Source organism: Alteromonas lipotrueiana, from assembly GCF_019249245.1.
Classification (GTDB): Bacteria; Pseudomonadota; Gammaproteobacteria; order Enterobacterales; family Alteromonadaceae; genus Alteromonas; species Alteromonas lipotrueiana.
This window is the reverse complement of record NZ_JAESDK010000023.1, coordinates 1-57,671: the sequence shown is the minus strand read 5'-3', so window position 1 is coordinate 57,671 and position 57,671 is coordinate 1. Positions and strand designations below refer to the sequence as shown.

General features: G+C 45.8%; 56 protein-coding genes (1 of these 56 running past the window's edge). 36 read left to right on the top strand and 20 right to left on the bottom strand.

Annotated elements, in window-relative coordinates:
- Both JK130_RS14490 and JK130_RS14485 read right to left on the bottom strand, forming a co-directional pair.
- Positions 1-1,733 carry the 5' portion of a VTT domain-containing protein gene (locus JK130_RS14490; RefSeq protein WP_218355043.1) on the bottom strand. The gene continues 454 nt to the left of window position 1, outside the view, so 1,733 of the gene's 2,187 nt are visible here — the first part of the coding sequence; its start codon is at positions 1,731-1,733; its stop codon lies off the left edge, out of view.
- 459 nt (positions 1,734-2,192) lie between these two features.
- The gene (locus tag JK130_RS14485; protein WP_218355042.1) at positions 2,193-3,149 is read right to left on the bottom strand and encodes a carbohydrate kinase family protein; all 957 of its coding nucleotides are present in this window, start codon (positions 3,147-3,149) and stop codon (positions 2,193-2,195) included.
- A gap of 146 nt (positions 3,150-3,295) precedes the next feature.
- Between JK130_RS14485 and JK130_RS14480 the strand changes: the two genes are divergently transcribed.
- Entirely contained in the window at positions 3,296-4,492 is a 1,197-nt protein-coding gene (locus JK130_RS14480) for an ROK family transcriptional regulator (protein ID WP_218355041.1), read from the top strand.
- A gap of 93 nt (positions 4,493-4,585) precedes the next feature.
- A complete protein-coding gene (locus JK130_RS14475; protein ID WP_218355040.1) occupies positions 4,586-4,879 on the top strand; it encodes a putative quinol monooxygenase in 294 nt (97 codons plus the stop codon).
- A gap of 51 nt (positions 4,880-4,930) precedes the next feature.
- On the opposite strand, the gene cyoE is transcribed toward JK130_RS14475, so the two are convergent.
- The 7 genes from cyoE to JK130_RS14440 form a co-directional block, all read right to left on the bottom strand.
- The gene (gene cyoE / locus JK130_RS14470) at positions 4,931-5,815 is read right to left on the bottom strand and encodes a heme o synthase (protein ID WP_218355039.1); all 885 of its coding nucleotides are present in this window, start codon (positions 5,813-5,815) and stop codon (positions 4,931-4,933) included.
- A 56-nt stretch (positions 5,816-5,871) separates the two neighbouring features.
- Positions 5,872-6,231: a cytochrome o ubiquinol oxidase subunit IV gene (cyoD, locus tag JK130_RS14465; RefSeq protein ID WP_218355038.1), complete on the bottom strand. Its 360-nt coding sequence runs from the start codon at positions 6,229-6,231 to the stop codon at positions 5,872-5,874.
- On the bottom strand, positions 6,231-6,866 hold the full coding sequence (gene cyoC / locus JK130_RS14460; RefSeq protein ID WP_218355037.1) for a cytochrome o ubiquinol oxidase subunit III: 636 nt from the start codon (positions 6,864-6,866) through the stop codon (positions 6,231-6,233). The genes cyoD and cyoC overlap by 1 nt, the downstream gene beginning before the upstream one ends.
- Complete coding sequence (gene cyoB / locus JK130_RS14455; RefSeq protein ID WP_218355036.1) at positions 6,863-8,851, bottom strand: cytochrome o ubiquinol oxidase subunit I; 1,989 nt, start codon at positions 8,849-8,851, stop codon at positions 6,863-6,865. The genes cyoC and cyoB overlap by 4 nt, the downstream gene beginning before the upstream one ends.
- 2 nt (positions 8,852-8,853) lie before the next feature.
- Positions 8,854-9,804, bottom strand: a complete 951-nt coding sequence (cyoA, locus tag JK130_RS14450; protein WP_218355035.1) for a ubiquinol oxidase subunit II — start codon at positions 9,802-9,804, stop codon at positions 8,854-8,856.
- Positions 9,805-9,969: 165 nt separating this feature from the next.
- Positions 9,970-10,386, bottom strand: a complete 417-nt coding sequence (locus JK130_RS14445; protein ID WP_218355034.1) for a hypothetical protein — start codon at positions 10,384-10,386, stop codon at positions 9,970-9,972.
- Positions 10,387-10,779: 393 nt separating this feature from the next.
- A complete protein-coding gene (locus JK130_RS14440; protein WP_425514618.1) occupies positions 10,780-11,916 on the bottom strand; it encodes a mechanosensitive ion channel family protein in 1,137 nt (378 codons plus the stop codon).
- Positions 11,917-12,452: 536 nt separating this feature from the next.
- Between JK130_RS14440 and JK130_RS14435 the strand changes: the two genes are divergently transcribed.
- Positions 12,453-12,725: a hypothetical protein gene (locus JK130_RS14435; RefSeq protein WP_218355033.1), complete on the top strand. Its 273-nt coding sequence runs from the start codon at positions 12,453-12,455 to the stop codon at positions 12,723-12,725.
- Positions 12,726-12,793: 68 nt separating this feature from the next.
- On the opposite strand, the gene JK130_RS14430 is transcribed toward JK130_RS14435, so the two are convergent.
- A complete protein-coding gene (locus JK130_RS14430) occupies positions 12,794-13,864 on the bottom strand; it encodes a transporter substrate-binding domain-containing protein (RefSeq protein ID WP_218355032.1) in 1,071 nt (356 codons plus the stop codon).
- Between the two features lie 346 nt (positions 13,865-14,210).
- Here JK130_RS14430 and cspE point away from each other — a divergent pair, with 346 nt between their 5' ends.
- Positions 14,211-14,417, top strand: a complete 207-nt coding sequence (gene cspE / locus JK130_RS14425) for a transcription antiterminator/RNA stability regulator CspE (protein ID WP_218355031.1) — start codon at positions 14,211-14,213, stop codon at positions 14,415-14,417.
- 101 nt (positions 14,418-14,518) lie between these two features.
- Positions 14,519-15,829 (top strand): DEAD/DEAH box helicase, encoded by a 1,311-nt coding sequence (locus JK130_RS14420; protein WP_218355030.1) that lies wholly within the window; start codon positions 14,519-14,521, stop codon positions 15,827-15,829.
- 134 nt (positions 15,830-15,963) lie between these two features.
- Here JK130_RS14420 and JK130_RS14415 read toward each other — a convergent pair whose 3' ends face one another.
- On the bottom strand, positions 15,964-16,815 hold the full coding sequence (locus tag JK130_RS14415) for a helix-turn-helix domain-containing protein (RefSeq protein ID WP_218355029.1): 852 nt from the start codon (positions 16,813-16,815) through the stop codon (positions 15,964-15,966).
- A 160-nt stretch (positions 16,816-16,975) separates the two neighbouring features.
- On the opposite strand from JK130_RS14415, the gene JK130_RS14410 reads away from it, so the two are divergent.
- The 4 genes from JK130_RS14410 to JK130_RS14395 all read left to right on the top strand — a co-directional run bounded on the left by JK130_RS14410 (position 16,976) and on the right by JK130_RS14395 (position 20,967).
- On the top strand, positions 16,976-18,787 hold the full coding sequence (locus tag JK130_RS14410) for an acyl-CoA dehydrogenase (protein WP_218355028.1): 1,812 nt from the start codon (positions 16,976-16,978) through the stop codon (positions 18,785-18,787).
- A gap of 55 nt (positions 18,788-18,842) precedes the next feature.
- The gene (locus JK130_RS14405; protein WP_218355027.1) at positions 18,843-19,304 is read left to right on the top strand and encodes a MaoC family dehydratase; all 462 of its coding nucleotides are present in this window, start codon (positions 18,843-18,845) and stop codon (positions 19,302-19,304) included.
- Between the two features lie 53 nt (positions 19,305-19,357).
- Entirely contained in the window at positions 19,358-20,275 is a 918-nt protein-coding gene (locus JK130_RS14400) for an SDR family NAD(P)-dependent oxidoreductase (protein WP_218355026.1), read from the top strand.
- 230 nt (positions 20,276-20,505) lie between these two features.
- Complete coding sequence (locus tag JK130_RS14395; protein ID WP_218355025.1) at positions 20,506-20,967, top strand: host attachment protein; 462 nt, start codon at positions 20,506-20,508, stop codon at positions 20,965-20,967.
- Positions 20,968-21,102: 135 nt separating this feature from the next.
- Here the strand turns inward: JK130_RS14395 and JK130_RS14390 are convergent, their stop codons facing one another.
- Entirely contained in the window at positions 21,103-21,339 is a 237-nt protein-coding gene (locus JK130_RS14390; RefSeq protein WP_218355024.1) for a YrhK family protein, read from the bottom strand.
- A 375-nt stretch (positions 21,340-21,714) separates the two neighbouring features.
- Between JK130_RS14390 and JK130_RS14385 the strand changes: the two genes are divergently transcribed.
- Complete coding sequence (locus tag JK130_RS14385) at positions 21,715-22,491, top strand: hypothetical protein (RefSeq protein ID WP_218355023.1); 777 nt, start codon at positions 21,715-21,717, stop codon at positions 22,489-22,491.
- A gap of 154 nt (positions 22,492-22,645) precedes the next feature.
- Positions 22,646-23,167, top strand: a complete 522-nt coding sequence (locus JK130_RS14380; protein ID WP_218355022.1) for a DUF421 domain-containing protein — start codon at positions 22,646-22,648, stop codon at positions 23,165-23,167.
- An 82-nt stretch (positions 23,168-23,249) separates the two neighbouring features.
- On the opposite strand, the gene JK130_RS14375 is transcribed toward JK130_RS14380, so the two are convergent.
- Together JK130_RS14375 and JK130_RS14370 are read right to left on the bottom strand one after the other, a co-directional pair.
- Positions 23,250-25,373 carry a TonB-dependent receptor gene (locus tag JK130_RS14375; protein ID WP_218355021.1) on the bottom strand — a complete coding sequence of 708 codons (2,124 nt, stop codon included), beginning with the start codon at positions 25,371-25,373 and terminating at the stop codon, positions 23,250-23,252.
- Positions 25,374-25,445: 72 nt separating this feature from the next.
- On the bottom strand, positions 25,446-26,546 hold the full coding sequence (locus JK130_RS14370) for a PepSY-associated TM helix domain-containing protein (RefSeq protein ID WP_218355020.1): 1,101 nt from the start codon (positions 26,544-26,546) through the stop codon (positions 25,446-25,448).
- A gap of 374 nt (positions 26,547-26,920) precedes the next feature.
- On the opposite strand from JK130_RS14370, the gene JK130_RS14365 reads away from it, so the two are divergent.
- The 4 genes from JK130_RS14365 to JK130_RS14350 all read left to right on the top strand — a co-directional run bounded on the left by JK130_RS14365 (position 26,921) and on the right by JK130_RS14350 (position 32,388).
- Positions 26,921-27,760, top strand: a complete 840-nt coding sequence (locus tag JK130_RS14365; RefSeq protein ID WP_246587818.1) for an alpha/beta fold hydrolase — start codon at positions 26,921-26,923, stop codon at positions 27,758-27,760.
- Between the two features lie 365 nt (positions 27,761-28,125).
- The gene (locus JK130_RS14360; protein ID WP_218355019.1) at positions 28,126-28,488 is read left to right on the top strand and encodes a hypothetical protein; all 363 of its coding nucleotides are present in this window, start codon (positions 28,126-28,128) and stop codon (positions 28,486-28,488) included.
- A gap of 328 nt (positions 28,489-28,816) precedes the next feature.
- A complete protein-coding gene (gene sstT, locus JK130_RS14355; protein WP_218355018.1) occupies positions 28,817-30,034 on the top strand; it encodes a serine/threonine transporter SstT in 1,218 nt (405 codons plus the stop codon).
- A gap of 602 nt (positions 30,035-30,636) precedes the next feature.
- Positions 30,637-32,388, top strand: coding sequence for a BCCT family transporter (locus JK130_RS14350; protein ID WP_246587817.1), 1,752 nt, complete (start codon positions 30,637-30,639; stop codon positions 32,386-32,388).
- 673 nt (positions 32,389-33,061) lie between these two features.
- Here JK130_RS14350 and JK130_RS14345 read toward each other — a convergent pair.
- Positions 33,062-33,280: a hypothetical protein gene (locus JK130_RS14345; RefSeq protein ID WP_218355017.1), complete on the bottom strand. Its 219-nt coding sequence runs from the start codon at positions 33,278-33,280 to the stop codon at positions 33,062-33,064.
- Positions 33,281-34,156: 876 nt separating this feature from the next.
- Positions 34,157-34,756, bottom strand: coding sequence for a hypothetical protein (locus JK130_RS14340; RefSeq protein ID WP_218355016.1), 600 nt, complete (start codon positions 34,754-34,756; stop codon positions 34,157-34,159).
- Between the two features lie 314 nt (positions 34,757-35,070).
- Between JK130_RS14340 and JK130_RS14335 the strand changes: the two genes are divergently transcribed.
- Complete coding sequence (locus JK130_RS14335) at positions 35,071-35,535, top strand: DUF6314 family protein (protein ID WP_220099580.1); 465 nt, start codon at positions 35,071-35,073, stop codon at positions 35,533-35,535.
- A gap of 26 nt (positions 35,536-35,561) precedes the next feature.
- Here the strand turns inward: JK130_RS14335 and JK130_RS14330 are convergent, their stop codons facing one another.
- The 3 genes from JK130_RS14330 to JK130_RS14320 all read right to left on the bottom strand — a co-directional run bounded on the left by JK130_RS14330 (position 35,562) and on the right by JK130_RS14320 (position 38,552).
- Positions 35,562-36,434 (bottom strand): DMT family transporter, encoded by an 873-nt coding sequence (locus tag JK130_RS14330; protein ID WP_218355015.1) that lies wholly within the window; start codon positions 36,432-36,434, stop codon positions 35,562-35,564.
- 300 nt (positions 36,435-36,734) lie between these two features.
- Positions 36,735-37,631 (bottom strand): MaoC/PaaZ C-terminal domain-containing protein, encoded by an 897-nt coding sequence (locus JK130_RS16790; protein ID WP_218355014.1) that lies wholly within the window; start codon positions 37,629-37,631, stop codon positions 36,735-36,737.
- Positions 37,632-37,796: 165 nt separating this feature from the next.
- Positions 37,797-38,552, bottom strand: coding sequence for a 4'-phosphopantetheinyl transferase family protein (locus JK130_RS14320; RefSeq protein WP_218355013.1), 756 nt, complete (start codon positions 38,550-38,552; stop codon positions 37,797-37,799).
- Between the two features lie 90 nt (positions 38,553-38,642).
- Between JK130_RS14320 and JK130_RS14315 the strand changes: the two genes are divergently transcribed.
- Genes JK130_RS14315 through JK130_RS14270 form a run of 10 tightly spaced genes read left to right on the top strand, consistent with a single transcriptional unit; the run spans position 38,643 to position 46,917 of the window.
- Entirely contained in the window at positions 38,643-38,906 is a 264-nt protein-coding gene (locus tag JK130_RS14315) for a phosphopantetheine-binding protein (RefSeq protein WP_218355012.1), read from the top strand.
- Positions 38,907-38,932: 26 nt separating this feature from the next.
- The gene (locus JK130_RS14310; protein WP_218355011.1) at positions 38,933-40,111 is read left to right on the top strand and encodes a beta-ketoacyl-ACP synthase; all 1,179 of its coding nucleotides are present in this window, start codon (positions 38,933-38,935) and stop codon (positions 40,109-40,111) included.
- Between the two features lies 1 nt (position 40,112).
- Positions 40,113-40,922: a beta-ketoacyl synthase chain length factor gene (locus JK130_RS14305; RefSeq protein WP_218355010.1), complete on the top strand. Its 810-nt coding sequence runs from the start codon at positions 40,113-40,115 to the stop codon at positions 40,920-40,922.
- Between the two features lie 12 nt (positions 40,923-40,934).
- On the top strand, positions 40,935-42,497 hold the full coding sequence (locus JK130_RS14300) for an NAD(P)/FAD-dependent oxidoreductase (protein WP_218355009.1): 1,563 nt from the start codon (positions 40,935-40,937) through the stop codon (positions 42,495-42,497).
- Positions 42,497-43,087 carry a COG4648 family protein gene (locus JK130_RS14295; protein WP_218355008.1) on the top strand — a complete coding sequence of 197 codons (591 nt, stop codon included), beginning with the start codon at positions 42,497-42,499 and terminating at the stop codon, positions 43,085-43,087. Before JK130_RS14300 ends, JK130_RS14295 begins: the two co-directional genes overlap by 1 nt.
- Positions 43,080-43,463, top strand: a complete 384-nt coding sequence (locus JK130_RS14290) for an ApeI family dehydratase (RefSeq protein WP_218355007.1) — start codon at positions 43,080-43,082, stop codon at positions 43,461-43,463. Before JK130_RS14295 ends, JK130_RS14290 begins: the two co-directional genes overlap by 8 nt.
- On the top strand, positions 43,460-44,203 hold the full coding sequence (locus JK130_RS14285) for a glycosyltransferase family 2 protein (protein WP_218355006.1): 744 nt from the start codon (positions 43,460-43,462) through the stop codon (positions 44,201-44,203). Before JK130_RS14290 ends, JK130_RS14285 begins: the two co-directional genes overlap by 4 nt.
- A gap of 1 nt (position 44,204) precedes the next feature.
- Positions 44,205-45,182, top strand: a complete 978-nt coding sequence (locus JK130_RS14280) for a lysophospholipid acyltransferase family protein (protein ID WP_218355005.1) — start codon at positions 44,205-44,207, stop codon at positions 45,180-45,182.
- Between the two features lie 35 nt (positions 45,183-45,217).
- Positions 45,218-45,670, top strand: a complete 453-nt coding sequence (locus JK130_RS14275; RefSeq protein WP_218355004.1) for a hotdog family protein — start codon at positions 45,218-45,220, stop codon at positions 45,668-45,670.
- 14 nt (positions 45,671-45,684) lie between these two features.
- On the top strand, positions 45,685-46,917 hold the full coding sequence (locus tag JK130_RS14270) for a beta-ketoacyl-ACP synthase (protein ID WP_246587815.1): 1,233 nt from the start codon (positions 45,685-45,687) through the stop codon (positions 46,915-46,917).
- 67 nt (positions 46,918-46,984) lie between these two features.
- Here the strand turns inward: JK130_RS14270 and JK130_RS14265 are convergent, their stop codons facing one another.
- Positions 46,985-48,376 carry an AMP-binding protein gene (locus JK130_RS14265; RefSeq protein ID WP_218355002.1) on the bottom strand — a complete coding sequence of 464 codons (1,392 nt, stop codon included), beginning with the start codon at positions 48,374-48,376 and terminating at the stop codon, positions 46,985-46,987.
- Positions 48,377-48,583: 207 nt separating this feature from the next.
- Here JK130_RS14265 and JK130_RS14260 point away from each other — a divergent pair, with 207 nt between their 5' ends.
- The 10 genes from JK130_RS14260 (at position 48,584) to JK130_RS14215 (ending at position 57,508) form a co-directional block, all read left to right on the top strand.
- Positions 48,584-49,522, top strand: coding sequence for a chorismate transformation FkbO/Hyg5 family protein (locus JK130_RS14260; RefSeq protein WP_218355001.1), 939 nt, complete (start codon positions 48,584-48,586; stop codon positions 49,520-49,522).
- Positions 49,515-50,363: a lysophospholipid acyltransferase family protein gene (locus JK130_RS14255; RefSeq protein ID WP_218355000.1), complete on the top strand. Its 849-nt coding sequence runs from the start codon at positions 49,515-49,517 to the stop codon at positions 50,361-50,363. The genes JK130_RS14260 and JK130_RS14255 overlap by 8 nt, the downstream gene beginning before the upstream one ends.
- An 11-nt stretch (positions 50,364-50,374) precedes the next feature.
- A complete protein-coding gene (locus JK130_RS14250) occupies positions 50,375-50,629 on the top strand; it encodes an acyl carrier protein (RefSeq protein ID WP_218354999.1) in 255 nt (84 codons plus the stop codon).
- A gap of 5 nt (positions 50,630-50,634) precedes the next feature.
- Entirely contained in the window at positions 50,635-51,051 is a 417-nt protein-coding gene (locus tag JK130_RS14245) for an acyl-CoA thioesterase (protein ID WP_218354998.1), read from the top strand.
- Positions 51,048-51,749: a LolA family protein gene (locus JK130_RS14240; RefSeq protein WP_218354997.1), complete on the top strand. Its 702-nt coding sequence runs from the start codon at positions 51,048-51,050 to the stop codon at positions 51,747-51,749. Before JK130_RS14245 ends, JK130_RS14240 begins: the two co-directional genes overlap by 4 nt.
- Before the next feature lie 9 nt (positions 51,750-51,758).
- A complete protein-coding gene (locus JK130_RS14235) occupies positions 51,759-54,053 on the top strand; it encodes an MMPL family transporter (RefSeq protein ID WP_218354996.1) in 2,295 nt (764 codons plus the stop codon).
- Positions 54,054-54,060: 7 nt separating this feature from the next.
- Positions 54,061-54,792, top strand: a complete 732-nt coding sequence (gene fabG / locus JK130_RS14230; protein ID WP_218354995.1) for a 3-oxoacyl-ACP reductase FabG — start codon at positions 54,061-54,063, stop codon at positions 54,790-54,792.
- 37 nt (positions 54,793-54,829) lie between these two features.
- Entirely contained in the window at positions 54,830-55,642 is an 813-nt protein-coding gene (locus JK130_RS14225) for a hypothetical protein (RefSeq protein WP_218354994.1), read from the top strand.
- 377 nt (positions 55,643-56,019) lie between these two features.
- Entirely contained in the window at positions 56,020-56,673 is a 654-nt protein-coding gene (locus JK130_RS14220) for a LiaF domain-containing protein (RefSeq protein ID WP_218354993.1), read from the top strand.
- Positions 56,674-57,019: 346 nt separating this feature from the next.
- Complete coding sequence (locus JK130_RS14215; protein ID WP_218354992.1) at positions 57,020-57,508, top strand: GIY-YIG nuclease family protein; 489 nt, start codon at positions 57,020-57,022, stop codon at positions 57,506-57,508.
- Positions 57,509-57,671 lie beyond the last annotated feature (163 nt).

Here is a 57,671-nt window from a genome sequence, read left to right as displayed (position 1 = left end):
ATGGGCCCCCAGATCGGACCAAATACTGCAGCTACCGCAATAGATAAGACCGTTACCGGGAAGAACAAGAGCCCACCAACAAGATAGACCAATAGCACCGTAGGTAAGGCAAAGTAGGTGCCCCGGCTTTCTTCAAGAAACGCGTTGATGCTGTCTGCGCTTAGCCATGAAATAGACTGACTGGCCCAGAACATCAGCCCGCCTAAAATTGCGATAACAAGGAGCCCAATACCAATCATAATGGTACGACGCCGAGGGTTTTTTACCGGTAAAGACTGGCCATCCAGCGTGGGCATCGCAATAAGCGGTTCTTCTGGATCAGAAAAAGAACGAAACAGATTGTCAGAGGGCTGGTCAGTAAATATCTCGTCGTTTACCTGGGTAAGTATGTAGCCGTGGGCACGCTGATTTTCGATGATGGACCGGGCTGGCGTATCGCTTTTCATCAACTGCGCCGTATCGGCCAGTTCGCGCCCAGTATGCTCAGCAATCAAATCGTCACGCATTCTGATAATATTTTGTTGGTTGTGCTCGGTATTGCCGTACAAAACGGTGTCAATTTCAGTATCAAGCGTCATAGAGCGATTGCTCAGGTTTGACGAACCGATAACCAGGTATTGATCATCAATGGTCATAACTTTCGAATGAATACGTTTATAAGCCGAGCGACTTTGTTCATCGGTTATCGACGAATATGACATGATAATTCGGTCAGAATCGACACCCTGAAACAGAATCTTTTTAAATTCAATGCGGCTTGCCCAAAATGCTTCACACTCAAACCGCCCTTTAGGTTCGTACGAGCTTATAATGATGACATTAAGTTGTGGACAGGCTTTTAACCGGCTATTCAGTGCCTCTGCAATTTCCTGGCGACTGGTAAATTGGTTTTCGATATAAATAACGCGTTCGGCCTGACTAATTAAGTCAAGCAACATGTTGCGAACTTCCTGAACAGGTTCTACTTCGTCCATAAATGGAATGGTTCTGGCCAAAGCGCATTCGACGTTTTCAAACCAGGGTTCATACGCCTCAGGCCATGCGTCGGGTAATGGGTCGTCTAATTTATTTTTTGCACTTTCACGAATATCGATAGGCTGAGATTCTGCCACACGCAGCCAACGCCAACGCACAAGTTCAGCAAAATCTTTAACCAGAGGCCCTGAATATACAGCCTGAACATCATGCAAAGGCCCATATTCACCATCTGGCCCGTCTCGCTCGCTTGACTCGACAGGGTGATCGCGGGTGTCCCACCGGTTGGTCGAGACGTCCATTCCGCCTGAAAACACCACCTCATCATCGATAATTACAATTTTCTGATGCTGGCTGCCACCCATAGGAATGGTGTCATCAAGTACGGTTTCAACATTATCGGGAGTTTTTTCATCCCACACTTCTTTTGCCCACATCTCTCGTTGAGCAAAAAATGCTAACGATGAGTCCCAGCGAAGCAGATATATATTAATCTCAGGATTTTGTTCGGCTTTCCATGCGAGTAAATCACTGATTACAGAAGGTGCTTCGCTGTTCGCTTCATCTTCACCACGAATAAGACGAATTCGACTATCAATGTCCCAACCCACAATAAATATTGAATGCTTTGCTTTGGCAATAGAGGAATGCAATGCTTTATAATAATTTGCGCAGTCAATAAGCGGCGCAGCAAAACTGGCCTTGCTACTAACCCAACAATTCTCTCCCTGCTGAAAAATCGAATTCGAATTCGACATTTGAGCCTCCTGACTTCTTTCTTTGGCTATTTTTTAATTTGCTATAAGGGCAGGTGTTGCAAAAAACGTTCCACAAGGCACATATAAGAAGAAGGTGCAAGCTTCTGATTTTTAGGGATATTTGAGAAGGTTACTGCCTGAAAATACTAAAATAGGGTGGGGCCTACAGAGGTTCATGTAGATTTTACTTATTCATTTATAACGACTTTTAGTTTTATAAAAAACAAGAGGAAATAGCAGGTCGAATGACTTTGCAAGTATCCCCAGGACAAAAGCAAATTACCGTGCTAATGCTGAGCTTTGCCACCACTTCATACTATTTAAATTTTTTGCGTTTACACTATTTCAAGCAGAAAACAGTTAGGTAATATCTGAGCATATAGGTTTCAAAGACACTCGCTGACTATGTCGAATGCCTTCGATATTGTGCATCAGGTATAAATTATCCGAAATAGCGTATTACGTAAGATCAGATGCTGTGGGCAATGCCTCAAAGGCACCAAAGCGTGTCACTGTGACTGCACCGCAGCGCATGGCAAACGATACCGCTTCAAGCAGACGTTGACGCTCTTCTACAAATGCGCTGAACTGGTGAAAGCTGGTAATAGACTGACTCATTGAATATAAAAAGCCTCCGATGAAAGAATCGCCGGCAGCAGTCGTGTCTTTCACCGTGGTTTCGGGCACCTGACATTCGCCATTAAACGCATTGGTATAATACCGAACCGGTTGGGCACCATCGGTCACCAATACAAGCTGTACTGTGCCTGACAGCCACTGCTGAATAACCTCTTCAGACTGTTCGCCGTACAGCTGCTCAAGCTCTTCATTGCTGGATTTGATAATGTGCATCTGTGCCGCCGCCTCAAAAATAGATTGAGCGATGTTAGGCGTGTCTTTTTTCCAAAAGGCAGGGCGATAGTTAATATCCATACACAGCACACTTTGTTGCTGTTCAGCCCGTGAAATTAATGCCTGCGCACTGGCGCTAAGTCCGGGAGTAGAAAACGAGCCGCTGCAAAGGTGTACTATGGTGTCATCACCCACGTTCACTTTTGCTATGTCTTCAGCGCAAATGGTGGTGTGCGCCGCATTATCCAAATAAAAATCGAAGCTACGCTCGCCAGAATCATCCAGACTGACAAAAGCCAGGGCGGTTTTGGCTTCGCTTTGCTGAACATATTGGGTATCGACCTGATAATTGTTCAAAGTGTTAACCAGAAATCGTCCAAACTGGTCATTTCCTACCTTTGATATCAACGCACTTCGGCCACCTAACTTTGCAATGGCTACCGCAACATTTGCCGGAGCTCCCCCTGCAAACGGCTGAAATATCTGAGCTGTAGGCGCTTGTGGGTCTGTTGTAGCAGTACCCAACATATCGATAAGTACTTCACCTATTGCCAATACCTGCATGGTTGTTTCCTTTTGTACCTGATAAGCGTTTATTTACGCCTGAATACCTGTAATAGACAAACAGTATTTATGAATTCAGCGAATAAATCAACCAGGTTTACTTAATATTGTAATTATGGGATAACAGTGTTATCTGTGAAATTACGGTGTTTGAACCTGAAATGTATACCAATAATAAGTTTTCAGCCTGTTCCTCATTTTGTGAGCAACTGCCATTAAGCGCAAACGCCCGGCGCGCGCTAACCCTGTTGCGCAGTGGTTACGCTATGCCAAAAGCAGACATCGCCAGAAGTCTGGGGATCAGCGCGCAGGCGGTGACCAAAATGTTTACGCAGCTCGAAGCGCTGGAGCTAATAAAGCGCGGTGCACCCGATAAAGGCCGGGTGGGGCAGCCCACCGTCCCGTTTATGTTAAACCCTCGCGGCGCATTTAGTCTTGGCCTGAAAGTCGGAAGACGCAGTTTTGTGCTGTCTTTAATGGACTTATCCGGGGCGATAATTGACAGTTACCAGCAAACCTTCGATACCCCTCAAACCGATAAGCTGGAACAATTTGTCAGCACCCATCTGCCGCTACTTTATCGGCAGTTGAGCCAGGAAGAGCGTACACGGGTAGTAGGTCTGGGCGTGGCGATGCCATTTGAGATCTGGAACTGGCCGGCCTATACCCGGGTCCCCGCGGTACCACTGGAAAACTGGCAGCACTACAACATTGTCGGGGCGTTACAGCATCTATCAGGTTTGCCGGTGCAACTGTGTAACGACGACACCGCGGCATGTGAAGCAGAATTACTATGGGGCAACTACCCCGAACCGGCCAGTTTTGTGTATGTCTATATCGGTAGTTTTGCCGGCGGCGGAATTGTGCACCATGGTAAGGTGTTGTACGGCGCCCACCACAACGCTGGCGCCTTAGGCTCTCTTAGCGTGCCGGACCCCGCAGGCCAGCCGGCGCAGCTACTAACCCAGGCATCGCTTTATTCGCTGGAGCAGGATCTGAATACACAGCAGTGGGCAGCACTGTGGGACGGCGACACCCACTGGCCCGGACTTGCCGAAACTCTGAATCCCTGGTTACAACAGGCGGCAAGAGCGCTGGCTCATGCCGGCCTTAATTGTCAGGCGGTGCTCGATACACAGCACCTTATCGTTGAAGGTAATCTTCCGGAATGGGTAAAAGAGCAGCTGGTGGCCGCTATCAATGAGCAGTTAAAGCATCTGGACTGGCGGGGGCTGCATGCTATTAAGGCGCGTCCAGGATTAGTGGGGGGCAACGCGCAGGTTATGGGCAGTGCCAATTTACCGTTAGCCAGCCGGCTGTTTTTACATACTCCGGGCCATTAGAATTTTATTAAGATGGATCGTAGATGCGGAAACTACGTAATCTATGGTAGTGCTTTTTTAGTTTTGGTTTCGATAACCGCAAAGGATCAGGCTATGTTAACTGTTGTTGCTACCTTACAGTGTACTGAAGAAAATCTGGAACATGTCATCAGTGCTCTTAAAACCCTGCAGTTTCACTCACGCCAGGAAAAGGGCTGTGAACGCTATGATATTGCCCGGCGCATTACTGAGCAACATATTGAAATTGTGATCACAGAGCTTTGGGCGTCTGCAGCTGCCCTTGAGGCACATTTTAATGCAGACCATTTTACCCGCTTTAGTGCACAGGCAGAAAAGATCGTGCTAAACAGTGAAGTGAAAAAATACGAAGTGATTGAAGCCGATTAAGCTGCTAAAAAATGAAGATAAAAAAATGGCCCCTTTCGGAGCCATCTTGATTTAACTAAATACGAATAACTGCGGTGCTACGGCGTGATAATCAACCGCCATGGCAATGCTTAATATCGTGATATTGAGAATGGAGAAGCCAAACACCTGGCGTGCCCATTTGGTTTCATCTACGTCATTGCGATAACCACGTAGTGCCATAACCAGCCACCAAATGCTGGTGGTTGCAGCAACGGCCATAAAGCCCAATCCGGTATACCCGCTCAATGGTAACAACATGGTAACCAACGCATATACCGCAATATATAGCACGATATGCAATTTGGCTTTTTCAATACCCTGAGCCACCGGTAATACCGGAATATTCGCAGCTTCATAGTCTTTGTAGCGAAAGATGGCAATGGCGTAAGAATGCGGCATTTGCCACAAACTAAACATGACCAGCAAGATAGCCGCGCCTGCATCAAATTGTGCAGTGACCGCACAATAACCAACCACCGGCGGAACAGCCCCTGACAGGCTGCCCACCAATGTGCCGTAAACTGAATTCCGTTTCATGTACAAGCTGTAAACGCCTACATAAACTACGTAGCCTAATGCTGCAAAAAATACAGCCACGGCATTAGTAAAGTAGGCCAGCAGGGCAAACCCTGCGATTCCTAATACTACACCGTGAGCAAACGCTGCTTTAACAGACATTTCGCCGGTCACCGTTACCCGGGTTTTAGTTCGCTGCATTCTGGCATCAATGTCCCGATCAATACAATTATTGATGGCACAGCCAGAGGCAACAACCAGCGACAAACCTACTAAAGTAGCTACCATCAATAACCCGTCCACCTCACCGCGCGAAGCCAGTAAAAAGCCTCCGGCAACAGAGATTAGGTTACCCATGATTATGCCAGGTTTTGTCACCTGTAAATAACGTCGGAACATTTAATCAGTTTCTCCCGCTAACAACTCAATATCGGGATGTTGTACCAGCCGCGAGGCTAGTACATCATCATGGCGTTAGACTCGTAGATAATCCAAATGGACAGACCTACTACCATCACAATAACCAGGGCGCTGAATAAAAATGAGAACGTGCTGGCACGACCATCTTCAGTAACAAAGTTAAGGTGTAAAAAGAACTTCAGGTGTACCCATAACTGCACTATTGCAGTAACGACAACAATCCATAGTGTCGTTGTTTTGCTGAAGTCGCCTTCCATTACGGTCCAAAAAGGAATCACTGTTAAAATCACCGATAACACAAACCCAATAATATAGGATTTTACGTCACCGTGATTATCAACATGTTCTTCTTCGGCATTTCCAGGGGTGGCTGAATGAGAATGACTATGGCTCATTACATCGCTCCAATCAAATAGACAACGGTAAATACGCAAATCCAGACAATGTCCAGGAAGTGCCAGAACAAGCTCAGGCAGCTAAGACGCGTTACCGTTTGATTACCCAGTCCGCGGCGCAAAATTTCGATGATCAATATCGTCATCCAAATTAAGCCTGCGGTTACGTGCAGACCGTGCAAACCTACCAGCGCAAAGAACGCTGACAAAAACGCGCTTTCGCCCGGTCCATTACCGTTTACAATCAGATGATGAAATTCATAGATTTCCATACCGATAAACGCAGCACCAAAGGCAAAGGTGACCCCGAGCCACAGTAGCGTTTTGGCTTGCTTTTGGGCGTGAGCCGCAATCATTGCAAAACCAAAGGTGATACTACTAAGAAGCAGGGCAGCGGTTTCTACTGCCACAAAATCTAGTTCGAAAATGTCTTTGCCCGACACGCCGCCCGCAGTGTTCATAAACAGCACGGCGTAGGTTGCAAAGAAAGAGGCGAACAACAAACAGTCGGTCATCAGATATAGCCAGAAGCCAAATATCGTGTCACCGCTTGTATCATGGTGCTCGTGGTCATGACTGTCGTCATGACCGTTTACATCATCATTAGGATTTAAGCTTGCTGCATTAGAACTCATGCTTGTACCTCTTTTGACGCATTGTTGATGTGTTCATCTTCAATGCGTTTAATCTCATCAGGTTGCACATAGTAATCAACATCTTTGGTGTAACACCGCATGATGTAGAAACCAATGCCACCAACCAGACCTACAATGGCTAGCCACCAGATGTGCCAGATCATTGCGAAACAAAATACGGTCAAACTACCGCTAATTAACACACCCGCCGGCGTATTTTTAGGCATATGAATCGGCGCGTATTTGTCGTACTCCTGGTACGCCTCGCCTTTTTCTTTCATATCAGTCCACGTATCTATGTCACTTACATGAGGAATTTTGGCAAAGTTATAAAACTGCGGCGGTGAGGCAGTAGACCATTCTAGAGTATGGCCATTCCACGGATCGCCGGTTTTATCATCCAGTGCTTCACGGTTCATGAAGCTGACTACCAGTTGAATAAGCTGGAATAAAATACCGAAGGCAATAACTACCGCACCAAAGGCCGCGATATACAACCAGATATTCCAGTCTGGATTATTGGTTGAGTTAAGACGACGTGTCATTCCTAAGAAGCCCAGTACGTACAACGGCATAAAGGCTAATAAGAAACCAATCTGCCAGCACCAGAACGCGCGCTTACCCCATTGCTCATCAAGTTTGAAGCCCATCGCTTTAGGGAACCAGTAAACAAAACCTGCAAGATAACCAAATACCGCACCACCAATAATGGTGTTATGGAAGTGAGCAATCAAAAACAGACTGTTGTGCAGAACATAGTCAGCGCCTGGAATGGCCAGCAAAACACCTGTCATACCACCAATAGTAAAGGTCACGATAAAACCAATAGACCACAAAATAGGAGTACCGATAATCAAACGGCCACGATAAATTGTGAAAATCCAGTTAAACAGTTTTACCCCGGTCGGCACCGCAATAATCATGGTCATAATACCAAAGAACGCATTAACGTTGGCACTTGAGCCCATAGTAAAGAAGTGATGCAACCAAACAATAAACCCTAGAATGGCGATTGCGCCACTGGCGTAAACCATTGATTTATAGCCAAACAAACGTTTTGCTGTAAAGGTTGAAATAATTTCTGAGAAAATACCAAATGCCGGCAGAACCAGAATATAAACTTCAGGGTGACCCCATGCCCAGAACAGGTTGATGTACATCATAGAGTTACCACCGGCTTCATTCGTGAAGAAGTGGAAATCCAGATATCGGTCTAAGGTCAGCATCGCTAATACCGCAGTCAAAATTGGGAATGACGCAGCAATCAGAATGTTGGCCCAGGTACACGTCCAGGTGAAAATAGGCATTTGCATTAGTTTCATGCCCGGTGCACGCATCTTAAATACAGTTACCAGGAAGTTAACTGCAGTTAGTAGCGTACCGAGTCCGGATATTTGCAAGGCCCAAATGTAGTAATCAACACCCACCCCCGGACTGTATTGCAGACCCGACAACGGTGGGTACGCAACCCAACCCGTTTGCGCAAACTCACCCAAACCTAAAGATAGGTTGATAAGAATGGCGCCACCGGCAGTCATCCAGAAACTAAGGTTATTCAAAAACGGGAACGCAACATCACGGGCGCCCACCTGCAACGGAACAATAATGTTCATCAGACCAATCATAAATGGCATGGCCATGAAGATGATCATAATGACACCGTGCGCGGTGAATATCTGGTCGTAATGTTCCGGTGGCAAATACCCCTCAGCACCGTTGGTGGCCAGGGCTAACTGCGAACGCATCATGATAGCATCGGCAAAGCCGCGCAACAGCATGATAAGCGCTAATATGATGTACATGACACCCAGGCGTTTATGGTCGATAGATGTGATCCAATCGTTCCATAGTACGCCCCATTTATCATATTTGGTGATCAAAACGGCAAGCGTAATGCCTAATATTGCCACCACGGTCAGCGTAGTCATGATAATAGGATCATGATACGGCACCGCTTCAATTGATAATTTACCTAAGAAAGACATGATTACTCCTTGGCCCCATCTTCATGAGCGCCTGAGTGCGACGAAGATTTTTTCGCGCCTTCATGGTGCCCCTGGACTGCATTGTTTGGTTTGCTGTAGTAGCTCATATCACCGTGATCTTTCATAAATCGCATAATGATGGTATGAAACAGATTGTCTTCTACGTCAGCAAAATAGGTCACTGGATGACGCTCTGTGGGTTTCGCCAGCGCGTTGTACTGAGCCATATCAAGCTCACCACCTTGCTGCTTAACCTTTTCAACCCAGGCGTCGAAGTCACCTTCAGTCGGCGTAGCAATAGCATCAAATTCCATTCCGGTGAAACCTGACCCACTGTAGTTCGCTGAGATACCCATAAATGTACCTGGCTCATCTGCGATTAAGTGCAATTTGGTTTCCATACCCGCCATAGAATAAATCTGGCTGCCTAACTGCGGAATGAAAAATGAATTCATTGTGCCTTCAGAAGTGATTTTGAAAGCCACAGGTTTGTCTGCGGGAAAAACCAATTCGTTAACGGTAGCAATGCCTTGTTCAGGATAAATGAACAACCACTTCCAGTTTAAAGAAACCACTTCCACAGTCATGTGTTCACCCTTGCCTTCAAGCGGCTTATAAGGGTCAAGAGCGTGTGTCGATTTCCACGTAATAACACCCAATACAATGATGATCAGGACTGGAATAGACCAGACCGCAGCTTCAATCTTTGTCGAGTGAGCCCATTTGGGCGTGTAGACTTCAAAATCCCGGCTCGCACGGTACTTCCAGGCGAAATAGAGGGTCAACACGATAACCGGAATAACAACAATGAGCATAAGAAGTGTACAGATAATAATCAGCCACTTTTCTTCTACACCCACCTGTCCTTTCGGATCGAGAACCCCGCCACTACAACCTGCTAGTGTCAGTACGATGGCGGTAAGAGCAATTTTACTAAGGTTACGAATAAGCAAAGGAATTTTCCTACAACCCAGAGGTTTACTATCCTGCCGTTCCGCATGCAGAACGACGCTCAGATTTCAGGGACACCCAAGGTAGTCCCGATATTTTAAGTCGGTCGATATAACACCTGGTTTGTCATTAACATTGTTCTGTAAACAACAAACCCACTTGCTTTATCAGCCGGGACTTAAAGGGGGAGCGCGCGAGCCATGTGTAAGTTGTTCACGATGACTAGCGGCAAAAAATTGGAGCGTAAGTCGCGTTTGGCGAAGAATAACACCCGCGCGTCGGGCCGGTGTACGCTGAAACAGGCGAGTAAGTAACGAAGATTTTAACGAGCCGCACATCACAGAGTAGGCCACAAGAAGACCTAACAGGGCGACGGTAACCGGGCCAATGACCGGGTTTTCAATAATTGCAGAAACTACCTCAGTAGAGTCAGCTAGCGACCCGCAAAGAATCAGAACAATATTTAATGACGCAATGAATAGCGTCATACCGAAGCTACGACAAACCCAATGCACACACGTTCCCGCGTTTTGCTCTAGCAAAACACTGGCCTTAGCGAATGTGATTGAAGGTAATAGCGACATGGTATCCTAATTCTCATTTAAGTATTTGGTGGCGAAAAATTCATCATCAGAATATTTGCCGCAGAAGGATAGCAAAATAGATGACTAAGGGAAATGAGATTTAGCGATGAAAGCGTCAACATAATGTACATTTGTGTAAATATAATGTTAACAGTAAATTAAGTGTATGATTAGATTTGATTATTTATAAATTAAGATTAGTTAACCAATTAGTCATGTTCGGCGTTTTAAGACTTTTTTGCTATTTTGACAGAAACTATTACGCAGTTAAGACGTTAACAGGCTGCAACACCACAATTTCATCTGTTTAAAGAACAATCAATAATAACTGGTTGTTTAAAGCTACGTAGTAAAGGCCGGCTTTGATAAGGTTCATAAAGCCAGCCTGTTGGTCTATTTTTCGAGAATACGCACTTCGCGTTGCGGATAAGGAATCTGGATATCGTTGGCCCGAAGGGTTTCAAATACAATTAACAGCAAGTCACCCCCCACACGGTTTTTGCCGTCATCAATACCTTCCATCCAGAATTCTACAAATACATTGACACCCGAGTCGCCGAAACTGTCAATTTCGCAATCGGGGCGCTCTTCAATAGGGATGTCATCGCCGCTTAATACCTGTGGGTGCTCGGCGACCGCCGCTTTTATAATCTCGACCATGGCACGGATGTCGGTTTGATACGCAACTGAAAAATCGATGCGGTAACGCTGTTTAGGATCTTTGTGTGTCCAGTTAACCAGTAGTGTGCTGATAAACTTTTCATTGGGAACTAAGATATCCTTGCCGTCATAGGTTTCAAGTACGGCGTAGCGCATTTTAAATTCGCGCACAAAACCTTTCGCACCATCCTCCAGCTCAACATAGTCGCCCACCGTTAGTGACCTGTCGAGCAGTATAATTATACCTGAGATAAAGTTTGATGCGATGGTCTGTAGCCCCAAACCAAGCCCTACACCTAACGCACCGCCAAATACGGCTAAGGCAGTAAGGTTGATGCCCATAACGTTTAGCAGCAGTAACACAATAATGCAGAACAGCGTTACCTCGTAAAGCTTTGCAAAGACTTCTTTAGTGGTAATATCCAGGTCGCGTCGGTTACGGATAATATCCTGACCCATAGTATTTGAGGTGCGCCCCATCCAAAACAGCAATACACCAAATACCAGTACCCGAGACACCCCGTATGCAGAAACATCAACATTACCCACCGACACCGAAATAGTCTCGAGCGTCTTTACGATCGCAGGTAGCATGCCGATAAGGTGAGCAAACACAATGGGTAAACCCACATAGCGCATAAACAGAGCTACCGCCCGGCTACGTACAAATCCATTAATGCAGGAATTTAAAAACAACAGCACAGCAATCATCAAAGCTACCTTCAGTAGCCACGGATTAAGCTGAAACTGTGTTCCTAATGTGGTCGATAGCTTTAATAAAATTATGGTCAGAAGTGGAAAAAGAGTACGACCCAGCTGATACCCGAACCATTTAACAGTATGGGTTTGGCTAGTCGGGGGGTGATTCATAAAAGGAATCTGACGGCGTAGCCCCCGCGCGGCGACCCACCCCACAAGATAAAGCGTGGCAATGATAATTAGCTGTAATAAAAAGGCGGGGCTGGTAAGAGCCTCCTGTAATTTACCTAATGCTTCTTGCCAAGCCAGGTTTAGGGTGTCGAACGACAACATGCTAAAAGTGCCTATTCCAGAGTGAAAAAAAATATTCAGACAGGCTTTGTAGCGTGAACCAGCCTTAAAATAAAGGACTAATCTTTATTTGCAGACCAGTAAAGGCCCAAAAATGGCACAAAGAATTTTTAATCTGACGCATTTGGCTGGATGATATCAGCCAGAGCTGCGCTTTGCGTGCTTCAAATAGTAAGACTTGCCAGGCAAATAAAAAGCAAAGGCCTGTTTTTCGCGTAAGCAACGTTGGCCATCGAAGGGTGTTGCATACAAGCTGCCATGGCTATTATACAAAAGTTTAGTAGGCTAAAGTGTAGTGGAGAAAGCTGTAATTAGTTTATATGCTTTTGTTTCTTAACAGGGAAACGGAGCCCACTATGAATTTCAATTTTCCTGACTCTTCGACCATGGGGCAGGCCTCCATGTGGGATGGTCTTTCTCAATTTTGCGCTGCGCAGCAATTGGTTATTAAAGAAGTGTCTAATTACCGCGAAGCAGGGCCTATTCGGGCCACTTTGGAAAATGGCGCTACGCTATGGTGCGAGGCCAATTCGTTAAATGAAGTTATGGTGTATTTATACATGGGTGGACAAGAACAGCTTTATCAAATGATGTTTGCAGCCAAAGAGTGGCGCATTAAAAATTTTTAGTAAAATAGATTGCTGATTTTAAAAAGCCTTACCAGCAATTGATAAGGCCCTTTTTTAAAAGCAGATTTTTATTTTTGATTACCCAGAACTTCATTAACCTTTTCACGCCATTCATTGGTATCGATAATACGCAATAACGTAGTGTTAAACTGTTCACGACGAGGGCTGTCTTCAGGCAACGCCAGGGCATAGTCCTGTCGGTCAATCACGTTGGGCAATACCTGAATTTTATCTTCAAAATTCTGGTTGATACGATATTCAAGAATCGGCTTGTCGTAGACCAGGGCATCCATATCGCCCTTCGCCATCGCAGCAAGCCCTTCATCAATCGTTGCTACCGTTTTGTAATCAATTGAGCGGCTCTCTAAAAAGTCGGCGCTGGCAGAGTTCGCTAATGTTGATACACGAACACCGGGTAAGTCATCGACCCCTTGCACCTGGGTTTCTAGCTGGCTGACGGTCAAACTTGTTGCGATTGCAGCTGTAAAGCTACTGATGATTATTATGGCAGCGAACATCCAGATAAAGCCAACGACACGGCCCGCTGCTGTTACCGGTGCTTTATCTCCATAGCCAACAGTTGTCATAGTGACCGCGGCCCACCAAAAGCCAGAGCCAATGCCTTTAGAGGTAGAGCCCCCAAACTGTTCTTTATTGCCATGGCGCTCTACCAGCCACATTATCAAACCAACCACAAAAAGAAGTAAACAAAGCCCACCTAACGCGGCCAGAAATTCCCATGAAAAGAAATTTGAAATAGCTGACATCAGCCTGCTTTCATCTTTAGGTACCGCAATAGCCAGGCCGGTAGTATAAAACGGGTGGGTAAAGTCGACTTTAGTTTCACGTTCAGCGTTTACGGTTATCGCGGCAATTGACGCGTCATACTTTCCTTCTTGCAGACCTTCAAGCATGCCGTTAAGGTCGGTTTCTTCGTAACGGTATGTAATATCAAGCTCTTCAGCCACTTGTTCGAACAAATAAATACTGATGCCTTCAAACTCACCTTCTGCATTTTTCATAACAAAAGGTGGTGCTTCTTTTGTGGCAATCACCATTTCGGCACTGTTATTTTGCGCCATAACAGTTGCCGACCATAAGGTGCAAAACAACAGTCCAAGTGTGAGCAAACGCTGCATAGTATTATCCTTTTTTATTTTTAGCATAACAATTACCTATCAGTGGCTTGCTACGACCTTGGTACTAAATTTGTTCAGCTTTATGTTACAAGTTGTGACATATCCACAAAGAACAAAAAACAGGCTGGTGTATATGACGAAAGCCTGATACTATAATGCTCGCCTTTAGAAGGTTCTATTTCAATTTGATAAATGCTTCTTTACGTTAGTTTCTTGTTAGTCCCCCTCGTGCGATTCACATTTAGACGTCTACCGATAAAAGCCTACTGCAAAACAGATAGCCCTTCAGTGCAAACTGGATGCCTGGTTGCATCCACTATTTAATTAATCTCTTTAGGAATTATCTATGTCTACCACAGGTACAGTAAAATGGTTTGACGAAACCAAAGGTTTTGGTTTCATTACTCAAGCAGACGGCGGTAAAGATGTCTTTGTACATTTTCGCGCAATCAAATCTGAAGGTTTCCGTACGTTGACCGAAGGTCAGGAAGTACAGTTTACCGTAGAACAAGGCAATAAGGGTCCTCAGGCAGCCGACGTGGTTGTACTGTAAACCCATGCTTGTTGGTTACAGGCACTCATAGTGCCTGTAACGGTTATGTTTCTATAACTCCCTTCTTTTTTTGCTCATCTATTTTTGCCATTCGAGGTATTATGTCGTTTTCCCAGTTGGGTTTGTCAGCCCCGCTTCAACAAGCTATTGAAAAACAGGGCTATAGCACGCCGTCTCCCATTCAGGAGCAAGCTATTCCTGCTATTTTGTCAGGACAGGATGTTCTGGCCGCTGCGCAGACCGGAACTGGCAAAACCGCAGGGTTTGCCTTACCTCTTTTACATCGTTTGGAGCACGGCAAACCAGCCTCACCCAACAATGTACGGGCACTTATTTTAACCCCAACACGTGAACTTGCAGCTCAGGTAGAGCAAAGCGTTCGCGAGTACAGCGAATTTATGCCGCTTAAAACCGCCGTGGTTTTTGGTGGGGTAGGGATTAATCCCCAAATGAAGCGCCTTCGTGCAGGGGTGGATGTATTAATTGCTACTCCAGGCCGTTTGCTGGATTTGTATCAGCAAAATGCAGTTAAATTCAGCGATTTAGAAGTGCTGGTATTAGATGAAGCCGATCGCATGTTAGACATGGGCTTTATTCACGATATCAAGCGAATTTTGAAGTTGTTGCCTGCCAAGCGTCAAACCTTGCTGTTCTCAGCCACGTTCGCGGGTTCTGTTACTGAGCTGGCTGAGTCGATTACCCGACAGCCGGTTAAGCTATCGACCGCCCCTGCGAACACCACGGTTGAAAAAATCGATCAGCGTTTGGTGCCGGTAGATAAAAACCGAAAAATTGCGGCGCTTATCTCAATGGCAAAACAACAGAGCTGGGAACAGGCACTGGTTTTTAGTCGGACCAAACACGGTGCTAACCGCATTGCCAAAAAGTTAGAGTCAGCGGGTATTTCCAGTGCGGCCATCCATGGCAATAAAAGCCAGGGTGCTCGGACTAAAGCGTTGGCCGCTTTTAAAGACGGTACGATAAAAATTCTGGTAGCAACGGATATCGCCGCCCGGGGGCTGGATATTAGCCAGTTGCCGATTGTGGTGAACCTGGATTTGCCTAACACTGCCGCCGATTACGTTCACCGTATCGGGCGTACCGGACGGGCGGGTGCCTCAGGCCAGGCATGGTCTCTGGTAAGCGCCGATGAATATGACCAGCTTAAAGACATTGAAACCTTGATTCAGCAATTGCTGCCTCGTGAAACCTTAAAGGGCTTCGAGCCTCAGCTGAGCTTGCGTGAGACAACGTTGTCAGCGCCTAAGAAGCCAGCTAAACCGAAAAAGCCTAAAGCTAATTCGGCCGGTCGTCGCGATGGTACCCGTGGACAAAACGACGGCCGCAGTCAGAATAATGGCCCGGCGCGTCGCCGTCAGGCAAAACCCCGGCGTCAGACCGAACAGGCATAACACCCACCAGCGTGTAGGCCAGTGATACTAAAAACCCGCTTGCTCTTTACGAGCCAGCGGGTTTTTTTATTTCTGTCTCATGGCTTTAAAGAAGCCGGCCCGGTATTCATCAAACGGTGGAGCTAAATTTTTTACTAATAGAACAACAGCGGATGCGGCATAACAGAATCAGGCATTTGCATCTTTGGCCTCGACTCGTCCTCTGGATACAAGGTGTTCACAGTAAGACGCGGCTCTGACACGTATGCCGTGGGCCCCATTGCGCCTACTGTCTGGCTCACACTGTAAAAGCTCTGCAATTTTCCCTCAATCTCCAGCTCGGTCTTAAAGCTGGCCATGGGTTCTAATTTTGCCGCGCGTAGCGCCCAGTCGGCCGGCACCCCCCGGCACTGTGATAAACGGTGCAAAAGCGCAGCTATGGTGGGATCAGGGCGCAGCAGATTTTCTTGCTGAAGGTTCATGAGTATTAATGCCAACGCATCCTGCATAGCCTTACTATGGTGGTGGTGTAATTCAAACAAAAACTCAAAATGATTCACGGCACTTTGAAGCGCCTGACGCCCCACGATTGGCGTATAGAAATGTACCCAGCCCTTATTGACCATTAATATTTTTCCCGCCTCGTTTATCAGCACCGACGGGTAGGGATCTAAAGCTCGCAAAGTTAGCTTCATGGCCTTGCGCAACCAGCTCAATCGGGAGGCATGAAAGTCGGTTTGGGCCGGCTTGGCCATAAACCCGGCGGCAATTAACAGATGGCTGGTGTCCCGCTCTTTAAGCTTTAGAAATGCCGCTATTTTTTCGACCATGTCAAAGCTTGGATGTACATGGCCGTTTTCCAGACGGCTGATATGCCGGGCCGATGAATTAATGGCATAGGCCAGCTCTTCCTGGCTTAAATCAAATACTTTGCGCCAGAATTTTAACAGGCGGCTAAAGGCCTGCTGCGCGGGCAGGCCGGCCTGTTCAGATAATAATGAAGACATAATTTTAGAACATATCGCTTCTTATTGATGACAAGGCAATATGGCCTCGAAAAGTATGACCTGTAAGGTCATGTTACTTCGAGCTTATCACAGGAACAATAGTGTTAAGTAAAGTTACCAGACGCCACCGCTTGCCGGTTTTTATTATTCAGAGGATTTCATGGCTGCATCAATCTTAAATGAACGCGATTTGCATTTTATGCTGTACGAATTGTTTGACGCTCAGGAATTAAGCAGTCGCGAACGCTTTAGCGATCATAATCAGGAAACCTTTGAGGCGGCCATGCAGACCGCAAAAAGTGTGGCAGAACGTTATTTGTTACCTATCAGACAAAAGACCGATCTGCAAAAGCCCGAATTTGATGGAAAAAAAGCGCATCTTATTCCTGAAATTAAAACCGCGGTTCAGGCAGTTATCGACTCGGGCCTGGCGGCTGCCACTGCTGACTTTGAACATGGTGGTATGCAGCTGCCCTCACTGGTGGCCTGCGCCGTAAGTGCGCATCTTACCGCTTCGGGTATGAGCGTGATGGGTTACACCACTTTGACAAATGCGAATGCAAACTTGATTCAGGCTCATGGTACGGCTGAACAAATTCAAAAGTGGGTCACGCCCATGCGTGAAGGACGCTTTACCGGCACTATGGCTATGACCGAGCCTGGCGCCGGCTCTGGCTTGGCCGACCTTATTACTAAAGCCGTCAAACAGCCTGATGGCAGCTACCGAATCACGGGCAGCAAAATTTATATCTCGGGCGGCGATCACGATTTAAGTGACAATATTGTGCATCTAGTACTAGCCCGCATTCAGGGCGCGGCCAAAGGTATAAAAGGTATTTCGCTGTTTATTGTACCCAAGCTGATGGTAAATGATGATGGCAGAGTGGGCGAGCCTAACGATGTGGCCCTCACCGGTTTGTTTCACAAGATGGGCGGGCATGCTATTACTTCTACCGCACTTACTTTCGGTGAAAAGGGCGGCGCAGTGGGGTATTTGGTGGGTGAAGAAAACATGGGTCTGACCTATATGTTTCATATGATGAACGAAGCTCGTTTGTTTGTGGGCATGGGGGCGACGGTAATGGCACTAGCCGGCTATCAGTATTCATTAAACTATGCCAAAGAACGTCCGCAAGGTCGGTTGCTCAGTGAAAAGAACCCAGAGTCTGCACCAGTCAATATTATTGAACACAGCGATGTGAAACGTATGTTGTTGGCGCAAAAAGCCTATGCTGAAGGATCGTTGGCGTTATGTCTGTTTGGTGCCCGGCTGCATGATGATGAAAAAACCGCGCCCACTGCTGAAGAACGAAAAGCAGGGCATACGTTGCTGGACTTTTTAACCCCCATTATCAAAACCTGGCCTTCAGAATATGGTTTAAAAGCCAATCATTACGCTATTCAGGTGTTAGGCGGGGCGGGCTATACCAATGAGCATCCGGTAGAGATGTTTTACCGCGAAAACCGGTTAAATCCGATCCATGAAGGCACCACCGGAATCCAGTCTATGGACTTGTTGGGTCGCAAAGTACCCATGAATGATTTTGCCGGTTATAAGGCATGTTTGGGTGCCATGCAGCGCACCGTTAGCCAGGCCGTAAAGCAACCGGCACTAAGTGAATTCGCGACCGCTTTAGGCGAGGCAATAAGTACCCTCGACAGCACTACCAAAAAGGTGCTGACGGCGACCCGTTCAACCAACATTGATGCCGCATTTTCGAATTCAGTGAAGTATCTGGATATGTTTGGACACGTGGTGATTGCCTGGATGTGGCTTAAACAGGGGATGGTTGCAAATCAGGCCATAACTGATAAGCCAAATCAAAGCGACAGCGAACAGAATTTTTATCGAGGCAAATTGCATACTATGCAGTTTTTCTTTCGCAGTGAGCTGCCTGAAATTAAACACTGGGCTGCGCTTATTAGCCAGCTGGATACGACGAACGCCGATATGCAAAGCGAATGGTTTTAACTAACGGTTATAGAGCGTAACGCAATGTGCATCGCAATACAGGAAGCCTGAAAAAATGCAAATCGTAACTCATCAACAAATGTTAGACAGCATTGGTCATAGCCTGCCGCCTACCGACTGGTTCTGCGTCACCCAACAGCAAATAGACCGTTTTGCCGACTGTACTCATGATCATCAGTTTATTCATGTGGATGAAGAGAAAGCCCGGCAAACGCCTTTTGGTACCACTATCGCCCATGGTTTTTTAACCCTTTCGATGCTCTCGTATTTTGCAGAGTCATTTAGTTTGCAGGTAGAGGGTGCCGTTATGGGCATTAACTATGGCTTTGACAAAGTGCGGTTTTTAGCTCCGGTTACCCAGGGCAGCCGAATTCGGGGTATAGCCCGGATAAAAGAGGTGGACGATACCAAGTCAGGGCAATACAAGGTGACGTACGATGTCACCATAGAGATTGAAAACAGCGCCAAGCCGGCGCTTAAAGCCGAGTGGATAGGTTTGCAGCTAATAAAAAAATAACAGCACAGGCTGACAACAGATTAAATTAAAACGTAAATAATGAAGGGCATACAATGACAATTTCATTTGAAAATCAAGTGGCTATTGTAACCGGCGCGGGAAATGGTCTGGGCAAGTCTCATGCACTTGAGCTGGCAAAACGCGGGGCCAAAGTGGTGGTGAACGACTTTGGAGGGGCGCGCGATGGCAGTGGCGGTTCATCGGCGGCTGCGCAACAAGTGGTGAAAGAAATTGAACAAGCCGGGGGACAAGCCATTGCTCACGGCGCAAACGTGGCCGATATGGCACAGGTACAGGATATGGTAACGACCACATTAGACAAGTGGGGGCGTATTGATGTGTTAATTAACAATGCCGGTATTCTGCGCGATAAGTCATTTGCTAAAATGGCCATGGACGATTTTAAAGCGGTATTTGATGTACATGTAATGGGTACGGTTAACTGCACCAAAGCAGTGTGGGAAACCATGCAAAGCCAAAATTATGGACGTATTATGATGACCACTTCATCAAGTGGCCTGTACGGTAATTTTGGACAGACAAATTATGGTGCTGCAAAAATGGCCGTTATCGGGTTTATGAACACGCTGGTATTAGAAGGGGCCAAGCATGATATCCGTGTAAATGCGCTGGCGCCTACTGCAGGCACTCGCATGACCGAAGACTTACTGCCCCCCGATATTTATAGCATGCTGACCACCGAATCGGTGACTGCCGGCGCGCTAACACTGTGTCACGAAGATGCGCCAAACCGTATGATTTTATGCGCCGGAGTGGGAGGATATTCTTGCGCGCGGATTGTGGAAACCCAAGGCGTTTTTTTACCGGCGCAAGACCAAAGCCCTGAAACCGTGGAAGCTAATTTCAGCAGTATTACCGATCCCGCCAGACAGCAAGAGCTTGAAAACGGAGCGAAACAAGGTGAGAAATTTTTAAAGCTGGCCATGGCACATGTCAAAGCAAGTCAGTAGGCGTTTTATTAAAATTTGCTTGTTGAGTATAAGGGGGCACCATTTAGTCTTAGGCGTTTTGGAAACCTACGCAGCGCGTTTGTTTTGGCGATGATTCCAATTCATGCGGTCGCCATGTCTCTTTTTATATCCGGTTTGACGACTATTTATCCGTTCGTTTGGTACAGAACCAATCTTTTTTGTTCAATCAGGCTTATAAAAATAGGTTACAACAAACGCGAGGACCAAGCATGTTAGGAAAATCATATCTGGTAGTAGCAAATCAAACTGAAGCAAAACTTTTTATTGAACAAGAAGGAGCCAGCAAGCTCAAGCCGGTAGTGGTTCTGATGAACGACGATGGTCGTGACTCTGACAGTGATTTAGTCACTGATCGCCCAGGGGCTAAATCGGCGCCAGGCGGTAACGTACCGGGTGTGGACAGCATGAGTCGCAAAGATGCCACCGATATTGAGGCAAACCGGTTCGCTGGCACCATTGCAGACTGGCTCGATAAGCGCCGCTGCGAAGAAAAGGTTTATCATATTGATATTATAGCTGAAGCGGGCTTTTTAGGTCGGTTACGTAATAAGATGAATAAACAGGTTAGCGAGCTGGTGGGCTATACCATCAACAAAGATGTGGTTCGCGAAGACGAAGGGGTTTGGATTAATTACCTGAAAGACGCCGGTCGCGGTTCTGAAGTAAAATAAGCGGCACAACAGCGCATCTGGCGGCCTGTCTCGAACCAACGGGTTCTTTGAACGCCGTTGGGTGCGTGTTTAAATTCTGCCAAAGCACGTGTCACCACATCACATAAATCCTTCTGCCGGGCCAACAAATAGCGATTAAGACCGTTGATGATGTTTAGGCTTTTCGGTTATATCTACCAGAAGTTTACCTATCGAGCCAAGCAGCATAAAAAAAGCCCCTCCAATAAACAGCCAGACCCCTGTAACCTTGTACGCTTCAAACGCAGGTAAAAACAAAATACTGCCTGCAAAAAAGGCAACATTGCCAAACAAGCCGAGTGATAAATGAATCCAGCCATAATCATTCACTATTAACTTTAACAGAGGCGGCATATCTATTCTTCCAACTGGTAATCATGGCGGTTCGCCCTAAATAGCATCATTATAAAATCTCTCTTCACCAAAGCAAACGGCGCTTGGATTTAAATCATAAGATACCTGATAGTCTGGACGTGAGTGTTAGGTATATTAGATTTGATTAAATGTAGTGAAGATAAATCAATATACGTTTCGGCTTATTCCCTTTTTAAACGATTTCATGCTAAGCCATTCGTGGTTAGACCGAGTAAGTCTAAGATGCAGTAACTTCATAAATATAAGTCTATTCTTATGTGTTCAACACGTAATGAGTTCTTTAATAACATGCCGCTGTTTGCCTGGTTATTGCCGTTTTGGGCCCATTGGATTTATACCCAAGAGGATACAACAATGAAAAAACTGGTTCGTAATGCTTCAGCGGTTGCCTTACTTCTATATTTTGGTTTAACAACAATAAGTGTGATGGCTGACGATCATAAAGATAAGGGCGCCGATAAAGAAATGCTGGCCGAAATGTGGATAATGGTGCCTAAAGAAGGAAAACAAGAGGCCCTTGAACAGGCGTTAAAGGAACACGTTAAGTTTAGAAAATCGAAAAATGATCCTCGTGAATGGCATGCGTATGTGCCGGTTTTAGGAAATAAGCTGAATCGACTGGCGGTCAGAGCGAATCAGTTTACCTGGGCCGACATGGACAGCCATGACGAGTGGGCGACAAAAGAGGGGATTAGCGAAAACTGGCAGCAAACGGCTGATCAATATGTTGATCACTATCACCATTACCTGGCCGTTGAAGATCACGAAAATAGCCATTGGGGTCCTGATGTAGAGTATAAATACGTGGGAGTGACCAGTTATCAGCCTAAATTGGGTCACGGTAGTGCTATTTCAGACGATCTTAAAACTATGGCAGACGCTGCTCGTGCTGAAAAGTGGCCCTACAATTGGGCGTTTTCGTGGGCGGTAGGTGGAGAAGGCGAACTAAACCTGGCAGTGCCTTATAAAAACTGGGCAGAGATGGCGCCCCCGGAACAAAAATTTATGGAAATTCTGGCCTCGCACATGGGCAGTGAAGATGAAGCAAAAACATTAATGGAACGCTGGGCAGGGCACTTCGAAAAAATTGAACACAATATTTGGGAGCGGCGAAGCGACCTTACCGAATAGCTAAATACGAGAATTGGCAAAATGCTCTTCTACTTTGTATCTCAGTAAGAGCATTTTTTTTGGCCGGGTGTTTTTTAAAACGCCACCAGAATCATCTGACTTTCTCTTTTTTATGTATCAATAGTGGTAAATCTCACTTCAACCGGAATTTCAAATGTTTGTAGATGTTGCGACGCTGGATATGATTGTTCGCGGATTGCTGCTTACGGCACTAGCGATGTGCTGGGTGGTCATCCTGGTAAGAATAAATGGGCTTCGCTCATTTTCTAAAATGACAAACTTTGATTTTGTTATGACCATTGCGTTGGGTTCACTGCTGGCCGGAGCCAGTCAGTCGACCAGCTGGAGCGAATTTTTTCAATCAGCGATAGCTATGGCGGCGCTATTTGCGGTGCAATTTGGGGCTGCGCGGTTGCGGCGTTCTTCAAACACGATTGAATCCATAATGCAAAATACACCGGTTATATTAATGCGAGACGGCGAAATACTTGAAGATGCATTAAGACAAACAAGGGTGGCTCGTAGCGATTTGATCGCTAAGCTACGAGAAGCCAATGTTTTAGATTTTTCGCAAGTGAGAGCCGTTATTTTAGAAACCACCGGTGATATTTCTGTTTTGCACGGCGATAAATGTTCTCAGGAAGTATTACAAGGCACGACGTATATTGACAGATAAAAGGCGGTTTATGTAAAACAGGCCGATTGTGGTTCGGCCTGTTTTATCATTTCGCAATATCATTTCGCGATTAATCAGTTTTTTAAAACTGGTAAGTTGCACCCACATTAACGGTAGTACCCAACCCTTTTACCCGGTACCCTCCGTAGGTATAAGCCTGGGCCCGGGCCGGAAAATAATCTTCATTCAGCAGATTTTGTATTCCAAAAAAGCCCTGCCAACGAGAGGTAAATGCGTAATTTCCGCTCAGGTTGATTACGTTGTAGCTGCTTACCGGAGCTTGGTCGGTGCTATAAATACCTTCGTTATCTGCATCGAAACGATCACGACTGCCCACATACAGATACTCCAGGGTTAAATTTGCCTCATCGGTAGGTCGCCAATTGGCAATGAATGTAGCCTTAGGTGGGTTAATAGTACGTCCGCCAAGGTAAACATCGTTCTGCGTATCTTTACCTTCAACATAGCTGTAGGTGGCACTCATATCTACAGTGGAAGAGACCCGATAATTTACAACCCCCTCGTAGCCCCAGATTTCCTGTGGTGCCCGCACAGGTAAATAGATGCCGGTGGTGGGATCAAAGCGGGTAGAAGTGCCTAACTCTGACGTACTCCGGTAAGCGGCCATCTCAAGGCGGATGGCCGGTGATATTTGTGAGGTAAAGCCAATCTCGTAATTGTCGATAATAGACGCTTCGGTGCGTACATCAGTAATGTCGGTCACGGTTGCCGAGCGCAGAAGGCGCCCGGTGTCCGAAATATCAGCCCCTTGTGAATAACTAATAAACGGATGAAAAAACGGCGTGAACTGATATTTTACCGCCACGTTGTAGGTGGTGGCATCGTAGTCAAGTTCACCGCCCGTTACGGCTACCGGCACCGAGCACTGATCTGCTTGCCGGCACAAACGCAAAGTATCGTAATCATCAACCTCCAGGGTAATATGTTCTCGACGCGCACCTGCTTTTATAATCAGATCATCATTGTAAACCCATTTAGATTGTACAAAACCGGCCACATTGGTCATGTCCATCTCGGGCACCCAAATCCGGCCATCAACAAGAGGCTGCGACGTTACATCGTTAAGTGCATCTAAACCATAAATGAAGGTGGCTTCAATATTGTTGAAGTCGAGCTGGCTGTTGAAGGTGGCGCGTAGTCCTTCTTTTTCTGATTTGATAACCGACTGTCCGCCACTGTAGCCGTCCTGTGGATTAGCCAGGTTGGGAGAAAAGAAAAACACATTTTCAATACTTTGATTGTAATAATCTAAGGTAACCTGTGTATTGGCAAAAATATTCAGGTCGGTGTATTTCACCATAAGGTTGGTGTTGCCATCAGGACCTTGAGGTTCCCCGCTTTTTTGCAGAGCCGGGGGCACATGAATGGCTACATCTTTAGTGCCATCGAAGGTATCGCCCAGGTCTGTTTTTTGCTGCGAGCGATAAAAATTGTAACTTACCTGCAATTGCTTATCAGCATCAAAGTTGTAGCCAAGTTTGGCAAAATAGTTTTGGGTAATAGCGTCAGACAACCCGTACTGAAGCCCTAAAATGTCACCTTGCGCATCGCGCTGTACGCCATATTCTTCGTAACTGGCAGTCAGCAAATAATGCCATTTATCAGCACGTCCATTAATAGCAGCCTCTAGTCGATGCCCTGCGCTTTCATCAGGTTGTACTGCACTAAAGCGACTTGATACAGAGACTTCACCTTCAAGTCCATCACTGGCTCGGGGGGTACGGGTAATATAGTTGATAATACCGCCTGCAGCGCCATTACCAAAAATCGAGGTGGCCCCTTTAATAACCTCAATACGCTCTATGGCGCTGGGATCAAGTGTTTTAACGCCCAAAGAGCCGTTTCGAAGGGGCGTAGACTGCGGTACGCCGTCAATCATGATAAGCGGAGCACGGCCGCGCAGGGTCTGGCCTGTGTTACTCGAGCTGCCGGTATCAGGCCCCATGCCGGGAACATACATAGCCAACAAACTTTGCAGTTCGGGGGTAACTTTAAGATGATCATGAATGTCTTGTTTTGTAATAACCGTAACAGAAGCTGGAACTTCATCAATGCTTTCTACCACCCGGCTGCCAGAAATTATAATTCGTTCCATATCGTCGGGCTGTTCGGGGTTGGCAAGGGCCGAGCCAGAAGCAAGACTAAGTGATACCCAAAGGCTGGCACGGCTTACTGAAAACTTCATTGCTATTATTTTCCTTGAAAGTTCAAAACACTTACAAGGTTAATGTAAAAGAGAATGATTATCAATTGCGTTTTATCTGCACTGAGTTTTTTTCCCATTTTTGCGTTTAAGCCAGAAATACACGCCGGATATCACAAAAAAACAGGGCGATAATGCAATAATCAGCCACAGGGCTTCAACTACAGGTCCGGCAAAACCCCCGATATGAAACTTATATTTAAAATTCCACACCTGTGTTGCCGTCGATGCGATTGACGCGTCGTAAGTTTGCAAAACATTCCCGCTGTAGGGGTTTACCCAAACCCAACTATACGCATGACTTTCGCCAGGCATTTGAACTCTGAGTTTTAATGCATCGCTGTGGGAGGCGGGCAAATAGATTCTAAACAAGGAAGCCTGAGGTAACGCCTGAAGCCCGTTGGCTACCGCTTTATCAATATTCATTCTAAGACCGGGGGTGAGTTCTGACACTGTGGGGCGGCTTTCAATTTGCCCTGGAGACAATACATTGACGATGGCAGCAGTGGGCGTTTTCCAGTTAAAACCAATGCCAGCAAAAGCAATAAGTAACAAGGGTAAGAACAGAAAAACACCAACGACAGTATGCAATTGATATAACAAAATTTTAGGCTTAGCACGGGTGTTTATTTTAAGTCGTTTCAACCGTTTTTTAGGTTTTATCCATAAATAAAATCCAATCAGCACCTCGACGATAAACAGCAAGGCTACAAGGCTGACCCAATTGCGTAATGTTGTATTGTTATCAGCATCCCGGTACAGCAACCAGCGATGCAGCGACATAGTGAACCCATACAAATGTTCATCAAAAGCATAAGTTAGCAAAATATCGCCGGTATAAGGATTTACACTGGCGTACTCACCATTTTCTAAGCGCAACTGCCACGCCCAGTCGGGATGTTCTGGCTCAGTGCTTACCGTAGTGGCGGTTTGCCCGGCAGCGGTTTCTACTTTTTTAAGTAAGTCGGCTATCGGTAGCGTTGAAGGTTGTTCGGCTACGGTCCAGTAATGAGGGTTGATCAGCGCCTGAATGTCTTTGGCATAAATTAAAATGGCCCCGGTAATACTCAAAATCACAACAAACACCCCCGTACTTAATGCAATCCATAAGTGCATTTTTCGAAGCCAGTTCTTAGCAAAGCTATTGTTTTTCATAGTGTCCGTGTTTTTTATCAAGGCGGGTTTGGCGAATAGGTACGATTATACATAGTCTAAACACAAATAATAACCGTTCGCATTAATTGTGTAATTCAAAGCCCACATTAATGGCGGATTATTATGTGTTCAGCCCGGGGATGCTAAAGAGTATGAAAAAGCTGAAATAAAAATAAACGCAATAGAATAAAACGGCTCATTAGGGTAAGCAGAATAATTAAAAAATGCGTATTCAGTTACTTCAGATTGAACTTTCGCAGAGTATGTTGGTACCAACTTGAACAGGCGTTCACGATGTATTAGTGAATCTTACTGGCCAGCACAGAGCAAATCGTGTTGCCAGAGTACTTTTATAGCAACCAATAGAGGGTCTTATGAATAATACAGCCAAAATGGAAACACTCGACACTCAGTATACGATGATTGAAGGTCATCGCATCGCGTATAAAGAGATGGGAGAAGGACAGCCATTACTTCTGTTGCACGGTATTCCTACTAATAAAATGTTGTGGACCCACGTGATGCCTGAGTTGGCAAAACAGTATCGGGTTATTGCGCCAGATATGCTTAATTATGGTGAGTCAGATATGCCGGAGAATGCCGATGTATCTATTAACGCCCAAACCCGCATTATGGTTAAATTAATGGATGCGCTTGGTATTGATAGCGCTGATGTTGTTTCGCACGATATCGGAGGCGGCATTGGTCAGTTATTAGCGGTAAATCATGGGCAGCGTGTACGTCGGCAAGTGCTTATAGATAGTGTGTGTTTTGATTCATGGCCCATTCCCGAATTTGAAGAAATGCTTGAGCCTGGTGTGGAAGAGTCGACCAGTGTCGAAGAATTTATCAGCACAATGCGCGGATTTATGCCCAATGGGGTGTATGACGACGATGTGGTTACCGAAGAAATGGCCGATCGTTATCTTAATCAGTGGAACAGCGAAAAAGGAAAAGCCGCATTTTTCCGTAATATGCGCAGATTGAACAAAGAGTACACCCAGGCCATCGCAGATGAGCTCAAAAATATAGAGAATAAAACGCTTGTATTATGGGCCGACAAAGATAATTTTCAGAAGCCAAAGTACGCGCCGATGCTAGCCGATGCGATTCCCGGAGCCAAGCTGGTCTGGATTGAAAATGCCGGACACTGGGTGACAGACGAAAAACCCGAGGCAGTCACAAAGCATATTCTGGAATTTCTTAAACGCTAGCCAATAAACTGTTTTCTGAGTTTAAAAATCATTAAGAAGCCGGGCCATCCGGCTTCTTTTAATAACATCACATGTGCCTGCGTCAGAACAAACACCCACGACTTCTTCTGCCTATTTTTGTTCCTACCTGTATGCCACGGTAATTATCGAACTATTTACCAGCCATACCCTTATTTACGGGACTTTTTTTACGGGACCTTTTTTACGCGGCCTTTGCTAACGATGTCTTTGGTTACGGCAAAATGAAATAGGGTTCTTTTATTTACAGTACTAAGTACAGGCTCATTTATTTACAAAAAAGGCTAAAGTGGTAACACCGTATTGAGCTGTAACACTCAAATGGCAAAATCCAGAGCGAGAAAACGATGTTTCGATTGTACCCGATAACTGCCTCTTTATTAGCCGGAGTTACACTTTGGTGCTGGGGCCTGGATATTGCGCGTGGCAGTTATACCGACCACGCATTGCTGTACCTTAGCGTACTAGTACTCGCCGGAATATTTTTTCGCTCTAAATTAGTCGTAGGTAATCATGAAGTACGTGTGACCACGCCATTTATGCATCAATACACTCTGAAGATAGACAATAAACAAAAGTGGTATATTGGAAGTACTTATTTAACAGTCACCAAGACATCCGGACAGGCCATCAAGATTCGTTTTGAACGGGGCCGGGCGCAGTTTATAAAGCAAAAGCTGAGCGCGCTTCCCGCCATATCGCAGCAATAAAATGTAGCTATCCTTCATCAAAATCTGGCAAGCGGTTCCCGCGAATATTATAAATAGTCAATGGTATGACTTTTTAGTCTGATCGCTCTCTGGCCTCCGGTTTTATCGTTATTTCGTTTCAAATATGTCCTTCTGCTTTGTTGCCTATGGCTTATTTCATCTAATACACCTAAAAACAGGTAACCCGGCCTGAGGCAGATGCGCTGCTTTACTTTCTATTAGGTAGCCGAGCTGGCTACAGCTTACAACATCCAATAGACAAAATTGTTTCAATTTGATTAAAGGATGCATTAAGGTGCACGATGCTTAAAAACCAATGGATTTTTTAATGAGCTCAAATGCGTCTTCTTCACTGCTTCAGCGCTATATGAATGGCAATATTGTGCTGCAAATTATTATAGGTCTCACCTGCGGTATCGTACTGGCAGTTTTGGCGCCCGAGGCAGCCCGTGCTGCTGGGTTACTTGGCGAAATTTTTGTTAAAGCGTTGAAAGCCATTGCCCCTCTATTGGTTTTCATTTTGGTTATGGCTTCCATTGCTAATCACAGAAAAAGTCAGCAAACCCATATAAAACCCGTTCTTATGCTGTATCTGGTAGGCACACTCGTGGCCTCAACTACGGCCGTTATCTTCAGCTTTTTGTTTCCCACAGAGCTTAGCCTGGTTTCAGCTCAGGTCAGTCAAAAAGCGCCAGAGGGCGTGGGTGAAGTTTTAAACACATTACTGTTTAATATGGTGGACAATCCGGTAAATGCGCTGACTAGCGCTAACTATATCGGGTTATTAACCTGGGCGGTGGGGCTAGGGTTTGGTCTGCGCCACGGCTCACAAACCACTAAAAATGTTCTGCAAAATATGGCTGACAGCGTTACCTTTGTGGTCGGCATTGTGGTGCGTATGGCGCCAATCGGTATTTTTGGTTTAGTAGCCAGTACGGTGGCTAACACGGGCTTTGATGCTCTGTTAGGTTATTCGCATTTGTTAATAGTGCTTATTGGCGTCATGTTGTTTATTGCACTTATAACCAATCCTTTATTGGTTTATGTGACAACGCGACAAAATCCGTACCCGTTGGTGTTTAAATGTCTGAAAGAAAGCGGCATCACCGCGTTTTTCACCCGTAGCTCCGCGGCCAATATTCCCGTAAATATGCGCTTGTGCGAGCGTTTAAATCTTGATGAAGATACCTATTCGGTTTCTATACCACTAGGCGCAACAATCAATATGGGCGGCGCGGCAATAACGATTACCGTGCTAACCCTGGCGGCAGTGCATACCCTGGGTATTCCGGTAGACTTTGCTTCAGCCATACTATTGAGCTTAATTGCGGCGGTGTCTGCGTGCGGAAGTTCTGGCGTTGCCGCAGGCTCGCTGTTGCTTATCCCGTTAGCGTGCAGTCTGTTTAATATCCCCAACGACATTGCCATGCAGGTGGTGGCAGTGGGCTTTATTCTGGGTGTGGTTCAGGACTCTGCAGAAACAGCGTTAAACAGCTCTACAGATGTTTTGTTTACCGCGGCAGCGTGTCGCCGCGCGTCAAAATAAACCGTATAAAATTAACCCTCCTGAATGGTTAAAACAGTCACTTAGCTCAATACGAGTTGTGACTGGTTTGGCTGTATTTTCAAGATGCGCAGTGCGTATACCACGTGATTTTATCAGTTATAAACCTGATTAATGAGTTTCTTTATCAAGCCGGGTAACAACTGTGCCTCCCGAATTCTGGTGATAGTGGACCGCCCACGGCGTGTGGACGCTAAACAATTAGCTTTCGGGAAGGCGGTATACGAAAAGTCTGAAAGGGGCCAGGCGAAAAGAGTCTCGCTCTTTAATTCACTGACCGTTTATCCCAAAGCCCGGCATTAGCTAAAGGCTTACTTGCGTAAGCTTCCCGGGTCTGGTTATCACGACGCGATTTAAGCTATTCGGCGCACCATCAATCAGCAAGTCCGTCGAAACAAAATTTGCGATAAATACTACCTGCCCGTACTAAACAAGCATTATCAATATAGCTTTGCATCGCAGTCTTTGGCTGTCTGACAGCGTCTTAGGTTTAGCAGAATTGTATTGTTCGCAAGGGTTATCTCGTAACTTGTTCGCAATAGGATATAATCAGGTAAATCAGCAATAACACCAAAGGATATTGTATGGGCGAGAAAACCCGCCAGATACCTGCTTCCAAAACAAATGATGTGCAGGAAAAACCCTTCGATGCAATAGATAAACCGACCTTTTTTGGATCTATTTTTGTATTGTTAGCCGTAACGCTACCGCTAATAATGTTTCCCGACCAGGGGGCCATGTGGGTAGCGGCTGCTAAAGACTTCGTCACCAGCAAGCTAGGTGTGCTTTACCTGCTACTTGGCGTAGGCGCCGGCGGCTTCATGGTTTACATTATTTTTAGTGATATCGGTCAAATCAAGCTTGGCGATGCTGAAGAAAAACCCGAGTTCTCAGTTGTTTCCTGGGCGGCAATGCTATTTTGCGCAGGGATAGGGGCTTCGATTTTGTACTGGTCTATGATTGAGTGGGTGTACTACTATCAGGCACCGCCTTTTCATGTAGAAGGTGAGACACCGGAAGCCGCAATGTGGGCCGCCGCTTATGGCATTTTCCACTGGGGGCCACTGGCATGGGCAATTTACTTAATTCCCGCGGTACCTATTGCCTACTTCTATTATGTTCGTAATCACAGTGTTTTAAAAATTTCTGAAGCTTTGATGCCAGTTATTGGCGAAAGGCTGGCACACGGCTGGCTGGGCAAGGTGATTGATGTTTGCTTTATCTTTGGGATGCTCGGTGGTGGGGCTACTACCCTTGGACTTGCCGCTCCAATGATTAATGAAGGCGTACACGAGTTGTTCGGAGCTCCGAAATCACTCACCACGCAGGTCATTGTGTTGTTAGTTTGTACCGCGTTGTTCGGTTACAGTGCCTACGTAGGACTGAAAAAAGGCATTAAATTACTGTCTGATATAAACTTTTGGCTGTCGATTGGTTTGTTGTTGTTTATTTTCATTGTTGGGCCAACGTTATTTATGGCCAATACCGGTCTGGATGCACTAGGACGGGTCATGAGCAACCTTATCCACATGGCCACCTGGGTAGAGCCTTTCGCAGAATTTGATGGCTTTGAAAATACGCATTTCCCCCAAGACTGGACTATTTTTTACTGGGCCTGGTGGCTGGTGTTTGCACCTAGCGTAGGGCTGTTTATCGCACGAATTTCACGGGGGCGCACTATCCGCGCTATGGTTGCGGGTTCTATGTTCTTCGGCACAATGGGCTGCTTTTTGTTTTTCATGGTAATGGGCAACTATGGCCTGTATCTCCAGCTGTCGGGAGAATTAGATGTAGTGTCCATACTTAATCAACAAAGTCCGACTGCCGCCATTTTTGCGATGCTGCATACATTACCACTGGACTATGTGGTCATCTTTGTATTTACGTTATTGGCTTTGATCTTCACTGCTACAACGTTTGACTCCATTTCCTATATTCTCGCTGCGGTGGTTCAAAAAGAAGTCGATGAAGAGCCGATGCGCTGGAATCGTCTGTTCTGGGCATTCGCATTGTCATTTATGCCAATTGTGTTGATGTTTGTAGGGGGGCTGGAAACTTTGCAAACGGCGTCCATTATCGGCGGGGTACCGCTTCTGGCAGTTGCGCTATTGCTCTGCATATCTATTGTGCGTGCCGCAAACTATGATATGCGTTACCAGCCAGACTATACGGTAAAAGAAATTAATATCGGCGAATTTCCTGAAGATGATCCATGGTCTAAAGAGGGCAGTTGGGAAATACAGGACGAAGAGGTTCCCGAAGCAGGTAAGCCAAGGCAGAGCCCACCGAAAAAGCATGTTGAAGGCGACCCCCACAGTCATCCTTCACGGTTGTGAGGTTGTCATCAATTAGTGCAGAAAAACTGAAAATATAGCTAATGCTATCTGGCAGTAAGCCTTTATAAAAGGTTTACTGCTTTAGCACTACTCGTACAAAGAGGGCGTGAGGTAAAAACCAGGATAGTATAGACGAAAAGTGTTTTACCCTACTGTCACAGATATTTTGTAGGGCTGGTATTTTCTGGTTATATATCTGGTTATATATAGAGTCCGGTGCTTAATTCACTCAAGACACAGAAAAACTAATCGCCGGGCATCGGTAACTTCTGTCGAACCGCGTTTTCAATAAAAAAACTAACGCTTTAGCAATATCAAAAAGAGCCTGAAATAAGCCCCATAAGCTATTGCGAAAGTTTGCCTGAAAAGTTCAGGCTTTCGGTCAATCAGCGTTCTAATTTCTCGCTTTTCGGTTTTTCGATTTCAAAATGAAGTAGCATGACAGCGCAGCTGTGAGCCCCGCAAAGCCGAAAAAAGTTGGAAACATTCCGACTATCAGGTCAATAGTACCGCCTACGAAAAAACCTGCCACCAGTGCATATGACACCAAATGACCATTTTTAATTCCTTTACTGATAATTTTCATTGTTAGCCAGTTATTCTGTTAGTTGAAGTTAACCTGATGACATCATCTTTTAAAGCAAAACAGGGCGGAAGCTTTCCGCCCACCGACTTACCAGGGATAAAGCCCGGCAAGATCATCATTAAAACTACTTCCGAAGATATAGCCTCCGCCAAATGACGCTGCGCCAGCCGCCGCCATTCCTACCCAGCCAATAGGGGTCGCCGCCATAGCTACACCGATTGCGACTAGTCCTATACCAGCACTTGTTTGGCTCCAGTTCGCACCACCGCTAACTTGATCTAAATCGTTTTCCATTAACATTTGCATAGTTGTTCCTTTGACTAAACATTATAGGCAAGCAATGTCCTGCCACTTACATCTGCTTTTACGCTGACTGGGTTAGCATAAACGTCAAATACCAGCAGGTAAGCTGTACTTAAGTCGGTTTCTGGGCATGAAAAACGAAAAAAATTCACGGCCTTATTTTTTAGGGTTCGGAATATTTTTTAAAGGTCAGTGTCAGGTTTTGTGGGTGTCTGTTTCTACTGGTGCGGAATATTTTTTAAAAGTAAGTGTCAGGTTTTGTGGGTATCTGGCTTTACGTAGAGAAAGAGAGAATTAATAGGGGCATTAGCTATTACTTCTGGCCAGGTAGCTATAATAGCGAACCCGACTTTTCTATGTCTTATGATTCATATAAAAAGATATTACTAATATTATCTTAATGGACACCCACCGTGCCCATCTTTAGAAAAAATAGTATACCGCTGTATAAAAGCTTGAAATTGCTTTGTAATTTCATTTTTTGTGTGGGGACAGGTGGTCTGCTGATGCACGTCGGAGCTCTCTACCTACCAAATATTAATATATGGATAGAGCTACTATTCCATACTCTAACAGGGGTTTTATAGCAACGGGTATTTACTGACTATGTATACAGCCGGCACGTAACATAGGCGACTTGGAAAAAAGCTAACCTTCAGACAGCCAAACATCTCGTTTATTGAAATCCTTAATTGAAAGTAAAAAGTGCTATCACAATAGCGAGAGGAGTTCTGAAATTCGCATGCTAGGCTACTGCGCAAACCGGATGTCAAAGGCGTAAATGTTCGTTTGTTTATCTACTACAACAATCGTTGATGACAACTATTATTTTAGTTCAAATTCAACTATGCCTATTACCGGATAAGCTTAGCGCCGCTATTACATAGCGCCCCATGGCGCGGGTGGGGCATCGATAGGTTGGCTCAAATCAAAATCTACCCGAAACTCTCTGCCTTCCCGCACAAGTTGGTAGCTAAACATGTCTGGATAGATAAAAATTTTCCAAATATTATTGATAGATTGAGGTAGTCCTTTTTCTGCAAACATCCATTGGGTGTAACTGTCAGCCGGAAATGACTGTACTTGTGCAAAACCGGATTTATGACTGACACCGCCGTACATAGTGACCGCATCTTCGCTGCCATCCTGGTGACGATGATCGTGTTTCAGGCTCAGACCGCTGCCGGTTCGGGTGATAATCCAGGTTCGCGAATGGTCGTCGCCTACATGAAAGGGAATATGAATTTGGGAGTCGCTGCATTTTCTGACATGCATAATCAGTGCTTTGTTGCTAAATGCGTCTGAGTTCGCGGTATCGGCTACCACTTTTCCTTCAAATGCCTGACCACATAACTGTGTCAAAGCCTGAAAGAAAGCCAGCTGGTTAGGATGAGATTGTAAGGTAGGGGCGGTTTTCGCTGCGTGCGCTGCCTGTAAAACCAAAAAGGCGAAGATCGCCAGAAGTACAGTATATTTCATCGGGTAAACCATTATTCATCAGTAGTGCAGCTAACTATACAAGATAGTGCCTGTCTTATCTGCAATAGTTCTTTGTAATGGTAGAACCTACCCACTGGCGACTGATGCTGGCACATGTAGACCATATAAAGAATAGTGCTTCTGAAGGTTCCTAAAAGTAGATTTGCCCTTAAATAATGCCAGGTGTTTAAAAACTGATTTAGCTGATAACTATCTAAAGGATAAATGTTGGAGTTGTTTTCGGTATTGCTTTGCCTAAGTCATACTTTTATAGTCTGGCGAAATTGATTTTCAAAGTAGTGATACTGTTGAGCCTGTTCAGCAACAAAAGCCCGAGAATTAGCGCCGCATCTGACCCGGTAGGTAATCAGATAACGGGACTGCATAATTTTGTCGGAACATGGCATTTGAACCGAAAAATTCTGCAACCAAATGGGGATGAGTTTGTATTCAAGGGAAAGGCTGATTTCACCTGGCTTGAAAATCGGTTGCTGTACCAGGAAGACGGGATGGTGACGCTACCTAACGGTGCAGAATTACAGGCTGAGCGCACCTACTTTTGGCAAATGGGTAACAACCATCAATTTGATGTTTACTTTGCCGACAATCGCTATTTTCATAGCTTTTCTGGTGCAACGCCGCAGGCTGAACATCTTTGTGGCACCGACCATTATAAAGTGAATTATACCTTTGACCGCTGGCCTTTATGGGAGTCGTCATGGCAGGTAAAAGGACCAAGAAAAGACTACACAATGAGAAACTGGTATCAGCCGGGTTAACGCCCAAAAGCAGCAGTTAGCTTGTATTAATGAAGAGCCTCACAGGCTTCTTTTTTGCTACGACAATGAGACAACCATAACGCTGCCGCGATAATGCCACCTCCAAATGCCAGCCGGGTAAGATCAGTGTCTTTTTGCCAAAGCAGAAGGTTCACCACCAGGCCAGCAGGTATCAGCGCATTATTCATAATGGCCAGCGTGGCTGCCGAAACCTTCAGCGCCCCCTGATTCCAAAAGTAGTAACCCAGGCCCGATGCTACCACTCCCAGCCATACAAGTACGCCCCACTGCATCATGCTGTGGGGAAGCTGTTGGTCATTGCCGAATATGAAAAAAGCCGGTAATGCCACCGTCAGTGCCCCCAGATAGAACCAGCCAAATACGTTGTAATGCGACACTGTAGAGGGAAAGTCGGATATTAATTTTCGATAACCTACCTGACCAAGCGCAAAACAGATATTGGCGCCTTGTACAATAAAGAACCCAGTCCAAAAATCTGAACTTACTTCCTCAAATCGAATGACCATTGCCCCGACCATCGCAATACACGCACAAACAATATGAAAAGGGGTAAAGCGCCGAAACAGAATATCATTCAGTATTGCCACGTAAAGCGGGGTGATAATAGTAAACAGCAAAACTTCGGGTACAGATAGATACAAAAAAGAATGATAAAAAAAGATATACATTACGCCCAGCTGAATTGCTCCTAAAGCAGCAAGCATCAGCTTTTGGACCGAGGTAAGCAGTGATAATTTTAAACATGGCAGAAATACCAAAGAGGCAAGCAGAATACGGGTAAGTACGGCAAAGTAACTATCAACACTGCCAGCCAGGTACTCACCAATTAGTGAAAACGAAAATGCCCATAACATGGTAACCGCGACCAGTTGAATCACGTGCTGCTCCCTTTGTATCAGAAGCGCCGTAACCTATTGCATTTAGGCGGCTGAATCAATAGAAAACAGACCAAAAATGCTAACGTTAAACCGACCGTGGATATGAAGCCAAAGAGATTCCTCAGGTTTAAGCTGCTTAACGTGCTGGTCGGGCAATAACGCCGCGCGGTTTGATTTGACCAAAGGTTTGCTCAGCTAATATTGCAGCGAATATTTTGATAACAATTTCAACATCGGGCCGGTAAATCGCACAGAGCTACTGCTACCTATTAAATGCCTGCAAAAGCGCTTTGCGATTGTTCAGTTGGATATGCGTCCACATAATACCCTTTGTTTTCTGGGCGTTGCCTGCAGATTACACAATTCAAATGATATTGATTTGGACGTTTCTTCATTCTGTAAACTGTGTTTAAGGGTAAGGTCGCAGGGCAGGGGGACGGGATACTTAAACTCATTCGTAATGGTAAATTTATCGTTTGAAAAAGGTGTCGACAGTATCATCACAGACACACAACGGGCCAATACATGCGTTCCGTGTGCGATAGCCTGCTTAAAACCAAATAGCTTAGCACTCCAGGAATAAAGGTGAATGGGATTATAATCACCGCTGATTCGGGCATATCGACGTCCGGCTGTAGCGCAAAAGGAGACCGGTGAACTTTGGGGTTGCGCTATTGTAAACGCCTGCGCTGTTGTATCGCTGCCATTAGCATGTTGGTTAACCGGTACATCAGAAGCCTGGCGGTAAAGATAAGTGCTGGTAATAGTCTGACATGTGCTACCCCCTTGCCTGACATCCATCATAACATCTACTGCGATACCCCAACGGTGCGGGCGAATGGCCCCAAAATAACAGCGAATATGCATCTTATCGGGCGATAAGGGACTAACCTGATTAATGGTATTTTCTATATGAACCAATCCCATTAGCGGGAAGGGCGAATGCTTATGGCTCAGCACATCAATATGCTGTGATAGCCCCAGAAACTGTGCAAAGCAAGGGTGTAATGAATCTTGCTGCCAGTGGTGAACATCATTGAAAGCCTGTATCGATGCCATGACTTGCTGAGCAGAAAAGTGCCGTTCTACGCTGACAGCTGAAAACTCTGAGATTTCTGGTTCTGTACTCCATTGTTCGAGTACGTTTTTGTCGGCTTTCTTTAACGCCGCTTTTATGGCTTGAACAAACTGTTTCACTACGAACTCCTTTCTCACCAGTTTTTTATTCCCGCCGGCTCTGTTTTTTACAGCGAGTATCAGGTTGCGGTTAGTTTTTTTATAATAAAGGCAGGCTAATGCAGCTGATTTACCATGGTTCAACATATTACGATATATCTGTTTAGTTGAAAGATAGGCTTTGGTTTACAAAACTAACCGCCTACGGCTGATATTTACAGGTCGGTCTTTGATTTTTTCTATCGCCAAAGCCGTACTGTAGGCATTACTATAAAAATAATGACTGAATAACCAGGTCTGTTCGCTGGCCACCGATGGCTCGGTAACAATAACTTGCGGGTTGACCGACTCTATATCGTCAAAATAAAACCCGTCTCCGGGTATCGCCATGCCTTTTCCTTCAGCTTTGATAAACGCTTCTTTTAGAGTCCATAGTTTATAGAATTTCATCACATCGGCAAGTTCATCACTCGTATGCTTCAGGGTGTTGAATTCGGTGGGGTGGAAATAAAATTTTGCAAGATCATGCACCTGACGGGTTCTGTCAATGCTTTCAATATCTACCCCACAGGCCCGGCCACTGGTTATTGCAATGAGCACTGTGGTGCCAGAATGTGACAAGTTGAATTGAAGTTTTTCGCTATTAACCGCGAGTGCAGGTTTACCATAGGCGTTAAGGGTGAAAGTAAGATCCCTGGGTGAGGGCATTTTCAACAGAGCATTAAGAAGGCATCTCAACACTGCTCGACTTACTAAAAACTGATGTTGTTTTTCAGCTTTGCGAAACTGCTTAATTCGCAATTTTTCTTCGTCAGACAACAGGCTGAACAAATTATCAATATCGCTTTTTTTATAAATGTCACGGGTATCAATAAGCCATAAATGAACGTCATCAAGGGTGATGTGCGCTACCGGAGCAGATTGAATGAAGTCGGAAAACATACAAAGTTGCAGAAATAGTTTTTATTGTAACATTAGTTTAAACTAGCGCACTTTCAGATAGAAGCGTACATAGTAAGGACAGTATAAACTATGGCTACACAAACAGAATCCGAACTAAAGATGGCTCAGCTTTTGGTTGATGCTCTTAACCTTGAAGACATGGAAGCGGAAGAAATTGATCCAGAAGATCAGTTGTTCGGTGACGGTCTGGGACTTGATTCTATCGATGCGCTTGAAATTTCATTAGCGATATCAAAAGAATACGGCGTACAAATTAAAGCCGAAGACGAAGGTACCCGCGAAGCATTTAAGACCTTAAGAAGCTTAACTGCATTTGTTGAAGAAAATAAATAAGTTCGGGCAGGGTCCCTCTTAATGACATGCAAATAGATATTATTGATTATGAATCCTGTTCGGCTGCCGGAGTAAACCTCAGTGCCTTAAGGACCTCTCTCAGGCAACATCAAAGTGGTCTGATTAAGAATAACCTGCCGGGTTCAGATTTAGATACCTGGATTGGTGTTGTCGGGCAAGTTAGCGCGGTGAATGACCTGGGCGAATGGCAGAGTCGCAATAACAGGCTGGCAGCGCTGGGGTATGAACAGGGAACCATCCGTAGCACGGTCTCCGGTTTAATTAACAAATACGGTGCGGCCCGAATTGGTCTGATTATGGGTTCTAGCACATCTAGTATCGATCGCACTGAAGAAGCGTATACTAAGCTCAACAGTGAAAACGCACTGACAGATGAATTCAGACAGCCATTTGTGCACAACCCCCATGCACCTGCTCTTTTTGCCGCGCATCTTTCGGGTATTAAAGGACCCTCTTTAACCATCAATACCGCATGCTCTTCGTCAGCTAAGGTATTTGCAACCGGGTCACGCTGGCTCGAGACCGGCATTGTTGACGCAGTTTTAGTCGGCGGCGTAGATACATTATGTTTAAGCGTGTTGCATGGTTTTGATTCGTTGCAATTATTGTCGCCAGATCCCTGTAAGCCCTTCGATCAACACCGCAACGGTATTAATCTGGGTGAAGCTTCGGGGTTCGCAGTTTTACAACGAGCTGGCGAGAATGACAACGCTAAGGGAATAAGGCTGACAGGGTATGGCGAAAGTTCAGATGCCTATCACATGTCACACCCTCATCCTGATGGGTTGGGCGCTCGGTTATCTATGACCCAGGCGCTCGATAGAGCAGGGCTGCCACCTTCAGCTATTGATTATGTCAATCTTCACGGTACCTCCAGCCGCGCTAACGATCTTATCGAAGGCAAACTGATCTCCGAGTTATTTCCTGGCTCAGTAAGCTGCTCATCTACCAAAGCATGGATGGGACACACACTGGGCGCTGCCGGTATTACAGAAGCCATTATTGCTATGGATACATTGCAGACTAACGTAATACCCGGGTCCAAAAATCTCGAAATACTCGATGAGGCGCTGAATTTTTCAATCAAAGCTACAGATGAGCCAAAAGTTTGTCAGCATGTGATGACGAATTCGTTCGGCTTTGGTGGCAATAACTGTACACTTTTGTTTAGCAGAACCGGGTAATATGCAGTCAAAAACTTTAAAATGTAAAATAGCAGGCATAGGGGCCTGGGGTAGTTATTTTGAAAGCTGGCAGGCACTGCAAGCATTACTCAATGGTGCTTCGTTACCAGAGACAAAATTAAAAGGTCCGAAGCCTGATATTATTCCTGCAAATGAAAGACGCCGTGCGCCTTTGCCGGTAAAGTTAGCGGTGGCCAGCTCGTGGCAGGCAACTCAGGATGCGGGTGTAGAGGCTGATACGCTGACGTGTGTATTTGCATCGGGTTTGGGTGATACCGACCTGACCGACTACATGTGTAAAACACTGGCTTCAGAACACAAAGCCCTGTCGCCCACAAAATTTCATAACTCTGTTCATAATGCTCCTGCCGGTTACTGGACTATCAGCACTGGCACCATGAAGGCAGCCAATTCAGTGGCCGGTTATGAAAATTTGGTGTCACTGACGTTGCTTGAGGCGATGATTCAGTGTGAAACTGAAAATACACCGATGCTGCTTACCTTTTATGATGCCCCTGTGGCTCAAATATTAACGCCCGTACTGCCAAATCAGGAGACCTTTGCGTTTTCTTTGGTGGTTTTTCCCCACAGCGCTGATGTTGAAGGCCCCCTATTGACCGCTAATGTAGAGCAACAGGAACACACAACCTGGCCTGCACTACAAAGCAAAAGCGATTACTTGCGCCGACTTTATGCAGCCAATCCAGCGGCTAAAATTTTAAGTCTTGCTGAGCTTCTTGAGCAACCCAAGCGCGACATTGTCGTACCTCTAAGCAGTGGAACTGCGCTCACTTTTTCTTGCGAAAAATAAACGATGAATCAGATGAATACGGACATTATTATCGTTGGTGGTGGCCTGGCAGGCATGAGCCTGGCGTTACAGCTGCTTAACCGCGATGCATCTTACGCTATCACCATTATTGAAAAGAACACGTTTCCGGTGCCTGACACCACCGCCAAAGTAGGCGAGTCGACGGTAGAAATTGGCGCCCATTATTTTTCTCACGTGCTGGGGCTGCAATCGCATTTTGAAGAAAAGCATTTGCGTAAATATGGATTGCGCTTGTTTTTTGGTAAGGGCCAGGACGATTTCAGCGGCTATGACGAGCTTGGTGTGAGTGAGCTGTTCGGTATTCCAGCTTACCAGATAGAACGCGGCACCTTAGAAAACCATCTTTACACCTTGTTAAAAGACAGAGGCGTTGTATTTCTTGACGCAGCGGTGCCCGGCAATATATCTCTGGGCGATAAACACCATCGGGTAACCTGTCAACGCGGCGATGAGGAAATTACCATCACCGGACGCTGGCTGGTGGACGCCGCTGGCCGTCAGGCTTTGTTACGCAATAAGCTAGATTTGCAGACAGAAACCGGCCATCAGGGAAATGCCGTTTTTTTTCGCATTAATAAGCGAGTCATCATTGACGAATGGTGTGATAACGAACAGTGGCAAAACCGGGTGTGTGAGCCGGGTAAGCGCTGGTTAAGTACCAATCATCTGATGGGCCCGGGTTACTGGGTGTGGGTGATACCCTTAGCTTCTGGCGCGACCAGCTTTGGTATTGTTATGGATGACAAAGCACTGGCAGACAGTGGCATTACCACGTTTGAAGATACCGTTTCATGGTTGAGCAAAGAGCACCCATTATGCGCAGCAGCCATTGAAGGGGCCGACCTGCTTGATTTTAAAGTCATGAAGGGCTACTCCTACGGTTGTAAAAAGATGTTCTGTGACAGTGGCTGGGCTATGACCGGTGAAGCAGGGGCTTTTTCTGATCCCTTTTATTCGCCTGGTAGTGACTTTATCGCATTGAATAATACCTTTGTAACGCACCTTATTGAGCGCGACAGAAAAGGACAGGACATACGTTTTGAAGCAGCGCTGTTCCACAAATTCTACGATTCGTTCTTCGAAAATACATTGTCGATTTACAAAGATCAGTACGGGGGCTTTGGCGATCGTAAAATGATGTCAGTGAAGCTGGTGTGGGATTACACCTATTACTGGGGTGTGTTTGCATTGCTGTTTTTCACTGACACAATTGGCGATTTGGATACGATGCGTAAAATTACGCCAAACCTTCTGAAAACCCAGAAACTGAATAAAAAAATGCAAACGATGCTACGACAGCGGGCTGAACGGCGTTTAGTGCTGCCGGCAAAAGGCAGCTTTATGGATCAGTTCCTGGTGCCGTGCTTAAGTGAACTTAATGATGTTCTGAAAAATCCGGATATAGACGTTGAGCAGGCGTTGGAAAAGAACATCACTATCATGCAAAAAATTGTCCCCTATTTTGAAGATATGTTGAGCGACGAACCTGTCAACCAAATTGATGAGGAAGAACAGGCGATTCTTGGTGCTTACAGATTAAAAGTGCTGGCGTGATGAAACCAAAACGACAGCGCGGACTAAAAGATTTAATTCCGTTACTTTTAATGCTGCTGTCAGTGGCTTATCCGTTCTTAGTATGGCTGCATATTGACTCGGTTGACCCTCGCTGGTTTGGTGGTGCATTGCTGCTTGTAGCACTGGTAAGAATGGCGGTTGTCGATACTGCACGCAAAACCAGTGACTGGTTAATGACAGCGGTAATCGTGACATTTTGCATTGCAGTAATCTTGCTGGACAGCGAAATATTGTTAAAATGCTACCCGGTAATGATGAGCGCTGGTATGGGGCTTCTGTTTCTTATTTCGCTACGCGATGAGCAAAGTTTAATTGAACGTTTTGCCAGAGCCGGCGGCAAGCATCCGCCTCCACAGGCCAGTAATTACCTCAACAGATTGAGTCTGATATGCGGAATGTTGTTACTACTCAACGCTCTGATTGCTGCCTGGACTGTCTGGTATAGTAGTTTAGCAGTGTGGACCCTGTACAATGGTTTACTTTTCTATGTGTTTGTTGCAGTGTTTTTTGTGATAGAACTGATGTTCCGGCGCCATTATAAAAAGAAGCATAAAATTATTGATGACTGATATAAATGCGCTAAAAGCACTGTTTAAAGAACACGAAGGCCCTGACATTACCGGGTGCAGTCTGGTAGATAATTCTGCTCAGATAACGCTCAGGGTAAATGAAAACTTAGCCTGGTTTGACGGGCATTTTCCGGACCATAAAGTCTTACCCGGTGTGGTGCAAATTGATTGGGCGGCTAAACTGGCAAGAGCCTTGTTCGTCAGTGAAAATCGTTTCCATCAACTGACTAACATAAAATTTAAATCCATGGTGATGCCTGGCATGGCGCTGCAACTGATATTAAGTTATAACGCCGCTAAAGAAAGCGTCACATTTCATTTTTCCAGCGAGTCTGACTCTTTTTCCACGGGCAGCCTGAAGTTTACCGTATCATGAAATATTGTATTATTATTCCTCATTATAAACACGAAGTGCTGTTTGAAGCGTTTCTTCCTGCACTCGCGTCGCTTAACTTACCGTGTATTGTTATTGACGATGGCAGTGGCGAACAAAGTGTGGCTAAGGTTAGCGAACTGCTTGAGCCATATCCCGATTTTCATCTTGTTCAGCATCAAACCAACCGCGGTAAAGGCGCAACGGTTATTACCGGCTGTTATCACGCCAGCGCAATGGGGTTCAGTCATGTCCTGCAGCTAGATGCTGATGGGCAGCACAACATTGAAGATGCTCAAAAATTACTCGATTACAGTCGGTCTCATCCTGAGGCGTTTATCTCGGGTAGGCCTTACTTTGATGAAACTGCACCTTTTGCCAGAAAATACGGGCGTAGGATTAACGATTTTTGGGTGGCAATAGAAACCCTGTCGTTAAAAATCAAAGATGGGTTGTGCGGGTTCCGTGTTTATCCGGTAAAACAAATCGAGCAGGTGTTCGATAATTATTATCTTGGTCCCCGCATGGACTTTGACCCGGAACTACTGGTGAAAGCCGTTTGGGCCGGAATTGACTTACATTTCATTCCGACCAAAGTGGTTTATCACGAAAATACGGTCTCACATTATCATTACCTGAAAGACAACGTAATGCTGTTTCGATTACATGTACGGCTAATGTTTGGCATGCTGGTACGCTTACCTCGATTATTGTTCAGTCGCATTAAACCGCTGTTCAGTTAACATGTCTGAAACTCAAAATACGGCTAAGTCGCACTGGTCTCAAACCCGCGAGGGTGGGACTATGGCAGCCATGCGTTTGGTTTTCTTTATCTACCGGGTATTCAACCGACGGGTATTTTCATTAATCATGTATCCGGTAGCGATGTACTTTGTATTGTGCCGGAAAGAGCAGCGCAAGGCATCGCTGCAATACCTGTTGAAGCATTACCGCTGTAAGCCCGAATACTGGAAACATAAACCCGGTTATCGTCATGTATTACTGCACTTTAAAAGTTTTGCTGAAGTCATTTTGGATAAAATGCTTGGCTGGCTGGATGAAATTACCACAGACGATTTTGTTCTGACATCTCCAAAAGCTATAGAAGCGCTGCATAATGATATCCAGGGTCAGCTGATCATTGGCTCACATTTTGGCAATCTGGAGTTTTGTCGTGGTTTTATGCATCGCTATGGCACCAAGGTCATTAACATTCTGGTGTATGACAAACACGCAGGCAATTTTGTAAAAATGATGCAAAACGAAAATAATGAATCTCGCCTTAATGTGTTTCAGGTCGATGAGTTTAACGTTACCACTATCATGAAGTTGAAAGACAAAGTTGATGCAGGTGAATGGGTATTTATTGCCGGTGACCGAGTACCGCTGAGCGGGCTGGACCGGACCGTCGATGTGCAGTTTTTAGGTGAGCAGGCCCCGTTACCGATTGGCCCCTACATGCTGGCAAAAGCCTTAGAGTGCCCGGTCAAACTCATGTTTGCCTATCGCAGTGAAACAGTGGGCAATAAGGTAGTGTTTGACGTTGCTTCGTTGTGCGACAAGCTACAAATCAACAGAAAAAACCGCCAGCAGGATCTTCAAAAATATGCACAGCAATTTGCTGACAAGCTTGAAGAGCATTGTCTTGTGTCTCCTTATCAATGGTTTAATTTCTACGATTTTTGGCAGCCCGGCGTCCATAAGCCCATACCCGCCCACTAACAAGAATAACAAGAATAACAAGAAGGACAGTCACGTTGCAGGATCCCCGCTTCGACAGCCGGCTTTTTGAGTTAATTCCGCACCGGCCGCCAATGTTGCTTATTAATACTGTGTTGAGTGTTGATGAGACATCATCCTCTTCGATAGTCATCGTAGATGAAGTTAGCCCCTTTTTTGAAGATGGCAAAGGCGTACCCACATGGATCGGGCTTGAATATATGGGCCAAACGGCTGCGCTTATCGCCGGGCATCAGCTGGAGCTGGGGCGGGTCACACCGCATCTTGGCTTTTTACTTGGTACCCGGGCATTTAAAACCACCCATAATTATTTTACCCCTGGTACCTACAAAGTTCGGTGCGAGGAAAAAGCAGTGGTAGGCGATGGCCTTGCAACCTTTGCGTGCTTCATTGAAAATGAACCGCAAGATGGTAGCGACATACAATGCCTGGCCACCGCAAGTTTGTCGGTGTTCCGCCGGCCGATTTAATAAAAGGATGTAGTTTGAATAACAATAACAGACGTGTTGTGATTACCGGAGCTGGTGTGGTGTCTGCACTTGGTGATGACTGGGCACAAGTGAAGTCGGCCCTGCAGGCAAAGAAGTCGGCGGTATGTTATATGGAAGACTGGAAAAAATACAAAGGGTTGGGCACCTATCTGGCTGCGCCAATACATAACTTTACCTTGCCAGCCCATTTTACTAAAAAGAAAAAGCGCAGCATGGGTCGCGTGGCCCAGCTAGGTGTACTGGCTACCGAACGGGCGTTGGCCGAGGCCGGATTGGCACAGAGCCCGGTAATTCGTTCTGCCTCTACCGGCGTGGCCTACGGTTCAGCAACCGGCAGTAGTGAAGCAGCGCTTGAATTTTCGCCTATGTTGGAAAACTTCTCAACCTCGCGCATAAACAGCAGTACTTATCTGCGCATGATGAATCACACGGCTGCGGTAAACATCAGTGTGTATTTTGGCACGCAAGGGCGCATGTATACCACATCCAGTGCCTGTACCGCGGGTAGTCAGGCAATCGGCTACGCGTACGAAGCCATTCGATATGGCCAACAAGATGTGATGATAGCCGGTGGCGCTGAAGAGCTTTGTCCCTCACAAGCGGCCGTGTTCGATACTTTGTTCGCCGCGAGCACAAAAAATGATACGCCAGAAGCGACGCCGCGCCCCTATGATGTTGACCGTGACGGTCTGGTGCTTGGCGAAGGAGCCTGTACCTTGATTCTTGAGTCATACGAGCATGCCAAAGCCCGGGGCGCAAATATTCTTGCAGAAGTCGCAGGTTACGCCACCAACACAGATGGCGCTTATCTGGTAAAACCTAATCCTGAAACCGTACAACGGGTGATGTCAACCGCGTTGAAAGACGCGGGTGTAAATGCAGATGACATAGGCTATGTATCTGCACATGGTACCGCCACACAACATGGTGACATTGTTGAAAGCCATGCAACGCATCAGGTGTTAGGTGCCAAACCTATCAGTTCGTTGAAAAGCTATACCGGCCATACGCTTGGTGCATGTGGTTCGTTTGAGGTATGGGCCACCATCAACATGATGAAGGAAAACTGGTTTGCTCCCACTTTGAATCTGCACAATGTTGACCCAGAGTGCGCTCCGCTGGATTATATTCAGCACGAATGCAGAGAAATATCGACAGAGTGCTTTATGAGCAACAACCTGGCATTTGGCGGTATCAATACATCATTGATCATCAAACGGGTGTGATTCTCTTCCCACTCAGTCTACAGGTATAAACGGGTATCTCTGGGGGCGAGGTGATGCCCGTTTATGCTTATTGCTTGCTGTTCTTTTTTAACGAAGCGTGCAGAGCATCGATATTTTTTCTCAACAGTTTGCCGTTTGGCTCTCGGGGCAAAGAGTCAACGACATAGACAGGCCGGGGAACAAAAGCACTGTCCAGGTGGGTTTGTAGAAACCGAATCAGCGCCGCTTTTTCCGCCCCCGGTTTTAGTGAGACAAACGCAACCAGACGGGTTACCAGACGGGTGGACTCTGGTTGAATAACAATACCATCTTCTAATCCTTTGAAGGTTAACAAGGTCTGATTGATGTTGAAAAGTGAGCCGCGTTTTCCGGCAATTTTAATCAAATCTGAAGCTCTGCCCGCGAGCACAAAATAGTTGGGCTGCTTAAACTCAATAAAGTCCTGTAATACTATTGGGCCCGGCAGATGCTTTGCACTGACTGTGGTCATTTCGCCCTGCTGGGTAAAGTCTATCCCCTCAAACTTCAACCAGGTTTCTTCTTGTGCGGCTCTTCTAACTGCCATTGAGCCGACTTCACTACAGCCATAAACCTCGCGTAATGGCGCATCAAACTTCTGCTCTACCTCTTGCGCCAGTTCTGTGGTTAACGCCGAGGTAGCACAAAGTACAGAATGGGTGACCCCCAAGCTGTTCATTTGCGCCGTGCTATACATTTGTGCACATAAAGCCCGCAGGTGCACCGGAGTTGAAACCAATTGCTTAGGCGAGGGCAGGCTCTTGAACGTATCAATTATATCCTGGGGAAAGAGCGGTTTTGCGTCACTCATACAGACTTGGCTAAACATGGGCAACAGGGCTGACGTTTCAAGCCCCCACATATGCTGTGCAGGCATTGTGGCTAACTGATACAAAGTTTCATCACAGTCGGGGATCATAAATGAATAATTAATCAGGCTGCTGCGATGCAAGGTTCGCCAATACTTTAGATTGGGCTTGGATTTACCCGTTGAGCCAGAGGTAAAGCTAATGCAGGCAAGAAAATCATCTTTGATATCTGGCACTTCATGATGGCTTGTATTTACCGGGCAAACCCGAACCGATAAAATATCAACGGCAGGGAGTAAACCACTGATATCCCCGCCATCATGAATAATAAAGCAATCACTGTACTTCTGGGCAAGTTGTTCCTGCGTGGCAATATTATTAACGGAGGGCAGAAGATTTGTGGTGCCTCGCAAAATGGCAGCACAAAACCCCACCAAAAACAGATAACGGTTTTCACATAAATTGATGGCATGCTGATGATTAGGTAACGCGTTTGCGACTTGTTTTACATGCGCAATAAATTGCCGTGCAGAAATTGGTCCTATAGAAAGCCCTATCGGCTCTACTGGCTGCGTTAGAAACGCAAGAGCATCTTCAGGTTCACGAGTAATAAGGGGAAAAGTATTTGGCATCGATGGAGTCAGTTACAGGTGTTCACAAATTTCAACAAGCCGGGTAAACGGTCAGTTCATTCGCTTTATTTTCAATTTTTGCTAGTTTAAACTACCGCTATAATAAAAACTAATTTTGTGTCATGGAATGATCACCTGAACCATTGCAGTGTCTCGCAGGCTGGCGGCTTTGTTTCCTTGTCACATTACCTCACATCCAGTTGTCTTATGTTAAAACAGCATTTTTGTTCCACCCCAGCAAAAGAATTATTGTCCCGCGACAAAACTTTGGTGGTAATGCCGCTGACCAGTCAGTGTGAACCGTATGGCGAAGGGTTGATTGCAACCGGTCTGGAAGAAGCCGATGCTCATCCTGTTAACGAAACATGGAGTGTCAGTGAAACGGTAACAAGAGGGCAATCAGGGCGTTGCTATTGGTCTGAAACAAACAATCTGATTTGTGTTGCTCATTGGTTGAGTAAAGATGAGTGCGAACAAATTGAGCAAAGTACTCAATTCGCCTACGAGGCTATTTTAGCCGTGCTTGATGAACATAAATTTCCTCACCCCTTTCGTTTCTGGAATTATCTGCCGGGGATCAATGTTGGCAATGGCGATGACGAGGTGTATAAAAAGTTTTGTACCGGGCGCCTGAAAGCCTTTGAATCAAGGGGGATTTCTGCCCAGGCTTTTCCGGCAGCATCTGCCCTGGGTCACCACAGTGACGGGGCTGTATTCTATGTATTTGCCAGTCGGGCTCGCCCGCGTCATTTCAATAATCATCGCCAGGTTAATTCCTACGACTATCCTCGTCAGTATGGAGTTACCAGCCCCTCTTTTGCCCGGGCCACAGCGCTGAGTCTGAATACCTCTCATTTTTTGTTTATATCCGGTACTGCCAGTATTACGGGCCACCAAACATTAGGTGAAGATGACATAGAGAAACAGCTCACTGTAACCATGGAGAATATCAGACACCTGCTTGATACCGCCAACCCCGACAATCGTGAACTGGCCACATTCAAAGTGTATATACGCCATGCCCATCACCTTGCTTTCATCCGCCACTGGCTTACCACGCACTATCCCCAGGTTGAAGCGGTATACACGCTGGCTGACATTTGTCGTAAAGATCTGTTGGTAGAAATAGAGTGTTTTTGTGACTGAAACGGTGCACTCTCAACAAAATAAAAAAATCAGTAAGCCACCTTTCAGACTTCGTCGGTTTTTGCGAATTTTCATCGCCAGCGCCTGTTATGTGTTATTTGGCACAGGTGCCGTTCTGGTTGGTATATTTTTCAGATTGCTGAGCCCGGTGAGTTTCATTTCACCGGCAAAAAAACAGCGGATGATTCGTTGGTGTATCCATAAAGGCTGCCTGAATTTCATCCGCATTTTGCGCTTTTTTAAGTTAATCCGATATCACTTTGATGTTGAGTCGATGCATGCGGTTAGCCCGGGTCACATTGTTATTGCAAATCACCCTTCACTGATTGACGTGGTGCTGTTGCTGGCGGTGAACAAGCAGATGTGCTGCTTTGTCAAAAGCGCAGTTTGGGATAATTTTTTCACCGGCGCAGTAGCGCGGCAGGCAGGCTTTATTCCTAATCATGCAGAACAGCTTTTACCCATGGCGGCTGCCCGATTAAAGGCAGGAGAAAATATTCTTATTTTTCCTGAAGGTACTCGTACCAAAGAAGACAATGTGTTGCGATTTAAGCGAGGCGCAGCAAATATGGCGGTGGCGGTAAATGCTTCTATTATGCCTGTGGTAATTGAATGCTACCCCCGCGCGCTAAAAAAAGGCGATAAGTGGTATAATATTCCTCAAGGCACTCCGGAATTTACCTTGCGCTCAGGAAATTTACTGGCGCTGGAGGAGTGCATTGACAGGACGTTACCACGACCTAAGCAGTACAGACACCTCACACAGTATCTGGAAAACTATTACAAAAAGCAGCTTTCAACAGATACGCCGGTTCCACCGGCAGAACTAAAGACACATTAAGGGAATACATTATGAACGAAGAAAAACAAAGCATTCTTGCAAAGGTCAGAGAAATTCTGGTCGATCTGTTTGAGCTGGATCCTGCCCAGATTGTACCTGAAGCACGCCTGTATGAAGATTTGGACATTGACAGCATTGATGCGGTTGATTTGCTGGTGGACCTGAAAAAAACAACTAATGTAGAAATCACGCCTTCTCAGTTTAAGCAGGTAAGAACCATCGGCGACGTGGTAGACGTATTTGCCGGGCTTTCTGCAAAAGCGTAACCCTGATGAAAAAAACCTATTTAGATATCGACATACCGTTTTTCGATGTGGATGCTTACCGTGTGGTCTGGCACGGTAATTATCCTAAATATATTGAAATGGCGCGATGTGCATTGCTGTCTGAAATAGGCTGTCCTTACAGCGTAATGGAGCAGCAGGGTTTCTTTTTCCCCATTGTCGATATTCAGGTGAAATACATCAAACCTTTGTTGTTTGAACAAAAGGTGGTGGTGGAGTCGTGGTTGACTGAGTGGGAAAATCGCTTAAAAATCAGCTATGTCATTAAAGACCGAAAGACAGGTGAGATTTTTACTAAAGCAAAAACTACCCAGTTTGCCGTGGCCATGCCCGAGCAAATTACGCAATACGAGTCACCTGCTTTTCTCACCGATGCGGTAGCCGCATGGATAAGTAAAAAATGAAAAAAACATCTTTGAAATGGCTTACTGCGTTATGGATGGTCGCTGTTTTGGCGAGTACTGCGGCTATGGCAGGGCAAACCGAGGCAAGCGAAGAGTCTCTGTTGTCAGGCTTATTTCCGTCTAACTGTTATTTTTCAGGTCATTTTAAACAACAAAAAGCCGTGAAGGGTCTTCCCGCTGCGCTAAGCTCGTCTGGCGATTTTTTTTACGCCTGTGATTTGGGGCTTGTCTGGCATACCAGTACGCCGTTTAGCGAGGCCGTACTGTACGTTAACAGCACCAATAATTTCACAGCGCAGGACGACGGTACACTTTCGCCACTTAGTGGCGTGGCACGCTATATCATGTCCAATATTTTTGTACGTTTGTTAGAGGGAGACACCCGCTATTTTGCCGAAGAATTTGCAGTGAGCCAGGAAGAGACCAAAAGTCTGGTGTTGCTACCTGAAAGCGAAATGATGCAAAAAGGTCTGGAAGCTATCCGCATCAGTAAGAGTGGCGATAAGACAGCGCCGGTAACCTTAAACATAAAGGTGACTGACGCTACAGGCCAGGATACCCAGGTGTTAATAGAGCAGATTAAGCACTACAATTTCGACGGCAAGCGTAAAGCCTATGAGCAATGTCTTGAAATGTATTCTGACAAAACAAACTGGTGTCAGGTGCTGCGTTCTCCTTCCCGTTACGATGCTTTGTAATTACCGGCCATGATGTTTCTTGTTCGGTTGTGCTTTGTTTTTTTCATCGTTGCCGGCGTACTGTTCGCCACACTTAACCCGCAGGCAATTCAGATTGATACAAACATCAATGACCTGAACCCTGAAAAAGTCAAAGACCCGGGTCTTCAATACGCATTGGATAGTCTTGCCAACGATATCAGCCAGCGTTTTACGGTGGTGGTAAAGGGCACCGACAAGCGCAGTACCCATAATGCGGTGAACGCGCTGCAAACCTCCCTTGACGAGTTGCCTGGCCTTGCCGCTGTAAAAAACGAGCGTTTACTGAATGATTATCTACCGATAGTCACGCCTTACCGGTTTAATTTTCTTACTGAAGCTCAGCATAAAGCACTAAAAAACAAAAATGCAGAGCAATTGGCTGGCGAGGCTCAACGAAAATTATATCAGCTGGGGGATGGCGTTAGGCTGATCCCATTTGAAGACGATCCTCTGGGCTGGTTTTCTGACTACCTGCTGGCTATGTCAGGCGGTATTGAAACAGCTGACCGGGTCACCGAGAAGGGGGAGTCGGTAGTGTCATTTGCGGTAACCTTCACCGATTTTCCCGACAACATGGCACAGCAGTTTAGCCTGTACGAGCAAATAAAAGCGGCCGAACAAAGTACAAGCCACAAATTTGATGTAACCGTACTGCACTCCGGTATGTTCTTTTTTGCCGTGGACTCGGCACAGTCGGCCAAAGCAGATATTCAGCTGATTGCCATCGGATCGGGTATTGGCGTGCTGGTATTAATGCTACTGGTGTTTCGCTCGTTGTTGCCCTTAACATTAGCGGTGGGCTCTATTGCCGCCGGTGTCGGCTTTGGGGTGCTGGCCAGCATCTGGGTCTTTGGGTCGGTACACGTACTCACTATTGTGTTTGGCGCCAGCCTGATTGGCATTGTGGTCGATTATTCATTGCATTATTTTTACCACTTTTTGTCAGGTAAAAATGCGTCTGAATCGCGTAAGGGCCACTCTGATAATGTATTGCGCCGCGCTATGTTACTTAGCGTCATTACTTCGCTGGTTGGCTATGGGGCTTTAAGCCTGGCCAATCTCACCATCCTAAAAAAAATCGCATTATTTTCGTGTTCAGGATTGGCCATGGCCTGGCTTAGTGTGATGATTCTTGGACCGCTGGTGGTACGTCGTCCTATCGAAGCCAGACAAACTATGTTGAAGTCGGTCATTCGTGGCTGGCAAAACGTATTTGCACGTCGTCCGCGCGTACTCACCGCCTTTGGGTTGGGGTTGGCGGGTATCAGTGTGGTGTACCTTTTGGTGGGCAGTGTTAATGTAAACGATGATCCCCGACGTTTCTTTCACGTGTCTCCGGCTTTACTTGAACAGGAGCAAGCCGTATCGGCACTTACCCAGGTATATGAACCCGGACGTTATTTGCTTATTCGCGGGCAACACCCGCAGCACATATATGACGCGTTCGATGCTTTGTATGATTTCCCGGGTGCGAGCCGTGAAATGGTGACCGGCATTTCAGACTGGCTTGCCTCTCCCGAAGATCAAAAACGCAACTACGAGCTGCAGGCAACAATATATGCGGATGGCGGCGCCCTCGACGTATTTGCATCTGCTCTGGGCTTGCCTGCTGCATCCTTGGCACCGGTAAAGGCGGCTTATCATGCAGCAGAGGGTAAGGTACTGCATTTCTCTACACTGGCGCAGCAGGTTCCAGCTTTGCCGCCTTTGTTAAGCGAGCGAGTCGGGCAAATTTACAGCTTTGCCTTAATTCGCAAAAATAGTGATTTAAAAGCGCTTGCCGCCGCAGCCGAGGCTATTCCTGCCATTGAATATATGAATACGCTGGGTGATGCAACCCGAGCACTCAAGTCACAGCGTAAGAGCGGGGCTACCCTGTTGCTGATTGCCTATGGCCTTGTCAGTGTGCTGCTGGCAATGTGGTACCGCAGTGCGTCTGCGGCGCTGCTGTTGCTTATACCGGCATCTGCCAGTTTAATTGCTGTGGCGCTGGTGGCGGCCTCTGGACAGGCACTCAATGTCTTTCATATTATGGCGCTGTTTTTGGTGTTAGGACTGGGAATGGATTACGTTATTTTCGCCCGGGAAATGACTGCACAACCAGAAACAACCCAACAAGCCATACTGCTTTCAGCGGTTACGAGTTTGCTTTCTTTCGGTTTGCTCGCATTCAGTGCAATGCCGGTAGTTCAGGCTTTTGGTAGCATCATTCTGATTGGCAACACAATTAATTTTATTGCGGCAATAAGCCTGTTTAACGGTGAGCCTGAACAAAAGGAATAAGGACTTTATGTCTGCCCAAAAAAGAATTCTTGTCACAGGAGCAAGTAGCGGTATTGGCAAAGCCACAGCCTATAAAATGGCAGCTCAGGGCTTTGCAGTAGCCGTGCATTATCGCAGCGGTAAGCGCGAGGCCGCCAAAGTGGTTGATGATATCCAGACTGACGGTGGCACTGCGGTGGCGCTGCAATTCGATATTGCCGACCGGGAAGGTACGCGCGAAGCAATTGAGACTGATATTGAACAAAACGGGGCTTATTACGGTGTAGTGTGTAATGCAGGGGTGACTCGCGACACAGCGTTTCCGGCCATGACCGGCGAAGAGTGGGATGGGGTGGTTCATACTAATCTCGACGGTTTTTATAATGTTTTGCATCCTGCCATTATGCCAATGATTCGACTGCGCCAAGGCGGCCGAATAGTAACATTGTCTTCTGTTTCGGGTCTTATGGGAAATCGTGGGCAAACCAATTACAGTGCGTCTAAAGCGGGCATTGTAGGTGCGACCAAATCGTTGGCAATCGAGTTGGGCAAACGTAAAATTACAGTTAACTGCGTGGCGCCAGGTGTTATCGAAACAGGCATGATTGAAGGTGCTGTTGCAGATGAAGCGAAAAAAATGATCCCACTTGGTACCTTCGGGCATGTGGAAGATGTAGCCAATACTATAGGTTTTCTGGTTTCAGACGAAGCCCGCTATATTTCCCGTCAGGTAATTAGTGTTAATGGCGGTATGTACTAGCGGCAACTTCAACTCATCTCAACATAAGGAAATTTAAATGAGATACTTATCTACCGGCGCAATGGCGTTGATGTTGGCATTTAATGCAGTGGCAAAGTTAGAGCCCGAAGAACAGAAGCTGGCCGATATGTTGCTTTCTGGGGATATGACACAGTTAAAATCTGCCTCAAAACAGATTTATAATAGTGAAATATCAGAGCCGGAATTATTGGATATTGGCGCTGAAATACTGTTAAAAAAGTACCCGGATGCGGTGCGCTCAGACATAGATTCGCTGGCGTGGCTGGCCCGTGCTATAGGCGCCTCTGAAAATGGACGCTACTACAATGTATTATCTGAGGTGGTTGAACACGCCCAAAACGATAAGCTCGAACGTCATGCAGATACCGCGCTGGATGAGTTGCCGGGGGCAGAAGGTGAGCAATATGTCGCGGGTGGATACGCGTTACCTGAAGGCTTATACACAAAAGATACTGACGCTGAAGTCATCAGTCGTCTGAAACAAAAGATGTTGGCCGGAGATCTTAGCAACCTTAAGCAAGCTGCCAGAGAAATGGCTTCAAGAGAGCTTCGCAGCGAAATATTGGGTGATATCGCTGCAGAAATCTTGCTAACCCACTACAAGGAAGTAAAGAAGAATCAGGTCGACACTTTTGCCTGGCTGACCAACGCGATTGGACGCAGCAAAATGGCTCGTTACCGAGATGTTTTACGTGAAATTGAAGACAACGGCGAATTCAGAAAGTTACGTCGGTATGCAGAATCAAATCTTGACGAACTGCCCGAGGAGGCTGCCGAGCAGTATCAAAAAGGGATGTTTAACGAACCCATACCTGATTATACATTTTAGGTAGCAGGGAAGAAAAGCGGACAGTAAATAGTCCGCTTTTTCTATGTTGGGCCCCAGTCTTCTCGCCATTTACAAATTGTTTTTCTCGCCAAACTTTTAAAATCCACTTAGCGCTTTAGCAAAACGTAAGCAGGTGTAGTTGTGCCTGGCCTTCAGGCCAACAATCGCAAAAAAGTACTGGTTAGACTTTTGCTACCCCATTGCGAAGGGGATAGCGGTCAGTCTGATGATTACCCCGTCAAAACCACTAATATTTATGGGTTTAGCTAACTTTAAGTAGAGCTGAATACCCCAACTATATGTAATATATAGTAAATTCATTTGGCATAATGCCTGCTACATGTTATTGAATTGTTAACAGTGATGGGGCAAATAGTATGTCAGTTAAGTTGGAAGACAGACCAATAGAGCAAGTTCGTGAAGAAGTTATCGATGTTCTTATATTCAATTATAGTCATGGAGTAATTTCGGCAGAAGCCTTTGAACGCCGACTAGATGAAGCTATCGCCAGTCAGGATCATCAAACTACTATGGGGTTAGTCGCTGACCTGAACAAAAGTACTGACTCTCAGTTTGCTTCTGAAAAAGAACGGCACCTGAACATTAATTATACAAATAATCGTGATACTCCTAAAACTGACAATATCATTAATATTTTAGGCGGCTCTAATCGTAGCGGACAATGGCAAGTCGCAAAAGAAATACGCATTTTAACTTTGTTCGGCGGGGCAGATATTGATTTCACTGATGCCATTTTCACCTCGCCAAATGTAACAATTAAAGTGTTGTGTTTATTTGGCGGCAACGACATTTATGTGCCTGAAGATATTAATGTGGTATCAAAAGCCTTCTGTATATTAGGGGGAATAGATAATACAGCCCCGTCTATTGCTTCGCGTCAAGCTCCCACCATTACAGTAGAAGGCTTAGTCATGTTTGGTGGTCTGGACATAAAGGTGAAAAAGACGATTAAAGAAAAGTTTGTGGCTTTCGCCAACCAAATGAAAGTCATATTCAATAGTAAGCCCTAGATTAACGCCGATTGGCTTATTAAAAAGTCCTGACGTCAGTTGTATATCAGCTTGATTTGAATTTTTCAAAGTATAGACATTCGCTATTTTATGAACCTATTTATAGGTAGGAAAACAGACTCATTTAGTATGGCGTAACGAGCACTGAAAACAATCACCCATGGTTTGATAGTACGCATTTCGCATAGTTACGCATAGTTACGCATAGGACAGTCACTGAGAAACACTGAATAGGGCAACTTAAAGCAAGTGACTGTCCTATTAGCTATTCACTTTTGAAGAATTTGCTAGTATGAATTACTTTATAAGCAGTTATCTTGACTAGTAGTAAATTAAGGACGAATGCATGGATCGCACAAAAAAATACTTGCTCGGATTCGAATACCTAAAAATTGGGAATTTTTCTTTTGCGGATACCCCGTGTCAGTTAAAGACTTGGGTTTCTGAAATTTTGCTCAATTTGAGAGATGCACGATATGAAAAAATTGGTGAAACCCTTTATTTCATATCTAGAGATGAAGAGATCGTCTATATAGGGGAGTTCACATATACCCTGAAAAGCCGATGGCTTAGCAAAGGTTATGTTGTGCACCATATATACGACAAACTTGCTGAGGCTCTTAGGGAAGGTTCAGAGCTGGCAATGTGGGTTGCAGTTTGCCCTTACGTCAATATACCTGATATGGGGGAACTTAATATTAGCAAAAGCCTGGAGCAAAAAATGATCAAACACCTTAAGCCAGACTGGAATATAAGAAACCGATATTCGGCTGATAAAGAGATCTGGGTAACTAAGCACTGCATGCGTCTAGATAAGCTGCAGCCCACAAGTTAAATGGAAAGCATTTTGGGGCGATAGCGTACAATGCTTGTCGTTTCTTTTCCTGGTTTTCTAGCATCTCAACCACCCTGGATACGCTATGTAAATACCCCATTAATAACACAGTTATTTCGTAGAATATTCAGGCAGCGCTTCTATACTCAGTAGGCGTCATATC

Coding starts and splice junctions, on each gene's coding strand:
- JK130_RS14485 (WP_218355042.1), bottom strand. CDS start 3,149: ATGCAGGTATTGGCAATAGGTGAAGTACTTATCGATATGTTGGGTACT.
- JK130_RS14475 (WP_218355040.1), top strand. CDS start 4,586: ATGTTAACTGTTGTTGCTACCTTACAGTGTACTGAAGAAAATCTGGAA.
- cyoE (WP_218355039.1), bottom strand. CDS start 5,815: ATGTTCCGACGTTATTTACAGGTGACAAAACCTGGCATAATCATGGGT.
- cyoD (WP_218355038.1), bottom strand. CDS start 6,231: ATGAGCCATAGTCATTCTCATTCAGCCACCCCTGGAAATGCCGAAGAA.
- cyoC (WP_218355037.1), bottom strand. CDS start 6,866: ATGAGTTCTAATGCAGCAAGCTTAAATCCTAATGATGATGTAAACGGT.
- cyoB (WP_218355036.1), bottom strand. CDS start 8,851: ATGTCTTTCTTAGGTAAATTATCAATTGAAGCGGTGCCGTATCATGAT.
- JK130_RS14445 (WP_218355034.1), bottom strand. CDS start 10,386: ATGTCGCTATTACCTTCAATCACATTCGCTAAGGCCAGTGTTTTGCTA.
- JK130_RS14440 (WP_425514618.1), bottom strand. CDS start 11,916: ATGAATCACCCCCCGACTAGCCAAACCCATACTGTTAAATGGTTCGGG.
- JK130_RS14435 (WP_218355033.1), top strand. CDS start 12,453: ATGAATTTCAATTTTCCTGACTCTTCGACCATGGGGCAGGCCTCCATG.
- JK130_RS14430 (WP_218355032.1), bottom strand. CDS start 13,864: ATGCAGCGTTTGCTCACACTTGGACTGTTGTTTTGCACCTTATGGTCG.
- cspE (WP_218355031.1), top strand. CDS start 14,211: ATGTCTACCACAGGTACAGTAAAATGGTTTGACGAAACCAAAGGTTTT.
- JK130_RS14420 (WP_218355030.1), top strand. CDS start 14,519: ATGTCGTTTTCCCAGTTGGGTTTGTCAGCCCCGCTTCAACAAGCTATT.
- JK130_RS14415 (WP_218355029.1), bottom strand. CDS start 16,815: ATGTCTTCATTATTATCTGAACAGGCCGGCCTGCCCGCGCAGCAGGCC.
- JK130_RS14410 (WP_218355028.1), top strand. CDS start 16,976: ATGGCTGCATCAATCTTAAATGAACGCGATTTGCATTTTATGCTGTAC.
- JK130_RS14405 (WP_218355027.1), top strand. CDS start 18,843: ATGCAAATCGTAACTCATCAACAAATGTTAGACAGCATTGGTCATAGC.
- JK130_RS14400 (WP_218355026.1), top strand. CDS start 19,358: ATGACAATTTCATTTGAAAATCAAGTGGCTATTGTAACCGGCGCGGGA.
- JK130_RS14395 (WP_218355025.1), top strand. CDS start 20,506: ATGTTAGGAAAATCATATCTGGTAGTAGCAAATCAAACTGAAGCAAAA.
- JK130_RS14390 (WP_218355024.1), bottom strand. CDS start 21,339: ATGCCGCCTCTGTTAAAGTTAATAGTGAATGATTATGGCTGGATTCAT.
- JK130_RS14385 (WP_218355023.1), top strand. CDS start 21,715: ATGAAAAAACTGGTTCGTAATGCTTCAGCGGTTGCCTTACTTCTATAT.
- JK130_RS14380 (WP_218355022.1), top strand. CDS start 22,646: ATGTTTGTAGATGTTGCGACGCTGGATATGATTGTTCGCGGATTGCTG.
- JK130_RS14375 (WP_218355021.1), bottom strand. CDS start 25,373: ATGAAGTTTTCAGTAAGCCGTGCCAGCCTTTGGGTATCACTTAGTCTT.
- JK130_RS14370 (WP_218355020.1), bottom strand. CDS start 26,546: ATGAAAAACAATAGCTTTGCTAAGAACTGGCTTCGAAAAATGCACTTA.
- JK130_RS14365 (WP_246587818.1), top strand. CDS start 26,921: ATGAATAATACAGCCAAAATGGAAACACTCGACACTCAGTATACGATG.
- JK130_RS14360 (WP_218355019.1), top strand. CDS start 28,126: ATGTTTCGATTGTACCCGATAACTGCCTCTTTATTAGCCGGAGTTACA.
- sstT (WP_218355018.1), top strand. CDS start 28,817: ATGAGCTCAAATGCGTCTTCTTCACTGCTTCAGCGCTATATGAATGGC.
- JK130_RS14350 (WP_246587817.1), top strand. CDS start 30,637: ATGGGCGAGAAAACCCGCCAGATACCTGCTTCCAAAACAAATGATGTG.
- JK130_RS14345 (WP_218355017.1), bottom strand. CDS start 33,280: ATGCAAATGTTAATGGAAAACGATTTAGATCAAGTTAGCGGTGGTGCG.
- JK130_RS14340 (WP_218355016.1), bottom strand. CDS start 34,756: ATGAAATATACTGTACTTCTGGCGATCTTCGCCTTTTTGGTTTTACAG.
- JK130_RS14320 (WP_218355013.1), bottom strand. CDS start 38,552: ATGTTTTCCGACTTCATTCAATCTGCTCCGGTAGCGCACATCACCCTT.
- JK130_RS14315 (WP_218355012.1), top strand. CDS start 38,643: ATGGCTACACAAACAGAATCCGAACTAAAGATGGCTCAGCTTTTGGTT.
- JK130_RS14310 (WP_218355011.1), top strand. CDS start 38,933: ATGCAAATAGATATTATTGATTATGAATCCTGTTCGGCTGCCGGAGTA.
- JK130_RS14305 (WP_218355010.1), top strand. CDS start 40,113: ATGCAGTCAAAAACTTTAAAATGTAAAATAGCAGGCATAGGGGCCTGG.
- JK130_RS14300 (WP_218355009.1), top strand. CDS start 40,935: ATGAATACGGACATTATTATCGTTGGTGGTGGCCTGGCAGGCATGAGC.
- JK130_RS14295 (WP_218355008.1), top strand. CDS start 42,497: ATGAAACCAAAACGACAGCGCGGACTAAAAGATTTAATTCCGTTACTT.
- JK130_RS14290 (WP_218355007.1), top strand. CDS start 43,080: ATGACTGATATAAATGCGCTAAAAGCACTGTTTAAAGAACACGAAGGC.
- JK130_RS14285 (WP_218355006.1), top strand. CDS start 43,460: ATGAAATATTGTATTATTATTCCTCATTATAAACACGAAGTGCTGTTT.
- JK130_RS14280 (WP_218355005.1), top strand. CDS start 44,205: ATGTCTGAAACTCAAAATACGGCTAAGTCGCACTGGTCTCAAACCCGC.
- JK130_RS14265 (WP_218355002.1), bottom strand. CDS start 48,376: ATGCCAAATACTTTTCCCCTTATTACTCGTGAACCTGAAGATGCTCTT.
- JK130_RS14260 (WP_218355001.1), top strand. CDS start 48,584: ATGTTAAAACAGCATTTTTGTTCCACCCCAGCAAAAGAATTATTGTCC.
- JK130_RS14250 (WP_218354999.1), top strand. CDS start 50,375: ATGAACGAAGAAAAACAAAGCATTCTTGCAAAGGTCAGAGAAATTCTG.
- JK130_RS14245 (WP_218354998.1), top strand. CDS start 50,635: ATGAAAAAAACCTATTTAGATATCGACATACCGTTTTTCGATGTGGAT.
- JK130_RS14240 (WP_218354997.1), top strand. CDS start 51,048: ATGAAAAAAACATCTTTGAAATGGCTTACTGCGTTATGGATGGTCGCT.
- JK130_RS14235 (WP_218354996.1), top strand. CDS start 51,759: ATGATGTTTCTTGTTCGGTTGTGCTTTGTTTTTTTCATCGTTGCCGGC.
- fabG (WP_218354995.1), top strand. CDS start 54,061: ATGTCTGCCCAAAAAAGAATTCTTGTCACAGGAGCAAGTAGCGGTATT.
- JK130_RS14225 (WP_218354994.1), top strand. CDS start 54,830: ATGAGATACTTATCTACCGGCGCAATGGCGTTGATGTTGGCATTTAAT.
- JK130_RS14220 (WP_218354993.1), top strand. CDS start 56,020: ATGTCAGTTAAGTTGGAAGACAGACCAATAGAGCAAGTTCGTGAAGAA.
- JK130_RS14215 (WP_218354992.1), top strand. CDS start 57,020: ATGGATCGCACAAAAAAATACTTGCTCGGATTCGAATACCTAAAAATT.